General features: G+C 62.1%; 62 protein-coding genes and 1 tRNA gene (2 of these 63 cut by a window edge). 30 read left to right on the forward strand and 33 right to left on the reverse strand.

The window, feature by feature from the left end:
• The 3 genes from JT360_RS12135 to JT360_RS12145 all read left to right on the forward strand — a co-directional run.
• On the forward strand, window positions 1–546 hold the 3' portion of the coding sequence (locus JT360_RS12135) for an undecaprenyl-diphosphate phosphatase (protein WP_214471849.1). It extends 327 nt beyond the left edge of the window; the window shows 546 of its 873 coding nt (coding positions 328–873); the start codon falls outside the window, past its left edge; the stop codon is at window positions 544–546.
• Between the two features lie 148 nt (window positions 547–694).
• Window positions 695–1321 (forward strand): transglutaminase-like cysteine peptidase, encoded by a 627-nt coding sequence (locus JT360_RS12140; protein WP_214471850.1) that lies wholly within the window; start codon window positions 695–697, stop codon window positions 1319–1321.
• Between the two features lie 116 nt (window positions 1322–1437).
• Window positions 1438–2229: a phosphodiester glycosidase family protein gene (locus JT360_RS12145; protein WP_214471851.1), complete on the forward strand. Its 792-nt coding sequence runs from the start codon at window positions 1438–1440 to the stop codon at window positions 2227–2229.
• Window positions 2230–2311: 82 nt separating this feature from the next.
• Here JT360_RS12145 and JT360_RS12150 read toward each other — a convergent pair whose 3' ends face one another.
• Window positions 2312–2956: a DedA family protein gene (locus JT360_RS12150; RefSeq protein ID WP_214471852.1), complete on the reverse strand. Its 645-nt coding sequence runs from the start codon at window positions 2954–2956 to the stop codon at window positions 2312–2314.
• Between the two features lie 270 nt (window positions 2957–3226).
• Here JT360_RS12150 and JT360_RS12155 point away from each other — a divergent pair, with 270 nt between their 5' ends.
• Window positions 3227–4297, forward strand: a complete 1071-nt coding sequence (locus JT360_RS12155) for a glycoside hydrolase family 25 protein (RefSeq protein WP_214471853.1) — start codon at window positions 3227–3229, stop codon at window positions 4295–4297.
• Between the two features lie 43 nt (window positions 4298–4340).
• Here JT360_RS12155 and JT360_RS12160 read toward each other — a convergent pair whose 3' ends face one another.
• Window positions 4341–4529: a hypothetical protein gene (locus tag JT360_RS12160; RefSeq protein WP_214471854.1), complete on the reverse strand. Its 189-nt coding sequence runs from the start codon at window positions 4527–4529 to the stop codon at window positions 4341–4343.
• Window positions 4530–4712: 183 nt separating this feature from the next.
• Here JT360_RS12160 and JT360_RS12165 point away from each other — a divergent pair, with 183 nt between their 5' ends.
• Complete coding sequence (locus tag JT360_RS12165) at window positions 4713–5336, forward strand: class I SAM-dependent DNA methyltransferase (RefSeq protein WP_214471913.1); 624 nt, start codon at window positions 4713–4715, stop codon at window positions 5334–5336.
• 121 nt (window positions 5337–5457) lie between these two features.
• Here the strand turns inward: JT360_RS12165 and JT360_RS12170 are convergent, their stop codons facing one another.
• A complete protein-coding gene (locus tag JT360_RS12170; protein ID WP_214471855.1) occupies window positions 5458–5829 on the reverse strand; it encodes a VOC family protein in 372 nt (123 codons plus the stop codon).
• Window positions 5830–5940: 111 nt separating this feature from the next.
• On the opposite strand from JT360_RS12170, the gene JT360_RS12175 reads away from it, so the two are divergent.
• A complete protein-coding gene (locus JT360_RS12175) occupies window positions 5941–6915 on the forward strand; it encodes a DUF3592 domain-containing protein (protein WP_352127212.1) in 975 nt (324 codons plus the stop codon).
• Between the two features lie 9 nt (window positions 6916–6924).
• Here the strand turns inward: JT360_RS12175 and JT360_RS12180 are convergent, their stop codons facing one another.
• A complete protein-coding gene (locus JT360_RS12180) occupies window positions 6925–7284 on the reverse strand; it encodes a hypothetical protein (RefSeq protein ID WP_214471856.1) in 360 nt (119 codons plus the stop codon).
• 197 nt (window positions 7285–7481) lie between these two features.
• On the opposite strand from JT360_RS12180, the gene JT360_RS12185 reads away from it, so the two are divergent.
• The 3 genes from JT360_RS12185 (at window position 7482) to JT360_RS12195 (ending at window position 9046) form a co-directional block, all read left to right on the forward strand.
• Window positions 7482–7745, forward strand: a complete 264-nt coding sequence (locus JT360_RS12185; protein WP_214471857.1) for a TfoX/Sxy family DNA transformation protein — start codon at window positions 7482–7484, stop codon at window positions 7743–7745.
• Between the two features lie 172 nt (window positions 7746–7917).
• Window positions 7918–8433, forward strand: coding sequence for a hypothetical protein (locus JT360_RS12190; protein ID WP_214471858.1), 516 nt, complete (start codon window positions 7918–7920; stop codon window positions 8431–8433).
• On the forward strand, window positions 8426–9046 hold the full coding sequence (locus JT360_RS12195; protein ID WP_214471859.1) for a hypothetical protein: 621 nt from the start codon (window positions 8426–8428) through the stop codon (window positions 9044–9046). The genes JT360_RS12190 and JT360_RS12195 overlap by 8 nt, the downstream gene beginning before the upstream one ends.
• Before the next feature lie 28 nt (window positions 9047–9074).
• On the opposite strand, the gene JT360_RS12200 is transcribed toward JT360_RS12195, so the two are convergent.
• From JT360_RS12200 to JT360_RS12235, 8 genes are all read right to left on the reverse strand, one after another.
• Window positions 9075–9281 (reverse strand): type II toxin-antitoxin system HicB family antitoxin, encoded by a 207-nt coding sequence (locus JT360_RS12200; protein WP_024504399.1) that lies wholly within the window; start codon window positions 9279–9281, stop codon window positions 9075–9077.
• Window positions 9282–9285: 4 nt separating this feature from the next.
• Window positions 9286–9486 (reverse strand): type II toxin-antitoxin system HicA family toxin, encoded by a 201-nt coding sequence (locus JT360_RS12205; protein ID WP_214471860.1) that lies wholly within the window; start codon window positions 9484–9486, stop codon window positions 9286–9288.
• Window positions 9487–9492: 6 nt separating this feature from the next.
• Window positions 9493–13272 carry a vitamin B12-dependent ribonucleotide reductase gene (locus JT360_RS12210; protein WP_214471861.1) on the reverse strand — a complete coding sequence of 1260 codons (3780 nt, stop codon included), beginning with the start codon at window positions 13270–13272 and terminating at the stop codon, window positions 9493–9495.
• A gap of 666 nt (window positions 13273–13938) precedes the next feature.
• The gene (locus JT360_RS12215; RefSeq protein WP_214471862.1) at window positions 13939–14250 is read right to left on the reverse strand and encodes a PilZ domain-containing protein; all 312 of its coding nucleotides are present in this window, start codon (window positions 14248–14250) and stop codon (window positions 13939–13941) included.
• A gap of 130 nt (window positions 14251–14380) precedes the next feature.
• The gene (locus JT360_RS12220; RefSeq protein WP_214471863.1) at window positions 14381–14869 is read right to left on the reverse strand and encodes an NUDIX hydrolase; all 489 of its coding nucleotides are present in this window, start codon (window positions 14867–14869) and stop codon (window positions 14381–14383) included.
• 210 nt (window positions 14870–15079) lie between these two features.
• A complete protein-coding gene (gene gpt / locus JT360_RS12225; protein ID WP_008875536.1) occupies window positions 15080–15580 on the reverse strand; it encodes a xanthine phosphoribosyltransferase in 501 nt (166 codons plus the stop codon).
• 114 nt (window positions 15581–15694) lie between these two features.
• Window positions 15695–16528, reverse strand: a complete 834-nt coding sequence (locus JT360_RS12230) for a universal stress protein (RefSeq protein WP_214471864.1) — start codon at window positions 16526–16528, stop codon at window positions 15695–15697.
• A 168-nt stretch (window positions 16529–16696) separates the two neighbouring features.
• Complete coding sequence (locus JT360_RS12235) at window positions 16697–17440, reverse strand: competence/damage-inducible protein A (RefSeq protein ID WP_214471865.1); 744 nt, start codon at window positions 17438–17440, stop codon at window positions 16697–16699.
• 163 nt (window positions 17441–17603) lie between these two features.
• Here JT360_RS12235 and JT360_RS12240 point away from each other — a divergent pair, with 163 nt between their 5' ends.
• On the forward strand, window positions 17604–18620 hold the full coding sequence (locus JT360_RS12240; protein ID WP_214471866.1) for an alpha/beta fold hydrolase: 1017 nt from the start codon (window positions 17604–17606) through the stop codon (window positions 18618–18620).
• A 56-nt stretch (window positions 18621–18676) separates the two neighbouring features.
• On the forward strand, window positions 18677–18961 hold the full coding sequence (locus tag JT360_RS12245) for a hypothetical protein (RefSeq protein ID WP_214471867.1): 285 nt from the start codon (window positions 18677–18679) through the stop codon (window positions 18959–18961).
• A gap of 107 nt (window positions 18962–19068) precedes the next feature.
• Here the strand turns inward: JT360_RS12245 and JT360_RS12250 are convergent, their stop codons facing one another.
• The 3 genes from JT360_RS12250 to JT360_RS12260 form a co-directional block, all read right to left on the reverse strand.
• Window positions 19069–19308: a DUF2188 domain-containing protein gene (locus tag JT360_RS12250; protein WP_214471868.1), complete on the reverse strand. Its 240-nt coding sequence runs from the start codon at window positions 19306–19308 to the stop codon at window positions 19069–19071.
• Window positions 19309–19335: 27 nt separating this feature from the next.
• Window positions 19336–19614 (reverse strand): DUF982 domain-containing protein, encoded by a 279-nt coding sequence (locus JT360_RS12255; RefSeq protein WP_149905012.1) that lies wholly within the window; start codon window positions 19612–19614, stop codon window positions 19336–19338.
• Window positions 19615–19853: 239 nt separating this feature from the next.
• Entirely contained in the window at window positions 19854–20957 is a 1104-nt protein-coding gene (locus tag JT360_RS12260) for an NADH:flavin oxidoreductase/NADH oxidase (RefSeq protein ID WP_214471869.1), read from the reverse strand.
• A 152-nt stretch (window positions 20958–21109) separates the two neighbouring features.
• Here JT360_RS12260 and JT360_RS12265 point away from each other — a divergent pair, with 152 nt between their 5' ends.
• Window positions 21110–21688: an NUDIX domain-containing protein gene (locus tag JT360_RS12265; protein ID WP_214471870.1), complete on the forward strand. Its 579-nt coding sequence runs from the start codon at window positions 21110–21112 to the stop codon at window positions 21686–21688.
• A gap of 423 nt (window positions 21689–22111) precedes the next feature.
• Window positions 22112–22861 (forward strand): hypothetical protein, encoded by a 750-nt coding sequence (locus JT360_RS12270; RefSeq protein WP_214471871.1) that lies wholly within the window; start codon window positions 22112–22114, stop codon window positions 22859–22861.
• Window positions 22862–22928: 67 nt separating this feature from the next.
• Here the strand turns inward: JT360_RS12270 and JT360_RS12275 are convergent.
• The 3 genes from JT360_RS12275 to JT360_RS12285 form a co-directional block, all read right to left on the reverse strand.
• A tRNA-Leu gene (locus JT360_RS12275) sits at window positions 22929–23014 on the reverse strand.
• 277 nt (window positions 23015–23291) lie between these two features.
• The gene (locus JT360_RS12280) at window positions 23292–23957 is read right to left on the reverse strand and encodes an outer membrane protein (RefSeq protein WP_214471872.1); all 666 of its coding nucleotides are present in this window, start codon (window positions 23955–23957) and stop codon (window positions 23292–23294) included.
• An 89-nt stretch (window positions 23958–24046) separates the two neighbouring features.
• Complete coding sequence (locus tag JT360_RS12285) at window positions 24047–24259, reverse strand: hypothetical protein (RefSeq protein ID WP_214471873.1); 213 nt, start codon at window positions 24257–24259, stop codon at window positions 24047–24049.
• A gap of 171 nt (window positions 24260–24430) precedes the next feature.
• On the opposite strand from JT360_RS12285, the gene ade reads away from it, so the two are divergent.
• On the forward strand, window positions 24431–26248 hold the full coding sequence (gene ade, locus JT360_RS12290; protein WP_214471874.1) for an adenine deaminase: 1818 nt from the start codon (window positions 24431–24433) through the stop codon (window positions 26246–26248).
• A gap of 155 nt (window positions 26249–26403) precedes the next feature.
• Here the strand turns inward: ade and JT360_RS12295 are convergent, their stop codons facing one another.
• Both JT360_RS12295 and JT360_RS12300 read right to left on the reverse strand, forming a co-directional pair.
• A complete protein-coding gene (locus JT360_RS12295; protein WP_214471875.1) occupies window positions 26404–27567 on the reverse strand; it encodes an alpha/beta hydrolase in 1164 nt (387 codons plus the stop codon).
• Window positions 27568–27708: 141 nt separating this feature from the next.
• Window positions 27709–28782: an alpha/beta hydrolase gene (locus tag JT360_RS12300; protein WP_214471876.1), complete on the reverse strand. Its 1074-nt coding sequence runs from the start codon at window positions 28780–28782 to the stop codon at window positions 27709–27711.
• 384 nt (window positions 28783–29166) lie between these two features.
• Between JT360_RS12300 and ilvA the strand changes: the two genes are divergently transcribed.
• Together ilvA and JT360_RS12310 are read left to right on the forward strand one after the other, a co-directional pair.
• The gene (gene ilvA / locus JT360_RS12305) at window positions 29167–30423 is read left to right on the forward strand and encodes a threonine ammonia-lyase IlvA (RefSeq protein WP_214471877.1); all 1257 of its coding nucleotides are present in this window, start codon (window positions 29167–29169) and stop codon (window positions 30421–30423) included.
• Entirely contained in the window at window positions 30420–30974 is a 555-nt protein-coding gene (locus JT360_RS12310) for a DUF1697 domain-containing protein (RefSeq protein ID WP_214471878.1), read from the forward strand. The genes ilvA and JT360_RS12310 overlap by 4 nt, the downstream gene beginning before the upstream one ends.
• Here the strand turns inward: JT360_RS12310 and JT360_RS12315 are convergent, their stop codons facing one another.
• Window positions 30975–31265 carry a DUF2218 domain-containing protein gene (locus tag JT360_RS12315; protein ID WP_214471879.1) on the reverse strand — a complete coding sequence of 97 codons (291 nt, stop codon included), beginning with the start codon at window positions 31263–31265 and terminating at the stop codon, window positions 30975–30977.
• A 138-nt stretch (window positions 31266–31403) separates the two neighbouring features.
• A complete protein-coding gene (gene gloA, locus JT360_RS12320) occupies window positions 31404–31844 on the reverse strand; it encodes a lactoylglutathione lyase (protein WP_214471880.1) in 441 nt (146 codons plus the stop codon).
• Window positions 31845–32061: 217 nt separating this feature from the next.
• Between gloA and JT360_RS12325 the strand changes: the two genes are divergently transcribed.
• The 3 genes from JT360_RS12325 to JT360_RS12335 all read left to right on the forward strand — a co-directional run bounded on the left by JT360_RS12325 (window position 32062) and on the right by JT360_RS12335 (window position 34156).
• Window positions 32062–32658, forward strand: a complete 597-nt coding sequence (locus JT360_RS12325) for a cold-shock protein (protein WP_214471881.1) — start codon at window positions 32062–32064, stop codon at window positions 32656–32658.
• Window positions 32659–32805: 147 nt separating this feature from the next.
• Window positions 32806–33369, forward strand: a complete 564-nt coding sequence (locus tag JT360_RS12330; protein ID WP_214471882.1) for a DUF192 domain-containing protein — start codon at window positions 32806–32808, stop codon at window positions 33367–33369.
• Window positions 33370–33388: 19 nt separating this feature from the next.
• Window positions 33389–34156, forward strand: a complete 768-nt coding sequence (locus tag JT360_RS12335; RefSeq protein ID WP_214471883.1) for an alpha/beta fold hydrolase — start codon at window positions 33389–33391, stop codon at window positions 34154–34156.
• Window positions 34157–34247: 91 nt separating this feature from the next.
• On the opposite strand, the gene JT360_RS12340 is transcribed toward JT360_RS12335, so the two are convergent.
• Window positions 34248–34853, reverse strand: a complete 606-nt coding sequence (locus tag JT360_RS12340) for an HD domain-containing protein (RefSeq protein ID WP_214471884.1) — start codon at window positions 34851–34853, stop codon at window positions 34248–34250.
• Window positions 34854–34998: 145 nt separating this feature from the next.
• On the opposite strand from JT360_RS12340, the gene cysE reads away from it, so the two are divergent.
• Together cysE and JT360_RS12350 are read left to right on the forward strand one after the other, a co-directional pair.
• Window positions 34999–35847, forward strand: coding sequence for a serine O-acetyltransferase (gene cysE, locus JT360_RS12345; protein WP_214471885.1), 849 nt, complete (start codon window positions 34999–35001; stop codon window positions 35845–35847).
• A gap of 152 nt (window positions 35848–35999) precedes the next feature.
• Window positions 36000–36203: a DUF3126 family protein gene (locus JT360_RS12350; protein ID WP_006200852.1), complete on the forward strand. Its 204-nt coding sequence runs from the start codon at window positions 36000–36002 to the stop codon at window positions 36201–36203.
• A gap of 48 nt (window positions 36204–36251) precedes the next feature.
• On the opposite strand, the gene JT360_RS12355 is transcribed toward JT360_RS12350, so the two are convergent.
• Complete coding sequence (locus JT360_RS12355) at window positions 36252–36983, reverse strand: hypothetical protein (RefSeq protein ID WP_214471886.1); 732 nt, start codon at window positions 36981–36983, stop codon at window positions 36252–36254.
• A 115-nt stretch (window positions 36984–37098) separates the two neighbouring features.
• Between JT360_RS12355 and JT360_RS12360 the strand changes: the two genes are divergently transcribed.
• Window positions 37099–37434 carry a DUF6949 family protein gene (locus JT360_RS12360; protein WP_214471887.1) on the forward strand — a complete coding sequence of 112 codons (336 nt, stop codon included), beginning with the start codon at window positions 37099–37101 and terminating at the stop codon, window positions 37432–37434.
• A 19-nt stretch (window positions 37435–37453) separates the two neighbouring features.
• Window positions 37454–37981, forward strand: coding sequence for a gamma carbonic anhydrase family protein (locus tag JT360_RS12365; RefSeq protein ID WP_214471888.1), 528 nt, complete (start codon window positions 37454–37456; stop codon window positions 37979–37981).
• Between the two features lie 54 nt (window positions 37982–38035).
• Here the strand turns inward: JT360_RS12365 and JT360_RS12370 are convergent, their stop codons facing one another.
• From JT360_RS12370 to JT360_RS12385, 4 genes are all read right to left on the reverse strand, one after another.
• Complete coding sequence (locus JT360_RS12370; RefSeq protein WP_214471889.1) at window positions 38036–38788, reverse strand: NYN domain-containing protein; 753 nt, start codon at window positions 38786–38788, stop codon at window positions 38036–38038.
• A 258-nt stretch (window positions 38789–39046) separates the two neighbouring features.
• Window positions 39047–39655 carry a transglutaminase-like cysteine peptidase gene (locus JT360_RS12375; protein WP_214471890.1) on the reverse strand — a complete coding sequence of 203 codons (609 nt, stop codon included), beginning with the start codon at window positions 39653–39655 and terminating at the stop codon, window positions 39047–39049.
• Window positions 39656–39957: 302 nt separating this feature from the next.
• A complete protein-coding gene (locus JT360_RS12380) occupies window positions 39958–40575 on the reverse strand; it encodes a PilZ domain-containing protein (protein WP_214471891.1) in 618 nt (205 codons plus the stop codon).
• A gap of 118 nt (window positions 40576–40693) precedes the next feature.
• Window positions 40694–41326: a PAS domain-containing protein gene (locus tag JT360_RS12385; protein WP_214471892.1), complete on the reverse strand. Its 633-nt coding sequence runs from the start codon at window positions 41324–41326 to the stop codon at window positions 40694–40696.
• Between the two features lie 576 nt (window positions 41327–41902).
• On the opposite strand from JT360_RS12385, the gene JT360_RS12390 reads away from it, so the two are divergent.
• The gene (locus JT360_RS12390; RefSeq protein ID WP_214471893.1) at window positions 41903–42943 is read left to right on the forward strand and encodes a substrate-binding domain-containing protein; all 1041 of its coding nucleotides are present in this window, start codon (window positions 41903–41905) and stop codon (window positions 42941–42943) included.
• 58 nt (window positions 42944–43001) lie between these two features.
• Here JT360_RS12390 and JT360_RS12395 read toward each other — a convergent pair whose 3' ends face one another.
• From JT360_RS12395 to JT360_RS12410, 4 genes are all read right to left on the reverse strand, one after another.
• Window positions 43002–44018, reverse strand: a complete 1017-nt coding sequence (locus JT360_RS12395; RefSeq protein WP_214471894.1) for an ABC transporter permease — start codon at window positions 44016–44018, stop codon at window positions 43002–43004.
• Window positions 44015–45523, reverse strand: a complete 1509-nt coding sequence (locus JT360_RS12400) for a sugar ABC transporter ATP-binding protein (protein ID WP_214471915.1) — start codon at window positions 45521–45523, stop codon at window positions 44015–44017. The genes JT360_RS12395 and JT360_RS12400 overlap by 4 nt, the downstream gene beginning before the upstream one ends.
• A 77-nt stretch (window positions 45524–45600) precedes the next feature.
• Window positions 45601–46851, reverse strand: a complete 1251-nt coding sequence (locus JT360_RS12405; RefSeq protein ID WP_214471895.1) for an LVIVD repeat-containing protein — start codon at window positions 46849–46851, stop codon at window positions 45601–45603.
• A gap of 133 nt (window positions 46852–46984) precedes the next feature.
• A complete protein-coding gene (locus JT360_RS12410) occupies window positions 46985–48025 on the reverse strand; it encodes a substrate-binding domain-containing protein (RefSeq protein ID WP_214471896.1) in 1041 nt (346 codons plus the stop codon).
• A gap of 229 nt (window positions 48026–48254) precedes the next feature.
• On the opposite strand from JT360_RS12410, the gene JT360_RS12415 reads away from it, so the two are divergent.
• The 6 genes from JT360_RS12415 (at window position 48255) to JT360_RS12440 (ending at window position 53073) form a co-directional block, all read left to right on the forward strand.
• The gene (locus JT360_RS12415; RefSeq protein WP_214471897.1) at window positions 48255–49016 is read left to right on the forward strand and encodes a rhomboid family intramembrane serine protease; all 762 of its coding nucleotides are present in this window, start codon (window positions 48255–48257) and stop codon (window positions 49014–49016) included.
• A gap of 86 nt (window positions 49017–49102) precedes the next feature.
• A complete protein-coding gene (locus JT360_RS12420) occupies window positions 49103–49534 on the forward strand; it encodes a CBS domain-containing protein (protein WP_214471898.1) in 432 nt (143 codons plus the stop codon).
• A gap of 241 nt (window positions 49535–49775) precedes the next feature.
• Window positions 49776–51275: an Asp-tRNA(Asn)/Glu-tRNA(Gln) amidotransferase subunit GatB gene (gatB, locus tag JT360_RS12425; protein WP_214471899.1), complete on the forward strand. Its 1500-nt coding sequence runs from the start codon at window positions 49776–49778 to the stop codon at window positions 51273–51275.
• Window positions 51276–51280: 5 nt separating this feature from the next.
• Window positions 51281–51772 carry a GNAT family N-acetyltransferase gene (locus JT360_RS12430; RefSeq protein ID WP_214471900.1) on the forward strand — a complete coding sequence of 164 codons (492 nt, stop codon included), beginning with the start codon at window positions 51281–51283 and terminating at the stop codon, window positions 51770–51772.
• Between the two features lie 158 nt (window positions 51773–51930).
• Entirely contained in the window at window positions 51931–52629 is a 699-nt protein-coding gene (locus JT360_RS12435; RefSeq protein ID WP_214471901.1) for an AIM24 family protein, read from the forward strand.
• Window positions 52630–52734: 105 nt separating this feature from the next.
• Window positions 52735–53073 (forward strand): VanZ family protein, encoded by a 339-nt coding sequence (locus JT360_RS12440; RefSeq protein ID WP_214471902.1) that lies wholly within the window; start codon window positions 52735–52737, stop codon window positions 53071–53073.
• A 100-nt stretch (window positions 53074–53173) separates the two neighbouring features.
• Here JT360_RS12440 and panC read toward each other — a convergent pair whose 3' ends face one another.
• On the reverse strand, window positions 53174–53623 hold the 3' portion of the coding sequence (gene panC, locus JT360_RS12445) for a pantoate--beta-alanine ligase (protein WP_214471903.1). The gene runs 402 nt beyond the window's last position; only the last 450 of its 852 coding nucleotides appear in the window; its start codon lies off the right edge, out of view — the gene reads right to left on this strand; it ends in the stop codon at window positions 53174–53176.

The raw sequence follows: 53623 nt of genomic DNA on the forward strand, positions 1-53623 counted from the left end.
ATCCCGATCGTCATCGCCGGCGTGGCCCTGTCGCGCGTGCTCAACACCTGCAATTCACCGCTGCGCAGCCTGAGCGTGATCGGTTGGGCCTGCATTGCCATGGCAATCCTGCTGGCTCTGGCCGAGACTTTTGCCCGCCATAAGCGCACCATCGGCGAAGCTTCGCTCGCTGATGCGCTGCTTGTCGGCATCGCTCAGATCGGCGCGCTGATCCCTGGTGTCTCACGCTCGGGCTCGACCTTGACGGCGGCTTTGGGGCTTGGCTTCAAACGGGCCGAGGCGGCGCGCTTCTCATTCCTGCTCGGGCTGCCGGCGATCGCGCTTGCCGGCCTCAAGGAGTTGTGGGAACTGCACAAGGTTCACCTCGACGCCCATGGCTGGTCGGTTCTTGCCACCGGGCTGGTCGTCGCGTCGATATCCGCCTTCTTCGCCATATGGGGGCTGATGCGCGTGCTGGAGCGCTTCTCCGCCTGGCCTTTCGTCATCTATCGCGGCCTGCTCGGTGTGGTCCTGCTGCTGGGTGTGGCGATGGGGTGGCTTGCCTAGCTCGCGATCGGCTCTCTGTGTGTTGCGCGGGAGCAACCCTGGAACCTGCACGCGTCGACCCGCAAAGATGTGATCGGCCGGTTTGATTGACTTCGGTAGGTAACAGCCCTTAACGTTCTGTTAACAAAAAACAGATGGGCGGGGCCGGATGGCATCCTCGAAGGGTTGGCGCCGTAAGGCGAAGGGGCTGGGGCTGGCTGTTGCTCTGACCGCGTTGTGTTCGGCAGCGAATTTCGCCTACGCGGCTCCTGTTTCCATGGTGGTCGGCGGCTCGACCTCCCAGCCGATTGGCCACTATGATTTCTGCAAGATCCATGCCGCCGAATGCTCGATCCGCTCACCCGACAGCGTGCCGGAACAAATGACCGGCAAGCTGCTGCACGAGATCTCGGCCGTAAATCTCTCGATCAACAAGCGCGTCAAGCCGATGAGCGACATGGACAATTACGGCAAGGACGAGTGGTGGGCCTATCCGGACAACGGCTTCGGCGACTGTGAGGATTACGCGCTTGAAAAGCGGCGCGAACTGAACAGCCTGGGTATTGCCATAGCCAATCTGCTGATGACGGTGGTTCGCAAGCCTGATGGCGAAGGTCATGCCGTGCTGACGGTGCGGACGGACAAGGGCGACTTTATCCTCGACAATCTGACCGACAAGGTCCGGCTCTGGAACGAGACCAGCTACCGCTACCTGAAACGGCAGGCGAGCGACGACACCGGACACTGGGTCTCCATTCTTGGTGGCGACGAACAGCTGGTCAGCGCTGTCAAATAGTCGCGTCGGCCAGCCGCGTCCGACGCGAATTCTGATCCGCGCCATTCCAATCCGATCTTCCACAATGCCGGCCGGCGATGCTATCCACGGTGGCTCGTTGAAGCTGCGGTATGTGCATGGATTTTCTGACGCTTTTCAATGCGGCGCCCCTGCTGGCGGCCTTGGTCAAGGCCGCGCTGCCGCAGGCCGTCGCCACCACGATGGCATTCGGCCAATGGTTCGCGTCGGTGCCGCCATGCCGTGACTTTGCCTTCGAGGCGACCGACTATCTGGTCTGCGAGGTCGACCCGAAAGCGTATTCGATCGAGCTGTTCTGGAAGGATCCGGCTGGCAAGCCCTTTCAGTCGCTGCACAATCTCGACGGCGCCCAGCGCGCGGCCGGCCGCACCATGCTGTTTGCCATCAATGCCGGCATGTATCATCCCGACCTCAGGCCGGTCGGCCTCTATGTCGAGCGCGGCCACGAGATGGCTGATGTGAAGACGGGATCGGGCAGCGGCAATTTTTCGCTCCAGCCGAACGGCATCTTCTACATCAGCGGCGGCAAGGTTGCGGTCCAGGCGACCAGGGCCTTCGTCAGGAAACGGCCGCCCACCGACTATGCGACGCAATCCGGACCGATGCTGGTGATCGACGGTGAGCTTCATCCGAAATTCCACTCCGACGGCACCTCGCGCAAGACCCGTGATGGTGTCGGGGTGCGAAAGGACGGTGTCGCGGTCTTTGCCATTTCGAACGGCACGGTGACGTTCCATGCATTCGCCCGCCTGTTCCGCGATGCGCTCGGCTGCGACAATGCGCTGTTTCTCGACGGCTCGATTTCAAGCCTGCTCGCCCCTGCCATCGGCCGCAACGACGACTACTGGAATCTTGGGCCGATGATCGGGGTGTTCAGGAAGGAACGCTAATGCATGTCGCCCAAAAGTGACCTCGGTTTTGGGACAACGACATGCATAGACAAAGAACTAAAAGCGCGTCGCATGGGTCCGATTAGACGCGACGCGCTTTAGGCTCGGCGGTTCGCTTGGCCCGGCGATTGAGGACGATCACCGCTATGACGATCAGGGCGACCGCTGCGATCGCCGCTATCCCGAACAGGCTGGTCACACCGAGCTCGGGGATGCTGCCGGCACCCTTGGCCACCAGCCATCCCGGCGACAGCACGATCGGAGCCCAGATGATCGCCGACAGGATGTTGGCGATCTGGAAGCGGCGCCGGTTCATGCCCATCATGCCCGCGACCAGCGGCACGGTGGCGCGTACCGGACCGAAGAAGCGGCCGACGAAAACCGCCGCGAAGCCATAACGGTAGAAGAACAGCCGCGCCCTGGCGACCTCGCGGCGGTAGCGGTTGAGCGGCCATTTGTGGACGACGCCGCGCCCCAGCCATCTGCCCAGAAAGTAGGAGACGGTATCGCCAAGCGCTGCCCCGATCATCGCGGCCGGAAGGATTGGCAAAGGCTGCACGATGCCGGCTCCCACCAGGCCGCCGACAATGATGAGCACCGTGGTGCCAGGCAGGAGGATGCCGACCAGCACGAGCGACTCGCCGAACGCCAGCAGCCCGACCACGACGCCGGCCCAGTCCTGATGGTTCTCGATGAAACAAACGCTCTGGTCGATGAACGACTGCACGCAAGCTCCTTTTTTAAAAGCGCTTGTCAGCTGCCGCTGGCAATCATCGGGCGCCCTTTAGGAATGTCGGCCGAACGCCGTATGCCGTCTCAACAGCCACATCATGGCGCCGTCAAGGCTGGGCCGGCCGCCGACGGCGAATGTCTGAAACGGGCCACACTCATGGTAAAAAACTTGATTCAAACTTTATTGGTAATTTCTCGTTCATAACTGGGCCTAGTTGTCCGTCGGCCATCGCCTTCGGTCTGTTGTGTTTGAGTACAGGTCCAGATGCGGTTACCAGGCGTCATCAGTTTCATGATCGCATCGCTGTGCCTCGCCAGCTGCTCTTCGACGTCGGGCGTGGACGCGCTCGACATGCAGAAGCCGTCGAACGAGACCACCAGCTCGGTGGTGCGGCCAAGCGCGCCGATCGCATCGGTTCCCATGACCAGGACAAACAATGCGCGCAAATTGGCCGAAGCCGCGCCCATGGACGACACTGCCCAGCCCTTTAGCCTGGCGGAGGAGGAGGAGACCGTCGCGTATTCGGCGCCTGAATTGCCTGACAGCGTCGATCCGCCGGTCGAGCCGGCAGCCCTCGTCTCGCCGCCGAAACTGTTGTCGCGGGCAGCTCCTGCGATGCTTGCCGGGCCGATCACGCGTTACGGCTTTCGCGATGCCAAGCCGATCAATTTCGGCCGCTCTTCGCCACGGCACCTTGCGGTGCACGGGGTCGACGTGTCGCGTTGGCAAGGCAACGTGAACTGGGAGAAGCTGCGCGCCCAGGGCGCCAACTTCGCCTATATCAAGGCGACTGACGGTGGCGACCATCTCGACCCAATGTTCACCAGGAACTGGCGCGCTGCCGACGCCGCCGGACTGAAGCGCGGCGCCTATCACTTCTTCTACTGGTGCCGCACCGCCGGCGAGCAGGCCGACTGGTTCATCCGCAACGTGCCGAAGGTCGACGGCGCCTTGCCGCCAGTTATCGACGTCGAGTGGAACGGCGACTCGAGCTGCCAGCGGCGCCCGTCACGCGAAAAGGTGCTGGAGAAGATGCAGGTGTTCATGGACAGACTGGAGCGCTACTACGGCCAGCGTCCGATCATCTACACCGCGCCGGATTTCTACCGCGACAACCTCCAGGGCGCATTTCTCGACTACCCCTTCTGGCTGCGCGCCGTGGCGAGGCATCCGTCAAAGGTCTATCCCGACCGCAAATGGCTGTTCTGGCAGTATTCCGGCTCCGGCCTGTCGCATGGCGTGACCGGACGCATCGACCTCAACGTCTTCCATGGCGATGAGCGGCAATGGCGCGCCTGGGCCGGCGGCCGGCAGATGGTGGCCGACGCGGACTAAGACTTGATCCCAGCGCATCACCACTCGGTCTGGTCCCGGCCGGTTATTGGAGCTGATTGCTCCGGTCATTTCTCTCCTCGCTCAGCCGCAGCTTCGTCCTCAAGGCCATGATCTCGACAATCGCGGCATCGATCATGGTCAGGAGCGTAAGCGTGTCGTGCTGGGTTGGATCGGCCCTGACATAGGCGAGATGATTCAAGACATCGGTGTCATCGTCGGCTTCGTCGCTCATGCGCATCGTCCCGGCTATTGTCTCCGTGAATTTTTCATCCGATCGCATCGATCGTCAAATGACCCTTTTATCACGTCGTCGTGTCGGTGGGCACATTTCGGATCATTTCCTGCACGACATCGGCATGCTTGACGGACTCGTAGTTTCCGGCACCATTCACTGGAGGGAAGCTCTTTGACCAACATGGATGCAAGGGAGGGAAAGATGTTGTCGAAGGCTCTGGCCAAGAGCCGCCAGACGATCAGTGCCTATGAGGACTATGCGGAACGCTACGATGCCATCGTGCGGCACGGTCCCAACGAGAGAGAGCAGGCATCGCTGAAGCGCCTTGTGGCGATTGCCGGCACATCCGGCCGGATTCTGGAAGTCGGGTCGGGTGCCGGATACGACGCGGATTTTCTGGAGAGTTTGGGCGTCAAAGTTCGCCGCACCGACGCAACAAAGCGGTTTCTCGAACTGCAGGCCGCGCGCGGCAAGCATGGTGAGCTTCTCGATCTCATCACCGATGATCTCGGCGGCCCCTATGACGCCGTCCTGGCTCTGGCCGTCCTGATCCATGTGCCGCGCGACCAAACCGACCAGGTGCTTGCCAAGATAGAAGGGTCATTGCGGCCAGGCGGCGCCTTCCTCGTATCGATGCGCAATGGCGATGGCGAGACGGGCGGCAAATATCATACGGTCTACTGGCGCAGGGACGATTTCGCGGCTCGTCTCGAAAACGCCGGACTGGTTCTCATCAGGGATGATTTCAACTTGGGGCGTAACGACGAGGAGTGGAACACATTCCTGGCTGTGAAGCCGGCATGACACGCGAATTCTGAAACGCTGCAACACCTCAATGTCGCGGCATGGATTCTAGGGTCTGCCCCGCGTCGCTTCGCTCCTTGCTCCGCCCTAGAATGACGAAGCGGAAGGGGTCGTCGCCACACTAGGCCTCGTTGATCATTGCCTCGATGTTGTAGCCGTCGGGATCAAGCACAAAGCAGGCGTAGTAATTCTCGGCATAGTTCGGGCGCCGGCCGGGCGCCCCATTGTCTTTGGCTCCGGCCTCCAGCGCTGCCCTATGGAACGCGTCGACCTCTGCCTTGCTGCCGACGCGGAAAGCGACGTGCAGATGGGTGAGCGGTGGCGCCTCGCCGGTTCGCTGAATCTCGAACAGGCAGCCATTGCCGACATCGAAAGCCCAGAATACGCCCTCCTTGCCGAAGGACAAGCGGTACTTCAGGGGCGCGAAAGCGCGTTCATAGAAGAGCTTGCTCTTCTCCAGATCTCCCACTTCGATGGTTATATGATCGATCATTTGATGCTCCGCCTGGGATGTGATGGGGTTGACTTGCGATTTTGCGAATAAGCAAGACATTGCGGCCGCCATGCTGTCTAGTGCCGATTCCTGTACTCCGGGGGGATCAGGGTGGAACTCAAACTTCTGTTGGTCGGCTTTGCCTGCGCGGTCGCCGGCGGGCTGTCGATCGTCACTTTCCTGAAATGGCGAGAGGTGCGCGCGCTCAGCCGCTGGTTGCCGGCGCCGGGAAAGATCATCTCCTCGCGCGTCGAGGCGCGTGAGGTGAGAGTCTCGGGTACGGGCTCGGACACCAGCGATTCCACCGAGATCCGCAATTTTCCGGCGATCACCTTCGAATACAAAGTGGGCGGCAAGATTTTTCAAAGCTCGCGCTACAGCGTGCAGGAAAATCCAGGGAATTTTGAAGTCACGGAGACGCTTGCGCGGTTTCCGCGCGGCGCAGCCGTGACCGTGTTCTACAACCCGGCCGATCCGGCCAAGGCTGTGATCGAACGCACCATGCCCGAAGGCGCCTTCAAGTTCATGGTCCAGCTTTCGGCGGGACTGGTGATTGGTGCGCTGGTTCTGGTGTTTTCCGTCGGCGGTGTGCTGGAGGCGATCGGCCCGCATCTGCCCAAGCCACAGAATCTTGGCGCGGCGGCACTGCTGCTGTTCATGGGCCTGTTTGTGCTGCGCATGGGTTTCGTCCAGAAGTCGATGGCCGAGCAGGCAGCAAAATGGCCGGTTGCCGCCGGCCGCATCGACGCCTCGGGCCTGCAGGCGATCAAGACCCGCGAGCGGTCTGGATTCTATGGACCCTGGCGCACCGTCTTTAAATCCCGCATCGTCTACAGCTATGGCGTCGCCGGCCAGCGCTACAGCGCCGACCGTGTGGCGTTCGGCGCCACCGTGACGGCTTCGCTGCCTGGCCTCGTCGGCGGCCAGGCCCGGCGCTATGTCGAGGGCAGCAAGGTCGATGTGCATTATGACCCCGCCAACCCCGCCTCGGCGGTGCTCGAATGCCGGGTGCGGGGACTCTGGTTGCTGTGGATGTGTTCGGCAGGCTTTTTCGGTGGCGCGGCTTTGCTGGTCGGGCTGGTCTGAGGCGACGCCTCAGCAGCGCACAAGCGGCCCGCTGTCGAAGCCGGTCCAGGTGAACCGCATCGTCACGCCGTGCCTCTCGATATGGATAACACGAGTGAACGGCTCCTCGAGTGTCGGATCGGAGCCGTAGCACTGGCTCGCATGCGCCACCCAGCCCGTGGCTGTTCTGCGAAAGGTCGCAAGCTCGCAACCAAATTCGGGAAGCGACAAGGCCGCTAGGTCCACCGTGAAGACCGTCTGGCGTTGGACGTCGGCGCTCGCGCTACAGTTCAACCTGTCACGGGACCATGTCCCGACATAAGGCGCTGCCGCCTGTGCGGTGCCGCTCGCCAATGCGGACATTGCCATCGTCATTGCCCAACGCCGCATCGCCTGTCTCCTCGGGCCGCCTGCTCGATCGTACAGGAATGTTGGGATTTGTGCGGGGCAAGCATTCGTCCAGCAAAAAATAAATGCGGCCATTCCGGATTCCGCTTTTGGGCGGATGATGCGACTGTGCGGGTTGGCACGCACCCGTCCGCCAAATTTTAGAGGGACTATCTTATGTGTCTTGAACGCTCCGAGCGATGAGCACTCGCATTGAAGACATGAGAAACCTCGGACCGGCCATGGCGCGGATGCTGGCGGAAATTGGTATCCTCTGTGAGGCGGATCTGCGCGGTTTCGGCGTGGTTGAAGCTTACCACCGGCTGAAGTTCCGGTTCGGACGGCATGTGACGATCCTCGCACTCTATGCGATGGAGGCGGCCGTTCGCGGTTGCGACTGGCGAGCGCTTGATACCGAAACCAAGGAGCATCTGCGTGAGCAGGCGGGTCAGAACAGGCGCTAAGCACGCCGCATCACCACGCTTTCTCCTTCGACCCTTGCGCTCGACCATGCGGGCTGTTGGCTCTGTGCAGGATAGCTTTTCGTCGAGGAGCATGGCCGTTCGGAATTTCGCTTATTGTTTTGCGCGGATAGTGCGACTGTGCGGACCGGCAACGCGTTCCCAGAGACGTCCGATGATCAAACTGGCCTTCGTTTTTCTGGCCCTGCTCGGTCCTGTGCAGGCGGCCAACGCCAAGGAATGTCCGTTGAGCCACGCCACCTATCGGGAGCTGCGTTCGGGCGCGATCATGCAATTCCGGCCGATCGACCATGAACCGGCGGCGCTGACGGCCGAGGTGTTTTCGCTGACCGTGCCGCATACCGAAATCCGTCTGCCGGCGGACATCACCTGGACCAACGGCAAGAATTCGTTTCCGCTCGGCACCATCCGCCACCCCTGCACCGACGATGACCGCGAAGCGGGCCTCGAGGATGGCAGCGGGCTGTGCAGGATATGGGATGGGCAGGTCTATGCCTTGACAGGCGGCGGCGCCGAGCAGCTGAATTCGCGTGAAGCCATACCGGCACCGAAAGGGCTGCTGCTGCCCGATTTCGGCGCGGCTTTCACCGAATGGGCGGATTTCGCCAACGCCAATCCGGATGGCTCTGCCTGGGATGCCTTCACTTTGACAGGATGCAGCGATGAATAGCGCTGTGAGATCGATCGTCTGCGCCTGCGCCTTGCTTGTATCCGCGACGCTATCCGCCGTGGCGGACGAGCCGGCGCCGTTACGGCCGCCCATCGACAAATGCGTCTGGGAAAGGCTGGCCGACAAGACGATCGGCCTTGCCGCCTGGGTGCAGCGCTGCGATTTCGGCTTCCGCCAGATCCATTTCGAATTCGCCGGCAACGCGCTCGCCATCAAATACAGCGATGGCGGCCGGGCCGATCCTCTTGTCGAGGTGTTCGACATCAAAACAGGCGAAACCGCCGAGGCTGCGTTGCAGCGGCTGTATTTGGAGAAGACCGACAAGGCCGTCAGCGCCCGCTGTGGGGTGGCGCCCTACACCGAGGGCACCGTACCCGCCGGCGTCAAGCGCTACACATTCAGCCCCGACACCGCCTACGCGAAAGAGCTGAAAGCGCTTGCCAATTCCGACGAGGTTCCCGAACCGCCTTGCGGTGACTGGGGCGAAGGACCCGATGGCATCCAGTATTTCGAGGTGCCGGCGGGCGAGGGGCGCAAGCTGCTGTTCGTCCGCATCGGCCAGGATGAGCCGCTGTTTGATGAGCAGACGCTGCGGGTGTTGCCAGCGGGGTAGGCTGAGATCTGATCGTAGCGTTTTACCTTTATGCCTCCACGTACTCCGCGAGGCTGACACCTTTGGGCACATCCAGCCCATCGGCGCGCAAGCCTTCAATGTGGAAGCGTATTGCATCGCGAATTTCGGTTTCCACCTCAGGCACAGTCGCTCCGGTCGCGATGCAGCCGGGCAGGTCCGGCACATAAGCAGAGAAATTATTTCCTGCTTTTTCAATCACTACCGCATAACGCATGCCATCACTCCTTCAAACCGGACTGCTTGAGGATGCTGTTCAGTGTTCCTGGCGCAACCTCTTCAGACGGCTTGCCGGCCACGGTGACACGGCCGGCTTTGATCTTGTGCTTATATTGGCGATGACTGCCCTTGGTTGCAACCAGATACCAGCCGTCGACCTCCAGCAGGCGAATGACTTCGCGGACTGTAAGCCGAGGTGGCATCAGACCTCAGCTGCACCCGCTCGTAGCCCCACACGTATCGCACTTCTCGCACGTCCCATTCCGCACCATCGTAAAGTTCTGGCACTCGGAGCAGGAATTGCCGGTGTAGCCCTGGAGCAGTGACTTGGCGCGGCGGTCGGCGGCGAGTTTTTTCGCCTCGGCGGCCTCAACGGCGGCCGCGTCGGTGAACAGGGCCGCGGCGCCAGAGCTCTCGGAGGCCACGTCGGCCGCCTCCTCGAAGGCCATGTCTTCGGCCAATTCCTTGGCCCGCTCCTCATAGTCGCGCTTGTAGGCGATCGCCTCGTCGCTGGCCGGCTTCAGTGCCAGCACGTTGGAGCCGGAGAAGGCCGTCGGCGCCGAGCGGGCAGGGGTTCCGGCGCCGGCAAAGCCCTTCGGATCGTTGCCGCTTGCCCTGGAAACGAGCTTCACCGGCGAACCCCGGGTCAAGCCCTTGGAGACGGCGTCGGTCTTGCCTTCGCTGATGCCGCGGCCAAGCGCGGTGTTGGAGAAGTCCGACTGGTCGACATGGGCAAGATCGTTGCGGCCGAGATAGGAGATCGCCAATTCCCGGAACACGTAGTCGAGGATCGACGTCGCGCTCTTGATGGCATCGTTGCCGATGACCATGCCGGCCGGCTCGAACTTGGTGAAGGTGAAGGCATGCACATATTCGTCGAGCGGCACGCCATATTGCAGGCCGAGCGAAATCGCGATGGCGAAGTTGTTGAGAAGGCCGCGCAGCGTCGCGCCTTCCTTGTTCATGTCGATGAAGATCTCGCCGAGGCGGCCATCGTCATATTCGCCGGTGCGCAGGAAGATGGTGTTGCCACCGATCTTGGCCTTCTGCGTATAGCCCTTGCGGCGGCCGGGGAGCTTTTCCTGCTCGCGCGACACGCGCTCGATGATGCGCTCGACGATGCGCTCGGTGATCTGGGCGGCGCGGGCGGCGGCAGGTGCCTGGATCAGCTGCTCGACGGCTTCGTCCTCGTCCTCCTCGCCATCGGCGAGCAGCGAGGCGTTCAGCGGCTGCGACAGCTTGGACCCGTCGCGGTAGAGTGCGTTGGCCTTCAGCGCCAGCTTCCACGACAGCATGTAGGCGCCCTTGGCGTCCTCCACCGTCGCATCGTTCGGCATGTTGATGGTCTTGGAGATGGCGCCCGAGATGAAGGGCTGCGCCGCTGCCATCATCTGGATGTGGCTGTTGATCGAAAGCGAGCGCTTGCCGATCTTGCCGCAGGGGCTCGCGCAGTCGAACACCGCCAGGTGTTCGGCCTTGAGGAAGGGCGCCCCTTCCAGCGTCATGGCGCCGCAGACATGGATGTTGGCGGCCTCGATGTCCTTCCTGGAGAAGCCCAGCGCCGGCAGCATCTCGAACGAGAAGTCGTTGAGCTGCTCGTCGGTGAAGCCAAACGTCTCCTTCACCCAGTCGGCGCCGAGCGTCCACTGGTTGAAGACGAACTTGATGTCGAAGGCCGACTTCAGGGCGGCATTCAGCGCGGCAATCTTCTCGTCGCTAAAACCCTTTGCCTTGAGCGAACCGGGATTGACGCCGGGCGCCTGGTTGAGGTTGCCATGGCCGACCGCATAAGCCTCGATCTCGGCGATCTGGCTCTCGGAATAGCCGAGCGTCCTGAGCGCTTCCGGAACGGCGCGGTTGATGATCTTGAAGTAGCCGCCGCCGGCGAGCTTCTTGAACTTTACCAGCGCGAAGTCGGGCTCGATGCCGGTGGTGTCGCAATCCATGACCAGTCCGATCGTGCCGGTCGGCGCGATCACGGTTGCCTGCGCGTTGCGGTAGCCATGCTCCTCGCCAAGCTCTATGGCGCGGTCCCAGGCCGCTTTCGCATGCTCGGCCAGTGCCTGCTGCTTCAAGTCGGAGGCGACCAGCGGCACCGGATTGACGGCCAGCTTCTCATAGCCGTCCTTGTCGCCATAGGCGGCGCGGCGATGGTTGCGCATGACGCGCAGCATGTTTTGCGCGTTGCGGTCATAGTCGGCGAAGGCGCCAAGTTCGGAAGCCATCTCGGCCGAAGTCGAATAAGCCACACCGGTCATGATCGCGGTCAGCGCGGCGCAGATGGCGCGGCCCTCGTCGGAATCATAGGGAATGCCCGAGGTCATCAAGAGGCCGCCAATATTGGCGTAGCCGAGGCCGAGCGTGCGGTATTCGTAGGAGAGCTTGGCGATCTCCTTCGACGGGAACTGCGCCATCATGACGGAGATTTCGAGGACGACGGTCCACAGCCGCACCGTATGCTCGTAGGCAGCGATGTCGATCGTGCCGTCGGCATTGCGGTAGGGGAGCAAATTGATCGAGGCGAGGTTGCAGGCCGTGTCGTCGAGGAACATGTATTCCGAGCACGGGTTGGAGGCCCGGATCGCACCAGCGGACGCGCAGGTGTGCCAGTCGTTCATCGTCGTGTTGAAATGCAGGCCCGGATCGGCCGACGCCCAGGCGGCGTAGCCGATCTTTTCCCAGAGATCCCTGGCCTTCAGCGTCTTCAGGACCTTGCCGTCCTTGCGGGCGGTCAGGTGCCAGTCGGCGTCCTGCTCGACGGCGCGCAGGAAATCGTCCTTCAGCGACACCGAATTGTTGGAGTTCTGGCCCGAAACGGTCAGGTAGGCGTCCGAATCCCAGTCGGTGTCGTAGGTCTTGAACGACATCGAAGTGTAGCCCTGCTTGGCGAACTGGATGACGCGGTAGATGTAGTTCTCCGGCACGGCCGATTTCTTGGCCGCCTTGATCTCGCGCTTCAGCGCCGTGTTGATGGCCGGATCGAAGCAGTCGTCGTCATGGCCTTCGCAATTGACGCAGGCCTTCATGATGGCTTCGAGATGCTTCTTGACGATCTTGGAGCCGGTCACCAGCGAGGCGACCTTCTGCTCTTCATTGACCTTCCAGTCGATGAATTCCTCGACGTCGGGGTGGTCGGCATCGACGATCACCATTTTCGCCGCACGGCGCGTCGTGCCGCCCGACTTGATGGCGCCCGCCGCGCGGTCGCCGATCTTGAGGAAGCTCATCAGGCCGGACGAACGGCCGCCGCCGGACAGCTTTTCGCCCTCGCCGCGCAGCAGCGAGAAGTTGGAGCCGGTGCCGGAGCCGTATTTGAACAGGCGCGCTTCGCGCACCCACAGGTCCATGATGCCGCCCTCGTTGACGAGATCGTCCTGCACGCCCTGGATGAAACAGGCATGCGGCTGCGGGTGCTCGTAGGAGGATTTCGACTTGGTCAGCTTGCCGGTGAAGGGGTCGACGTAGAAGTGGCCCTGGCTCGGACCGTCGATGCCGTATGCCCAGTGCAGGCCGGTGTTGAACCATTGCGGCGAATTCGGCGCCACGCGCTGAGTGGCCAGCATATAGGCAAGCTCGTCGCGGAAGGCGCGCGCGTCGTCTTCAGACTTGAAGTAGCCGCCCTTCCAGCCCCAATAGGTCCAGGTGCCGGCCAGCCGGTCGAAGACCTGGCGGGCGTCGATCTCGGAACCATAGCGCTCGGCTTCCGGCAGCTTGGCAAGTTCGGCCTCGTCGGCGACGGAGCGCCACAGGAAGGAGGGGACGTCGTTCTCTTCGACCTTCTTCAGGCGTGCGGGCACGCCGGCCTTGCGGAAATATTTCTGCGCCAGGATGTCGGCGGCGACCTGGGAGAACTGCGCGGGCACATCTATGTTGTCGAGACGGAACACCACCGAGCCGTCCGGATTCCTGATCTCGGAAAGCGCCTTGCGGAATTCGATCTCCGCATAAGCCGATTGCCCTTGCTTGGTGAAGCGACGCTCGATGCGCATTGGTCCGGTCCCTTTTGTCTATATATAGCGCTTTCGTCAGGGGATTTCTGCCCCCAAATGCGAAACGCGCATGTCCGCCGTCTGCCGGCGTTCGCAAACGGCCGGCTCTCCATATCGCGGCCTCCCTCGGCCCATGCAGCCAAAGCTCCTTGCGAAGCTTCCGCTCGACGCGCCGAGGAACCCGCGGGTCCCTCAAATCTGATTTTTTCGATTCCCTCACTCGAGGGAAGTTCACACTATCTAGCGTCGAACCTAGCTGCAAACACTAAATATAGTATTAACAGACAATTTATTCCAGTCCGACAATTCTCCCTTTCGTCGCCCCACCACCCCACGACCCCAACGCTTCCGCCGGCCTCGTAGACAGGCGGAAATGCGGGCAAAACGCACATAATCCGGGAAAAAGACCGGGCTCAGAACTTTCCGGTCGCACTCTCAACAGGAGCGCATGGCCTATAAAAGGCGACTCGTTTTGCGCCGTCAAGGATTCGTTTGCGTAGCTTTTGTGACCCCAACATCTTGTGTGTCACACATGTGGATAACGGGGATAGAATGCGCCGCTGCGATTGCCGTTTCCGGCGGCGGGTTTGCGGGCCGATGACGGTCTGAGGCGCTCGTTTGGAGCAATCCGGGCCGCAGCGGCTCGTCGGGCTGAAAAGTCGTGGTTCAGCCGTAATGCAGCTTGGGTTTCGCCTCGGTGCCGGCGAACTGCACGCCGATCCGTTCGTTGCGGCGCCAGCGAACCTCGCAGCGATAGGCGACGCCGTCCAGCGGCACATAGAGAAGGAAACGATCCGGAACCCGGGACTCCAGTGGGATCTTCAACTCGGCGCCGCCCGCATGCTGGTTGCGCACCGTACAGCCGACCTCGGAGTTCTGAATTCCGGCAATGATCGATCCGCCCTTGAGCACGCGAGGGCGATGCTCGCGCTGCGGCTCGCCGGGATCTTGCTGAAGTGGATCTACAGGATTCGCCATCGATCAAATGCCAGATTGACCGCTTTGTAGCGAAGAAAAATTAGCAAACCATTCATGCTGCACATGACGAGGTTGTGAATCGGTCGCGATGCCGCGCAAGAGGCCGGCTGCATTGCGCAAAACAAGGAGCTTAGGGAAACCTGTGCGGATCGGCGCAGAAATAGGCGATGATCTGGCAAAGGTCGGGTTCATTGACCATGCGCACTGCTTCGCTGGAACTGACCCATTTGCGGGTGCGGGAGTGCTTTTCCTTCCAGCGGTCGGCGACCTTGTCGACGTGCAGCGGAAACACCAGCACCTCGCAAGGCACTTCCTCACCGGATGCCAGCACCTTGGCATAGAAGTAGCGGCCGGCTTCGAGATGGGAGATGGTTCCGCGCAATCCGGCTTCCTCGCCGGCCTCGCGCGCCGCCGCTTCGCAGAGCGGCTCCCTGGCCTCGGGCCAACCCTTAGGCAGAACCCAGCGGCCGGTATCGCGGCTGGTGATCAGCATGATCTCGACACCGTTCCCTGTATCGCGCCAGGGCAGCGCGGCAACCTGCAGACGGCACGGCGCGGTGCCGAAGAGTCGCCGGACCCTTTCGGCCAGATGGTTGTGCGTCGTTGGCCTCGTCAACATCGGAGAAGCTAGCCCCAGCCTCCAGAATCGTTTGCCGTCTCACGAATCTTACGACTAATTGTGACCAATAAAAGTAAAAACTTTGGTCGGGCCGGCTGACTTCGCCAACAAGGGTCGGTTTCACAGGATGCCCGGCCGCGCGGATCCATCCGCGCAAGCAAACAGCATCGTCGGCGGCGGCTTAGCTGGAGAAAGCGGCTCGTTCTCGAGTCAGCCGGCGTGATCGTCGGCGATCGGCTTCTGATAGGTGAAGCCCATGTCCCAGGGGAAATAGATCCAGGTGTCCTGGCTGACCTCGGTGACGAAAGTATCGACCAGCGGTCTGCCCTTGGGCTTGGCATAGACGGTGGCGAAGTGGGCCTTCGGCATCATCGCCCGCACGATGCCGGCGGTCTTGCCCGTATCGGTGAGGTCGTCGATGATCAGCACGCCGGCGCCGTCATCGGCCAGCAGCGCGGGTGTGACCTCCTTCAGCACCTGCAACTGCCCCTGGCTGGTGTAGTCGTGATAGGAGGCGACACAGACCGTCTCGATGACGCGGATGCCGAGTTCGCGCGAGATGATTGCTGCGGGCACCAGCCCGCCGCGCGTGATGCAGACGATCGCTTTCCATTGACCCTTGTTGGCGCCGGCAAGCCGCCAGGCGAGCGCGCGGGCATCACGATGGAACTGGTCCCAGGAGACCGGGAAGGCTTTTTCGGGCAGGGACATTTCGCGCACTCCGCAGCACGCGAGGGCCGCGTGCGAGAAAACAGGGGAATGCGCGCGGAATTAACTGGAAAACCTTGGGCTTGGCAAGGGCGGCCGGCAGCGATGGCTGTGGACTTATCGCGAGAGGAAGGCCGCGACCTGTGCCGTGCGCAGCACCGTGCGCGTCACCCCGCCGAACAGCAGCTGGCGCAGCCAGGAATGGCTGTAGGCGCCAAGAACCAGGAGATCGGCGCCGGTCTCGGCGACCCTGTTCTGGATCATGTCATCGACCGAGGTGCCGCCCGATTTCTGCACCGACACGCTGACCGTGGCGCCGTGGCGCGACAGGGCCGCCGCGATTTCGGCGCCGGCGGCCTCCGGACTTTCGTCGAGCGTATCGGGTGGATCGATGACCAGTATGTCGGTTTTCTCGGCCTCGATGATGAAGGGGAGGGCGTCGAAGGCGGCGCGCGCGGCCTCCTTGCTGCCGTTCCAGGCGAGCAGCACGTGTTTGAACGTGGTGACCAGCGGACCCGCACTCGGCACCACCAGCACCGGCCGGCCGGCATCATAGACTAGCGTGTCGACATCAGCGCTCGGATCGCCGCCGGTGTCGCGCTGGGCGGCGATGATGAGATCGGCGGCGCGCACGCTCGAAATGCCGGTCAGCGCGCTGTCGCCGGAGAAACTCTCCAGGCTGCGCCACTCGAAGGAGAGACCGGAATCCTCGATGCGCCTGAGAAAGACGGCCTGCAGCTTCTCGGCCCGCTCCCGGTTCATGTCGGCCGACACCTGCAGGAACTCGGTATCGGGAAAGCCGGTCGCCGATGTGTAGGGCACAGGAAGCGCTTCGGCATGGATGCCGATCAGATGGCTCTGGAAGCGGTTGGCGAGCGGAATGGCGCAGTCGAGTACGCGCTCGGCATCCTGCTCGTTCTGCAGAATCGCGACGATGGTCTTGAAACGCATGATGATCCCTCAATCTGGCGAGCGTTCGATCTCGCGTGCAAGGAAACGCCCCGGCGCAGTGCTTGGTTCCGGCTATAGCAATTCCAGGAAAAGTGTGAACGGTTTTCCCGGGAAAGCGCTACGCGCTTTCCCTAGGGAATTGCGCCAAAACAAAGGGCTAGAAGCTGATCAGCGTGCCTTGGCCACGAAACCCGCCACCATCGCTTCGACATCGGCGCGCGCCGCGTCGAGCGCCTCCTGGCTGCGGGCACGAACAACCAGTTCGGTCGAGAATTTGCCATCGCCGTATTTCGGATAGGAGCCGATGATCGTGTCCGGATGCGCCTTCTGGATCTCACCCAACGGCCCGCCGACAAGGCCTTCGCCGAACGGACAGTGCACCGTCGCCGAGAGCATCTTCGCGCCGGTCTTCAGCGTCGGCACGACATTGTCGAGCATGGCCTGGAAGATCGAGGGCACGCCAGCCATGACGTGGACGTTGCCGATCCGAAAGCCCGGCGCCACGGACACCGGGTTGTCGATATGGTCGGCGCCGCGCGGCATCCGCGCCATGCGCTTGCGCGCCTCGGTGTATTCGATGCCGCGCGCCGCATAGCTCGCCCCCAGCATCGCATAGGCCTTGGCATCGTATTCGCAAGGAACGCCGAACGCTTTGGCAATCGAATCGGCTGTGATGTCGTCATGGGTCGGGCCGATGCCGCCCGTCGTGAACACATAGGTGTAGCGCGCGCGCACGGCATTCACCGCCGCGACGATCTCGTCTTCCTCGTCGGGAACGATGCGCACTTCCTTCAGATCGATGCCAACCGCCGTCATGATGTCGGCGAGGTGACCGATATTCTTGTCCTTGGTGCGGCCGGACAGAATTTCATCGCCGATGACAAGCATGGCGGCAGTGACGATTTCAGTCATGGAGGGCTCCGGCAGGACGGTCGCCTGAGATAGCGCGGCGCGTGCCTGTCGGCAATGCCAACCGAGCGGTGAACAAACTGTGCCTTGATGCGCCCGTTTCGATGCGCGGTTGCGGCGCGAGCGGATGCGGTTAAGCTCAAGCCGGTTCTGGTCCGGGTGAACAATGCTGTTATCGATCCTGTCGTGGCTGCTGGCCCTGTTGTTCCTGCTGGCGGTCCTGGGGATCGCCTATCTGCTGCTGGCGACGCTGCGGATCGCGGCGAAGGCGGAAAGACTGGTGCCGCCGGTCGGAAAATTCGTCGAGGTCGACGGTCACCGCATCCACTATGTCGATGTGGGCGAGGGCAGGCCGATCGTCTTTCTGCACGGGCTTGGCGCCCAACTTCATCACTTCCGGCACACGCTGTTCGCACATTTCGGTCCGGGCTACCGGCTGATCGCGCTCGATCGACCGGGATCGGGCTATTCGAGGCGTGCGAACGGCGCCACGGGCCGGTTGCCTGAACAGGCAGCTTTGGTGCAGCGCTTCATAGCGATTTTGGGCCTGGAAAGGCCGCTGGTGGTGGGCCACTCGCTGGGCGGCGCCATCGCGCTGACCCTGGCCGTGGAACACCCCGGGGCGATTTCGGGCATCGCCTTGCTGGCGCCATTGACGCATCTTGAACCCAGGGCACGCCAGCGATTTGACCTGCTCTACATTCCCTCACGCCTGTTGCGCTGGATCATGGCTTATACCGTGGGGATACCGATGAGCCTGCGATATTCGCGGCCGACCATGGAATTCATTTTCGCGCCGCAGGCTGTTCCGGCGGATTACATGATCGGCGGTGGTGGGTGGCTCGGGCTGCGGCCAGTCCATTTCCAGGCAACGTCCGCCGATATCGTGGCCATCGAACAGGATCTCCGCCGCATCGAGCAACGCTATGGCGAGATCGCCATGCCCGCCGGCATGCTTTTCGGAACCGCCGACCGCGTCATCGACGTCCGCATTCATGGCGAGCCGATGCAGGGCAAGATCGAAGGGCTCGATTTCGAACCGGTCGAGGGCGTTGGCCATATGCCGCAATTCGTCCAGCCGGAACGGGTCGCGGCCTTCATTCAACGCGTAGCGGCTCACGCATTTTGTGATCCGGCTTCACCGCCGCTTCACGAGGAATTCAAGGAACCATTCGGCCGATGACTGGTTTGCCCCGTGTCGCACCCAAGGCGACGACGAAGACAAAACGGAGTTATCCAATGTACAAGAAAGTTCTCGCAGCATCCGTTCTGACCGTTGGTCTCGCGACATCGGCGATGGCGCAGTCGTCGGACGGCACCTATTCCAACCGTCACCATTGGTGGCTGTTTGGTAATAACGAGGAAACAACCGTTGATCCCAACACCACCGGGAGCATCAATGCCGACCGGTCGGGATTGAACACCTCGGTCAATACCGGCGGGATCGGGCCATGTGCCCACAACACACCCGGTCCAGATGCCAATGCCGGACTGAACGTCAACGATAAATACTGCGGCAAGTAGTTCAGTTCACGGGTATTTCGGCCAAGGGCAGCCAAAGGGCAATTGCCGGCCGCGGAGCGGTGTCTTCTCCAGACATCCGCGGTCGGCGCCCGGCCTTATGCCACCAATCAGTCGGAAACCTCGGTCTGAGGCCGGTCACGGCCGTCGGCCAGTTCCTCGTGCCATTTGCCCTCGGAATCCTCATACTGGATGCCGTCGGTGGAGCCTGCCACCTGCTGCTCGGCCGAAGCGATTTCGGCGGCACGCAGCGCGTCCTGGTGGGTTGGGAATGTCTCCGAGAAGGTCGAGCCGACCTTGTAGGCCCAGCCGCCGTCATGCTCGACGATCTTATAAGTCAGCTTCGCCATAAAAACCTCCGGTTGAAATCCGTCCGCTCAATGCAGCCGGTCGTCGGGCAGTTTGTCGTCGGGCACCAGCACTTCCGATTCCCTGGCGGCTTCGATAAGTGCCCGGCGCGCATCCGCCGTCGAACGATAACCCTCCAGCACTTTTAGGCAAGTGTCGAGGGCATCACGATGGCGCGGACCGCGATTGAGCGGCCACACCGTCATCAGGCACTCCGCCGCTTCCTGGGTGCTGCGGATATGGCGATACTTGCCGACATGGCCGAGTTCGACCACGACCGGCGTTTCAAAGGGTTTGTTGTCCATCATGGCCGCAACGCAAAACAGCCAATTTGGTTGCGAAAATGGCCGTCGGCCTGCGCCCAAAAGTCGCGTCGCGTTTGCGACGCGCTTTAGGTCTTTGTTTGATGCATGTCATTGTCCCAAAACCGGATCCACTTTTGGGTGACATGCACGGACGTCTCAGTAACCGCAATCGTTGCGCAGCCGGCGCGCGTTTGCCCAGCCGGTCGCACCGCCGAAAGCGCCGGCAGCGGCAGGCCGATGGGTCAGCTTGCCGCCTTCATCCAGTGCTCCATCGTCGTCACCGAGCGGGCGAGCTGTGGCGCCGGATAAATCTTTTCGCTGAATGTTGCGGCGGCACGCCAGCCCCAGCGCGGATCGGCGAGGAAGGCGCGCGCCAGCGCCACCATGTCGGCGCGGCCCTCGGCGATAACAGCCTCGGCCTGCTTCGGATCGTCGATCAGGCCGACCGCGCGGGTCGGAATGCCGGCGCCCTTGCGCACGGCTTCCGCCAGATGCACCTGATAACCGGGGCCGGTCGGCAATTTCTGCAACGGCGAATTGCCGCCGCTGGAGCAGCAGAGATAGGCGACGCCCTCGGCCTTCAGCGCTTTTGCCACCTCGATTGCGTCCTCGACATCGAAGCCGCCATCGACCCAGTCCTTCACCGAAAGCCGCGTGCCAAGCATCAGCTTTGGCACCGCTTTCTTCACCGCCCTGGCAATCTCAACGACAAGACGCATCCGGTTTTCCAGCGAGCCGCCCCAGCGGTCGGTACGCTGGTTGGACAGCGGCGACAGGAACTGGAAGATCAGGTAGCCATGCGCCGCGTGCAATTCGATGAAGTCGAAGCCGGCGCGTTCGGCTCGCCTTGCGGCTTCCACGAACCGCTCTATGAGCTGCAGGATCTCCTCCTCTTCCAGCGCCCGCGGCACGTTCCACCCGGTGTCGTAGGCGATGGCAGAGGCCGAAACGGTCTGCCAGGGATCCTCGTCCGGCTGCAGCGGCCCGCCGCCTTCCCAAGGCTTGCGGTTCGAGGCCTTGCGGCCGGCATGGGCAAGCTGCGTGCCGAACTTGGTGCCGGGGGCGGCCACCCGCCGGGCAGCGTCGAGCGCGCGCCGCGCGGCGGCTTCATTGTCTTCGGAATAGAGGCCGAGGCAGCCATGGGTGATACGCCCGCGCCGCTCGACATCGGTCATCTCCACGGTGACCATGCCGGCGCCGGACATGGCCAGGTTCATCCAGTGGTAGAGATGCCAGTCGCTGGCCGAGCCGTCCTCTGCAGAATACTGGCACATCGGCGCGACGGCGATGCGGTTGGGGAAGGTGAGGCCGTCGAGCGTGATCGGCTGGAAAAGCGATGTCGTCATGAAAGCGAGCTCCAGGAGGGGTAGCCGCTATCTAGGCAGTGGATCGCCGGAGCGCCAGACACGAGACGGTGAAACCTGTTTTTGAACCATTCGCCTGCATTGCGCAAATGCCGGTTGGCGGCTACGCCTCGACCAACAGCATGGAGACCATGATGGAAGATCGCATTCGCATCCGCTCGGAGGAAATCCTCTCCGACGACTGGGCTGTCCTGAAGAAGACAGTGCTCGACTATCGCCGCCGCGACGGGCAGTGGGAGACGCAGATCCGCCAGACCTATGATCGCGGCGACGGCGCGGTGATCCTGCCCTATGATCCCCAGCGCTCGACGGTGCTTCTGGTGCGCCAGTTCCGCTATCCCGCCTACGTCACAGGCCACCGCGAACCTTTGATCGAGGCCTGTGCCGGGCTGCTGGACGAAAACGATCCGGAGACCGCCATTCGCAAGGAGGCCGAGGAGGAGCTCGGTTACCGGCTGAAGGACGTGGAGCGGCTGTTTTCGCCTTACATGAGCCCGGGCAGCGTCACCGAGCGGCTCTGGTTCTTCGTCGCCCGCTATTCGCCCGCCGACCGCATCTCGGCCGGCGGCGGCGCGGCTGAAGAAGGCGAGGACATCGAAGTGCTGGAAATGCCGCTCGACGAAGCCCTGGCCGGCATCGCCGATGGCCGCATCATCGACGCCAAGACGATTATTTTGATCCAGCATCTGAAGCTGAACCCGATGAAGGGTTGACCAGCGCCGGCTATCTCCGGCGCTCTATCTGCGTCGGGGCGGGATAGAATGGGCGTCATCATAGCGGACCGGCTCAAACCGATGGGCGCGGGAGCGCTGCTTCGGCTGCTGAATTTGGCGCTGCTTTGCCGCCACCCCAGCCACCGCGCGTCGGTTCTTCAGGAGAATGGGTATGTACCCAATTTCGCGATCCCGGTGAGCTACACGAGAAGATCCACTGACGCAGGATTTCGGGAACGATCCGCTTGGCTGCCTAGTCGATCTGATATCAGAGGAAGGCCTTGTAACCCTCCCGACTATTCGCGGCCATCCTTCCAACCGAATCCGATTTCTAAAAGATAAAAATTTGCCCTTTGCAATTAAGAAAACCGCAACGCGGTAACGATACTGGTTGACTGTCCAAGATGAGGATAGGGGCGGTTGATGGTCGAAGACAATATATGGGCGGCTTCGCTCGAAGTTTACATCCGCAACTGGAAATGGGTTCTCGGATACATCGGTATGACTGGTGGGTTGGCGGTGCTCGAAAGATTCGTAAACGTCAATGCCGGAACTTCAATCGTCATCGGCGTAATGATGTCGACCTTCCTGGCTATTCCTGCACACATCGCCGTTTTGACACAGCTCGATGCCGACCAGGTCTCCAACTGGCTGAGGGAAAGGCCTAAGGCGTTCTTCAGTTTCGTAAAACGTTGCCTGTTGCTCGGTTTCCTCGGCGTCGTAGCTCCCCTTGTGGTTGCGATTGCCATGGTCGTCGGCGGCGTCCATTCATCAGTCGCCATGCTGGCAGGGCTTCTTGTCTGGATCTTTTCCGGCATCGCTGCGTTCGCAAAATGGGGCACTATGTTGCCTGCGGTCATTGCCGACGATGATCAAACGCTTGCAGTTGCCGGCAAGCGCGGCTCCAAAGTGTTCGGCTACGCGTTTCCGCGTCTGCTCATATCGTTTGGTTTGGTCACTGTCTTATTCATAGCGGCAGTGATGCTGCTGTTCTTTCTGCTGGGTGCAGATCCAAAGAATCCAAGTACCGTCTCTCTGATATTGCCTGTCGTAGGTGCCATGATTGGCGCGTATCAAATCGTCATGACATCCGTCGTGTTGTCACGCTCCTATCTCAGAGCGCGACCGCCTGTACCACCTGCACGCCGGACGGCATTTGCATTCGGCAGATAAGTCCATTTGCGTGCGTGAGCCATGGCCGGGCACGTCCGGCATATATGAAAAGGAGCATTCTTCAGAATGGTGCGGACGACGGGAATCGAACCCGTACGATCAGAGATCGAGGGATTTTAAGTCCCTTGCGTCTACCAATTCCGCCACGTCCGCAGGCCCGCCCTTGTCAGACGTCAGACATAAGTCGTCAAGTCGTGTTCTTGGTCATGCCTGAACGGCACCCCAGAGGAGGGGCCATGGCGATACTGGCGCGATCGCGGAATTATCCACACGGCAGGCATCGGCAAACATCTGCGCGGTGGATTTGATCCGCCAGGCCGGCGCCATCAGGCCCAACCCATCCCCCCGCCCCCTGCCGGCGTCGGCCGCTCCCACACCGCCAAGTTTGAGCCACGTGCTGCCCGTTCAGCCGTGTGACGCAGTTGGCCGCTCAGAACTTGTAGCTCAGATTGACGCCGACGGTGTTCAGCTTCACGTCCTGGTCGCGGTCGACGAAACCGCTGGACCCGTCATAGTGCTCGGAGCCGAAATCATAATAGCGATACTGCGCGCCGACGACGAACTTGTCGGTCAGCGCATAGTCGACGCCGGCACCGAGGGTCCAGCCGACATTCGTGCGTGTCTCGGAGAACGCGGGACCCGCGGCTTGCGACGTCTCGATGCCGGCAAAGGCGACGCCGCCTATGCCGTAGACCAGAACGCGATCGATGGCGTATCCAGCCTTGGCATTGACCGACCCGAACCATTTGATGTCGGTGCCGAACGTGTTCCCCGGGCCTATGTCGGCCGTGCCCTTGACCGAGGAATAGTTGAGGTCGGCTTCGGCGCCGATCACCGCCTGGTCGAACTGCCACAGCCCGGCGACGTGCCCGCCGACGAAGCCGCCGTCGACGTCAGGCGAGACGGAAAACGGTCCGCCGTCATTTCCTGAGATATCGGACTGGCCCCAGCCATATCCCCCCTGCAGGCCAGCATAGTAGCCGGTCCAGTCGAAGCCGGGCGCGGTCATCGGCACGTCCACTGTCGCGTCGGCTGCGAAAGCCGGCACGGCCAAGGCGGTCAGGAAACCAGCACTTGCGAGCGTCAGGCGGTGCATCAAAGCTCCCGGAACGTCGATCCAGAAACGATACCTCTGGTTGAACCTAACCTGTTTTGCCGCAAAACGGAAATCAGTTTCGGTGGCAGTCACGCCGGCGGGTTGCGCGTCCGGTCTTCAAGATCGCGCTGCTTTGTCGAGGTCGAAGCCAGCCGGTTGAAGGCATATTCGGCCAGCACCGAGCCGATGATGAGAATGGCAAGGGGTGCCACCCGGGCCCAGAGCGATCGCAGGGTGAAGAATGTCAGCCCGGCCAGACAGGCGGACAGGACGGAAATTGCGAACCGGATCGTCTGCGCCATTTTTCCCAGTCCAACCGAGCCTCGATATTCCGGTACACCGTGAAGTCTAGCGTATTTGGCCGTAGCAGAGGAGAGACCCGCTCCGGCCGAACTGCATTCGGCACAATTCGACATTGCCAACTGGTCAAAACCCTGCCGGCTTGGCACAGTCGCGCAAACAGGAGTCACTTCATGGCAAAGAAGCCGGCGGCGCATGCGACGAAACCCAGGCCCTGGACCGAGATGGCGACGCATCTGGTCGACGTCGCCATGGGTCGCAAGCCCGCCGATCTCGTCATCCGCAACGGCCGCTGGGTGAACGTTCACTCCGGCGAGATCATCGCCGGCACCGACATCGCCATCGCCGGCGGCCGCTTTGCTTATTGTGGACCGAATGCCAGCCACGCGATCGGCAAGGGCACCAAGGTCGTCGATGCCGGCGGGCGCTATCTGGTGCCCGGCCTCTGTGACGCGCACATGCATGTCGAGAGCGGCATGGTGACGGTGACCGAGTTCTGCCGCGCCGTCATCCCGCACGGCACCACGTCGATGTTCATCGACCCGCACGAGATCGCCAATGTGCTCGGCTTGCCTGGCGTGCGGCTGATGCATGACGAGGCGGTGGCGATGCCGATCAACGTGCATGTCCAGATGCCGTCCTGCGTGCCTTCGGCACCGGGGCTGGAACATGCCGGCGCCGAGTTGACGGTCGCCGATGTTGCGGAAGCGATGAGCTGGGAAAACATCATCGGGCTCGGCGAAGTGATGAATTTCCCCGGTGTCGCCGCCAATGATCCTGTCATGTCGGGCGAAATCGCCGCGACGGTCAAAGCGGGCAAGACGGTGGGCGGGCATTATGCCTCGCGCGATCTCGGCCTGCCGTTCCACGGCTATGTCGCCGGGGGACCCGAGGACGATCACGAAGGCACGCGCGCCGAGGATGCCATTGCTCGCGTGCGCCAGGGCATGAAGGCGATGCTGCGGCTGGGCTCGGCCTGGTACGACGTCGCCTCCCAGATCAAGGCGGTGACCGAAGGCGGCATCGACCCGCGCAATTTCATCCTGTGCACGGACGACAGCCATTCCGGCACGCTGGTCCATGAAGGCCATATGGACCGGGTGGTGCGCCACGCCATCCAACAGGGCTTGAAGCCGGTGACGGCGATCCAGATGGCGACGGTCAACACGGCCCAGCATTTCAGGCTGGAACGCGAGATCGGTTCGATCGCGCCGGGGCGGTTGGCCGACCTGCTGATTGTCTCCGATCTCGCTGGAATGACCATCGATGAGGTCTATGCGCGCGGCGTCAGGCTGGCCAAGGGCGGCAAGCTCGACATCGACATTCCGGCCTATGATTACCCGAAGACGGCGAAGAACACCGTCAAGCTCGGCAAGAGGCTCAGGGCTGGCGATTTCGATATCGTGGCCCCCAAGGGCGCCAACGAGGTGCGGGTGCGGGTGATCGGCGTCATCGAAAACCAGGCGCCGACGCGTGCGCTGGAAGCGGACCTTGCCGTCGAGGACGGACTGGTCGCCATGGATCGCCGCAACGATGTCTGCCAGATCGCGCTGGTCGAGCGTCACCGGGGCACGGGCGGCATCACCAATGCCTTCGTCTCCGGCTTCGGCTACATGAGCGATTGCGCCATGGCTTCCAGCGTGGCGCATGACGCCCACCACATCATCTGCGTCGGCACCAACAAGCAGGACATGGCTCTGGCGGTCAATCGGTTGGGGGAAATCGGCGGCGGCGTCGTGCTGTTCTCCAAGGGCCGGGAATTGGCTCTTGTCGAAATGCCGATCGCCGGCCTGATGTCGGACCAGCGGGCAGAGATCGTCGCCGCCAAGGCGGACAAACTGTCCGAGGCGATGCGCAAGATGGGCTGTTCCCTGAACAACGCCTATATGCAGCACTCGCTGCTGGCGCTGGTGGTTATTCCGGAACTCAGGATCTCCGACGTCGGCCTGATCGATGTCACGACGTTCCAGAAGGTCGACCTCTTCGTCTGAGTTTGTCGATATTCACGCCATGCTGGCCTGCAAGTGGCGATTTTCTGCGCTTCCGGTGCTCACGTACATTAAGTACGCTCCGCTCCGGTTCTCGAAAACCACCGCTTTCGGCTCAGCCTGACCTGATTCTCAACAAACTCAGGCTAATGTTCTTCTCACCCACCGGTGGCGATGGTCAGCACCTTGAACGGCGTGGTGATGACGATCTCGGCGACCGAGCCGACGGCCTTGCCGAGGCCCTGGCCGAGATTGTTGAGCTGCGTCGGGTCGGGTTCGTCCGACGCCAGACCGGCCGGCGCCCGCAGGCGGTCGCCGAGCAACTGCACCAGGATCGGATTGTCGGCGAATTTCGCGTGGTTGAGGCCACCGTCGCCGCCCTTGGTCTTGGTCAGGTCGACCACGGACACGCCATAGCTGGCGAGATCGGCCGCGTTACCATAGTCGCCGACACGCGGTTTGTCGCCGGAGATAAATGAAGACAATTTGAGCGCCCGGTCATCACCTGAGAGCAGCACGGCAAACGGCTTGTCCGGTTTGCCGTAACGGATCATCTGCTTCTTGAACACGTCCACGTCGATGTCGGGCGAAGCCAGAATGACATAGCCGAGCTTACCGCCGAGATCGCGGTCGCCGGTGATGGCGAGCTGGCGCAGCGCCTCCATCGTCAACCAGGTTCCCATCGAATGCGCGATGATGTCGATGCTCTTGACCTTGGTCTTGGCGAGCATTCTGAGCGTCGCCTCGAGATCGTCACGGGCGGCGGTAGAGCTGTCCTTGTCGTAGATATAGCCTGTCGTCTTGGCGCTCGACGCCCAGGAAAACAGCACTGGCGTGCCGGGGTACTTGGTGTCGTGGGCGATCTGCGTCAGCCGGTAGATGCCATCGTCGAAGCCGTTGTTGAAGCCGTGCACGAAAACCAGAGCGCGATCGCCGCGCATGGCGATGTCGGCGCCGACCGCCTTGGCGAATTGCGGCGCATCCGCGTAGAAGGCGACGTCCTTGGCGGTGAAATCCTTGGCCGGATTGCTGTTGGCCGATCCCCTGGCGCGCTCGATGGCGCCGACCTGGTGGATTTTGGGAACGGTGACATCGACCCGGGCGAAGCTGGTGGTCAGCGAGCGATCGCCGTCGAACACCTGTCGCGGGTCCTTTGTCGCCTTCTGCCGCGTCGTGGCGACGAAGATCTCATGCGTGGCCGCGATGTCGGCTGCGGGCACCGTGACCGTCGTCTTGTTGAGCAGGTCATGCGTGTTCTGGCCGGCGCAGCCAGAAACGGCGAGCGCCAACGCGACGACGAAACTCTTCAAGCACAAGGTCACGCGCCGGCTCCCTTAACGGGGGACGTCAAACGCATGACGCCGCTTGGTATGCGATAGAGCCAGAGAGCGGCGCGGTCCAGTTCAAAGTGGAACGATACCTCAGCAATGGTGAACAGGCACGGCGAAACCCGTGACGCCGCTCTACTGTCCAAGCAGACTGATGCGGTCGGTCACGTCACGGTCGCTGGCAAAGCCATCATCCTCGCGCAGCCGCTGGCCGATCATCTTCACCAGGGCCGGATTGTCGGCGAACTTCGTGTGGTTGAAGCTGTCGCTGCCTTTGATCTTGGAGAGATCGACCACCGTCACGCCATAGGAGGCAAGATCGGCGGCGTCCTTGTAATCGCCGACCCGTGGCCGCGCGCCGACGATCAGGCCGGAGAGCCTGAGAGCCCGATCGTCGTCCGACAGCAGCAGGATGAAAGGCTTGTCCGGCTTGCCATAGCGGCGCATCTGGCTCTTGAACACGTCGACATCGATGTCGGGAGAGGCGAGCACCACGTCGCCAAGCTTGCCGCCGAGATCGCGGTCGCCGCTGATGGCCATCTGGCGCAGCGTTTCCATGGTCACCCAGGTTCCCATCGAGTGGGCGACGATGTCGATGCGCCGTGCGCCGGACTGCTGCAGCATTCGCAAGGTTACTTCGAGCTGGTCGCGCGCGGCACTGGCACTTTCCTTGTCATAGACATAGTCCGTCGTCTTGGCGCCCGACGCCCAGGAGAAGAGCACCGGCGTGCCGGGATAGCCGGAATCATGGACGAGCTGGGTCAAACGGTAGACGGCGTCGTCGAAGCCGGTGTTGTAGCCGTGCACGAAGACCATGACGCGATCGCCGCGCGCCGCGATGTCGGCGCCGAGCGCGCTGGAGAATTTCGGTTGCGTGTCGTAGCCGACGACTTCGGAAGCCATGAAGTATTTCGCCGGATCGTTCGATTTGCCGCGCGAGCGCCGCTCGATCTGGCCGGTCTGGTGGACGCCCGGCACTGTGATGTTGACGCGGGCGTAATTCAGCGTCGCCGAGCGTTCGCCGTCGAAAACCTTGTTCGGATCGTCGGAGGGCTTGCGCGTCGTCGCAATGAAAATCGAGTGGTTGCCGGCGATTTCCGTCACCGGCGCGGACATGACCGCGCTGCCGAGCAGTTCCTCGGTTTTGTGGCCGCCACAGCCGGCCACCAGCAAGGCCAATGCAAGAATGCAAATCGTCTTCAAATGCACTTCAAAATTCCACTCAAGCCCAGAAAAGGGCCATCCACCCTCCGCGACATCTCCCCAGCAGGCGAAGTGCGGCGGAAGTAAGTCGTGTCCAGCCGAAATGTGGTTGGCGGCCGGCGACGGTCGTCCCACTGTTGCGCGAAAGCCAAAACGGCGACACGTTGAAGAAAGCAAGTGCCGTAGGCTTCAGCCGGATGCAGCGCACGGCGTCCATTAGGGACGACATTCCTCAACATGAAAACATGAACAAACACCTATAAACGGTTGGAAACATGCCTGGATTGCGTCGTGGTGGGTGCAAGCCCAACTGGGCAATGGTCTTGCGGAGCCGGATGTGCGATAGGCTTGTGGTTTCCTCGCCTGCGGGCGGTCCGGGATGATCTTGCCATGACCAGTTTTGCCGCGCGCGTCGCCACAGCTGCCTCCGCGATCCGCCAGATCTTCCCGGAAACGCCGCTGCAGGAAAACGATTATCTGTCGAAAAAGACCGGCGCGCGGGTGTTGCTGAAGCGCGAAGACCTGAGCCCGGTGCGCTCCTACAAGATCCGGGGCGCTTTCAACTTCTTCCGCAAGGCGCTTGCCGCCGGCAACCAGGCCGAACTGTTCGTCTGCGCGTCGGCCGGCAACCACGCTCAGGGCTTCGCGTTTGTCTGCCGCCATTTCGGCAAAAAGGGCGTGGTGTTCATGCCGGTGACGACGCCGCAGCAGAAGATCGACAAGACCCGGCTGTTCGGCGGCGATTTCGTCGAGATCAGGCTGGTCGGCGACTTCTTCGACGATTGCTATCGGGCCGCCTTTGAATTCACCGAAACCACCGGCGCCCACATGGTGCCGCCCTTTGATCACAAGGACATTATCGAGGGGCAGGCGACGGTCGCCCATGAGATTGCGGACCAGATGCCTGGCGCACGCATGCCCGACATCGTCATGCTGCCGGTCGGCGGCGGCGGGCTCGCGGCAGGCGTGACACACTACTTCGCCGATCAGGGCCGGGAGGCGCGTTTCGTCTTCTGCGAACCGGCCGGGGCTCCGAGCCTGCGCGAAAGCCTTGCGGCGGGAAAACGGCTGAAGCTCGCCAAGGTCGATAATTTCGTCGACGGCGCCGCGGTGGCCGAGATCGGGCGCGAACCCTTGCGGTACCTCAAGGAGTTCGCCGCCGACACGGTGCGGCTCATCCCGGAAAACCGGCTCTGCGCGACCATGATCGAAATGCTCAACGTCGAAGGCGTCGTGCTCGAGCCGGCCGGCGCGTTGGCCATTGACGCGCTGAAGGATTTTTCCAGGAAGGAAATCCGCGGCAAGACCATTGTCGCGGTGGTTTCAGGTGGCAATTTCGATTTCGAGCGGCTGCCCGATGTCAAGGAACGGGCGCTGCGCTTCGAGGGCCTGAAGAAGTACTTCATCATTCGCTTTCCGCAGCGGCCGGGCGCGTTGCGCGACTTCCTCGAAATGCTGGGGCCCGACGACGATATTGCGCGCTTCGAGTATCTGAAGAAGTCGGCGCGCAATTTCGGCTCGGTGCTGATCGGTATCGAAACCAAGGACCGCCGCAACTTCGACCTGTTGAAGGCAAACTTCGAGGCTGAGGGTGTGCAGTATCAGGACATCACCGACAACGAGACGTTGGCCGGGTTCATCATATGAGCGGAAAAGTCTTCATCGCCCTGTTTTCGGGCATCAATGTCGGCGGCAACCGCATCGTCAAGATGGCGGAACTTCGGTCGTTCTTCGAGGAGCTCGGCTTTTCCGATGTCGCCACCTATGTGCAGAGCGGCAATGCGGTGTTCCGGACTGACAAGGGCGATGCGGCCACGCTGACCAAACAGATCGAGGCAGCTTTCGAGAAGAAATGGGGTTTTCACTCGCGCATCATGGTGCGTGATCTCTCATGGTTCGAGCGGCTGGTGCGCGAAAATCCCTATCCGGAAGCGGCCGCTGACCACACGAAGCTCCACGCCTATGCGCTTGTGCGCGAACCAACTGCCGACGAGGTGGCACGGCTGGCCGAAAAATGCACCGGCCCCGAGCGCTTCGAGATCAAGGGCGATGTGCTCTACCTCAGCGCGCCGGACGGGCTCGGCAAATCGGTGTTCGCCAACCTTATTCCGCGCGTTCTAAAGGTGCCGGGCACCGCGCGCAACTGGCGCTCGGTGCTGGCGCTGCTGGAAATGGCCGGTCAGGCCGGCAGGAATTAGTTACGCCGCCGCCGGCTTCCAGTCGAAGGTCAGTTCCTCGCGGAAGGCAAAGCGCTTGATGTGATCGGCGACGACACCTTCCAGGCGCTCGATCGACCCGGCTTCATCAGTCGACACCGTGATATGCAGCGCGCTCGCATCGGCATCCATGACGGTGCGGCCAAGCGAGAGATCGATGGTGCCATGGGTGGGATCGAACTCGACGGGGAATTTGTGCGCCCAGTGCTTGCACAATTGCTGCAGGTAGCGGCTGGCATGTTCGGTGGCGACGTCGGCATGGCTGGACGGCATGATGGGATTCTCCGTGGGCGCGGCGCCCATTGCATGACAGTGCGCCGGCATTGACGCCGGCGCGATTTCAGACAGATAGGCGTTGTCTTGCCGACTGCCAAAGGCGGCCGCGCAATATCCGCCCCGTCAGGTCAACGCCTACCAGCTTCCGGTGTTCGCCATCGAAGCCCAGGGTTCGGCCTTGGCTTTCGCCGGGCCCTTCTGCAGAAGCTCGATGGAGATGCCGTCCGGCGACCTGACAAAAGCCATGTTGCCGTCGCGCGGCGGCCGGTTGATGGTGACACCGTTGTCCATCAGCCTTTGGCAGGTGGCATAGATATCGTCGACCTCGTAGGCGAGGTGGCCGAAATTGCGCCCGCCCTTGTAGTCTTCCGGATCCCAATTGTAGGTGAGTTCGACCAGCGGCGCCTTCTCGTTGATGCCGCTTTGCTCGTCTTCAGGCGCGGCCAGGAAGATCAGCGTGTAGCGGCCTTGCTCGTTTTCATAGCGGCGAACTTCCTTCAGCCCGAGCTTGTTGCAGTAGAAATCGAGCGAGGCATCGATATCGGCGACGCGGACCATGGTGTGCAGATAACGCATGTGTTTTCCTCGATTTGTTGGGTTGCGGCGCAACATAGGGTCGGCCCGGTCAAAGGGCAATCGTCCGGCGGCAGGTGGTGCCGGCAAAGAACAAATCCGGTATTGCCGCAACGAACCGTGAAAAAAGGCACGTCAGGTCTTGCACTCACCGGAAGCCGCGGTGTTAATCTGGTATCAAGAATCAGTTGCGGTGTTCTTGAAAAAAGGGGGCATTCTTATGGGGGAAAAGGCCTCTTTGACGGGGCGGGCCGGCACCCTTGGCGACGCCTTGACGCGCGAGGAAGGCGGCGACGCCGCCGACCTGACCGAAATTGCCGGCGCCATCAAGTGGTTCGATGTGGCCAAGGGCTACGGATTCATCCTTCCTGATGACGGTGTTTCGGGCGACATCCTCCTCCATGTGACATGTCTTCGGCGCGACGGCTTCCAGACAGCCCTGGAGGGCGCGCGCGTGGTCTGTCTTGTCAAGCAGGGCGAGCGCGGACTGCAGGCCTTCCGTGTGCTGTCCATGGATCTCAGCACCGCCGTCCATCCTGCGGAAATGCAGGAACAGCGCACCCATGTCGCGGTGACGCCGGAGAGCGGCCTCGAACGCGCTTTGGTCAAGTGGTTCAACCGCACCAAGGGCTTCGGCTTCCTGACGCGTGGCGAGGGCACCGAGGACATCTTCGTCCATATGGAGACCTTGCGCCGCTACGGCATCACCGAGCTTCGGCCGGGGCAGGTTGTGCTTGTGCGTTTCGGGCGCGGTGACAAAGGCCTTATGGCTGCCGAAATTCACCCCGATATGGGCACCTTGCCGGTCTCGCATTAGGGCCTGATCCATCCCCGATAGAACCGGATGGGGCTTGGTCTCCTCTTGTTTGACCATGATCTCGGACGAACCATTTCCGTTTGTCCGAGAAAACGGTTCCGCTTTGCGGGATCATCGTCTAGGACGATTCCGGTCGAGGATTTTCATATGGCTCACAGGAACTGGCTGACGGCGGGCGTGATGGGCGTTGTTGCCGCCGTCATGATAGCCGCAGGCGCCCTCTTCTATTTCCAGCTACCCAGCGCGGCCGATGGCCAGGCGATGATCCTGCCCATCGACCCCGCGCCATTGGTCGCGGTGACGAAAACCGGCGAACGCTCCTTCTCGATCGAAGTCGCCGACACCGACCCCGAGCGAGAGGCCGGCCTGATGTTTCGCGAGGACATGGCTGACGATCATGGCATGCTGTTCGTCTTCGACGAGACACGCGACGTCAATTTCTGGATGAAGAACACGCCGATGCCGCTCGACCTGATCTTCGTCGGCCAAGACGGCAGGATCCGCGCGATCAAAGAAGGCGAGCCGCAATCCGAAGCGGTCGTCTCGGCTGGCGAGCCGGTCCGCTTCGTGCTTGAGCTCAAGGCCGGCACCGCCGCCAGGGACGACATTGCGGATGGCGACCTGTTGCGCCATCCGGCGATCGGCACCGCATCGGTGCCTGGCATGCCGCCGGCGGACAAGGGCTCTTCTCCCAACGTCGATTCCGACTGAGCGGCGGGATTGCCTTCCCATGCAGTTCTTTTCCCATGACGGGTTTGATCTTGCCTTCCTCGATCGCCAGCCGGCATCGGGCGAGGGCGATCCTGTGCTCATGATCCACGGCTTTGCCTCCAGCCACTATGTCAACTGGGTGTCGCCAGGCTGGTTCAAGACGCTCAACGATGCCGGCTATCGCGCCATCGCCTTCGACAATCGCGGCCATGGCTCTTCGTCGAAGAGCTATGAAGAGGCTGATTATACGCCCGCGAAAATGGCGTCGGACGTCGCCGTCCTGCTCGACCATCTCGGCATCGAACGCGCCCATGTCATGGGCTATTCGATGGGCGCGCGCATCGCGGCGTTCCTCGCTTTGTCCGATCCGGACAAGGTGGCGACGCTGGTCTTTGGCGGCCTCGGCATCGGCATGATCGACGGCGTCGGCGATTGGGATCCGATAGCCGCGGCCCTTCTTGCCGACGATCCGGCCGCGACCACCCATCCACGCGGCCGCTCTTTTCGCGCCTTCGCCGACCAGACCCGCAGCGATCGCCGCGCGCTCGCCGCCTGCATCGCCACTTCACGCGAATTGCTTGGTGAGCAGGATGTTGCCCGTATTGCGCAGCCGACGCTGATCGCTGTCGGCACCACCGATGACATTGGCGGCTCGCCCGACGAGCTTGCGGCCCTGATGCCGAACGCCAGGGCCTTTCATATCGAAGGTCGCGACCACATGCTGGCGGTCGGCGACAAGACCTTCAAGCAGCGCGTGCTGAAGTTCTACGCCGAATATCCGCTTTGAAGCTGCGCACAGTGCCGGGCTCAGCCCCGTGCCCTTGCGCCTTGAACCGACTTTGCGAGCATGCACGCGCCGGGTGATCTCAAGCGAAAAATCACGAGGACTTTTGCAGGGTCTCCAGCGACCGCGCTATGTTCAGCCTGGCCTGCGGCTCGAAACGCTGCCGGAATTCCTCGGTGTGGAAGATGTGCGGGCGGGCAAGGAAATTCTTCAGCACCGCGCCGCGTCCGGAACGCCACATCGCTTCCTCCACCCAGTCGTATTCGCGACGGACACTGCGTTCATAGGCGTCGAACGCATCCGGCGCGGCGCCCAGGATCGACAGGTCCATGTCTAGGAACAGGCTGGCGTCGCGTGTGGCCGCGGCGTCGTCGAACTGGGGCAGCTGGTGCGTGGCGGTGGCGAGGATCATCGCGCTGATGCGGCAGAGGCGCCCGGCATCGATGCGATCCGCAAGCCTTTTCTCGGCAAGCGCGGCACTTTGCGCCTCATTGTCCTTGGCCCTGCTGTCGTAGATGGCGTCGTGGAACCAGATCGCCGCCTCGACCGCTTCGGGGTCACCGAGCAGCGCCCGGTAGTCGCCAGCCAGCGCCAGCATCGCCTCGATATGGGCTAGGTTGTGGTAGTGGCGGTCCTCTGCCCTGTAGAGCGCCGAAAGCTCGGTTTTCAGGGCATTGTCGATCAAGGGTTCGTTTTCCATGGCTGCTTGAATTCCCGCGAACCAAATCCATTTGACACAGTGCTAAGGAAAATTGAGTTCAATCGTGCTATGATCTGGCTTATATGTGCGGCCCGATGACAGGAAGCACAACAGGCAAGCCGGCAGGACGCAGGACAAGACGTCAATGAACAGCATCAGCATTTCCCGCCACAGCACGTTGCAGCCGGTCGATCCGATCTGGCGTTCGATCCGTGACGAGGCGATGGAAGCGGTCAACCGCGACCCGTTGCTCGCCGCCTTCCTCTATTCGACGATCTTGAACCAGGAGAGCCTGGAGGAAGCTGTCATCCACAGGATCGCGGAGCGGCTTGCCCATCAGGATATCGGCTCCGATCTCATCCGCCAGACCTTCAAGTCGATGCTGGCCGACGACAAGGATTGGCCAACCACGGTACGCGTCGACATCCAGGCCTATTACGACCGCGATCCTGCCTGCGACCGGTTCATCATGCCGGTGCTCTATTTCAAGGGCTTTCATGCCATCCAGACCCATCGGCTGGCGCATTGGCTGTGGAACCAGGGCCGCAAGGACTTCGCGCTCTACCTGCAGAGCCGCTCGTCCTCGGTCTTTCAGACCGACATCAACCCGGCCGCGCGTATCGGCAAGGGCATCTTCATCGATCACGCCACCGGCCTGGTGGTCGGCGAGACCGCGGTCATCGAGGACGACGTATCGATCCTGCACGGCGTAACGCTGGGCGGCACCGGCAAGGCCGGCGGCGACCGCCACCCCAAGATCCGGCGTGGCGTGCTGATCGGCGCCGGGGCCAAGATCCTCGGCAACATCGAAATCGGCCATTGCTCCAAGATCGCCGCCGGCTCGGTGGTGCTGTCGCCGGTGCCGCACAACAAGACGGTTGCCGGTGTGCCGGCCCGCGTCGTCGGCGAGACCGGCTGCGACCAGCCTTCGCGCCAGATGGACCAGCTGCTGCCGTCGCAGTCGATGGACCAGGTGGTCAGCTTCGATATCTGATTTCCCGCGCCGGCGCGCTGCCTGGCGTGATCGTGATTGCCCGGCGGTGCTGACGCTTCCGGTGCAATACGGCGGGCTTGCCTTTACATCGCCATTGTCGACGTGCCAGAAGCGCCGTTCAAACCAGCAAGCCCGATGATCGGAGAAGACTGTTGAAGCCGGACGAAATCAGAAAGCTGGACGCGTATTTCAAGCGCGTCTTCCAGAATCCCAAGCTTGAGGTCAAGGCGCGGCCACGCAAGGAAGATTCGGCCGAAGTCTATGTCGGCGACGAGTTCCTCGGCATCGTCTTCAAGGACGAGGACGACGGCGACTACAATTTCTCGATGGCGATCCTCGACATCGATCTGGCCTGAGCCAGCAATCCATGGCAGGCCGCGTCGAGCGCGGCCGGCCTCTGTCTGTCAATGTCCGGTCTTCAGGATCCGCCCGGCCTCGGCAGTGATCGCCGCGTCGAGGGTCTGCCAGTCGCCAAGGAATTCCTTGGGAAAACGGTAGGTGAGGCTGAGATCGTCGCCGACATGGATGTCCCGCTCGCAGGGCGCCAGCGATTCACCGGCACTCGGCCCGCTCAGGCAGCGGGCCACGAAGGGGTCCTTGCCCCTGCGCTTGGCGACCACCAGCACCTCGTTCAGATAGCCTGATTTCTCATTGAAACCGTAGACCGTCGTGCCGCCAGGCCCCGGAATGCCGGGCTGGACGATCAATGCGCTGTAGATCGGCGCGAACCGGCCGCTCATGTCACGCGACATCATCTGCTGTTCGAAGGACAGGAAGACGATGTTCTTGCTTACTCCGGTATGATTGAAATCGTCCCGAGCCGCTTCGCTGTAACCGTCCATCTGGGGATAGCGCAGATAAAGGTCGAGACGCTGGGCGATCCCGTCGCGCCTCGCCTGGGCGAAACGGATGGTGTTGGCCGGCACGGCGATGACATTGTTGCCGATCACCACCTGGCGCACAGTCGTGTCATCAGTATATCCGGCCATGGCGATCGAGTGCCCGAACCATTTGCCGCCGAGGCTGATCGCTACTGACAGCAGGGCCAGCGCCGCGAACGCATAGAACACCCGCTTCATCAGCATGGAATCGGCCACGGTGAGTTCAGGGCCGTCGGCGATTGCTGCCTGCTTCATCTCGGTCCTCATCCAAGCAGCCTTCTTGTGTCCCTCGACGGCACAGATCGGGCGGCACGGCTCTTGCAGCCTTCCTGAAACGACTGTGCGATTTCATGGTAAATGGAAGGTTAAGATGGCCCAGATGGAATTCTTGCTGTTCGCTTTTGTCGTCGGGCTGACGGTTTGCGGGCTGACGGGCTCGACGATGGAGCTGGTGTCGGGCCGCAAGATCGCCTTCACCGAGCCCTATGTCTCGCCCTCGCATGTGCTGCGCTCGCTGGCGGCCACCGCTGGCGCCGGACCGCTCATGCTGGTCAACGATGCGCTCGATGCCCGGCGCGAAGGCCGCATTTCGACAATGGCGCTCTTGTCATGCGGCTGCACCGCGATTGCCTGGTCCTTGGCGCTGGGCATCGTCGTGCTTGCCATTGCTTCATGGGCTCTCCTAGGGTCCGGCATTCCAGTCTGAGACGATTCGGAGACCAGCAATGCCGCTTTATGCGATCGATGGAACGGAGCCCAGCTTTGCTGACGCCGAGTCGAACTGGATCGCGCCCGATGCGACGCTGATCGGCGACATCAGGGTCGGCCGCAATGCCGGCTTCTGGTTCGGCGTCGTCATTCGCGGCGACAACGAGCCAATTGTCATCGGCGCCGACACCAACGTGCAGGAACATACGGTCATGCACACCGATCCCGGCTTTCCGCTGACCATTGGTGAAGGCTGCACGATCGGCCACCGGGCCATGCTGCATGGCTGCACGATCGGCGACAACAGCCTGATCGGCATGGGCGCCATCGTGCTGAACGGCGCCAGGATCGGCAAGAATTCGCTGGTCGGCGCCGGCGCGCTGGTCACCGAGGGCAAGGAATTTCCGGACAATTCGCTGATCGTCGGCTCGCCGGCCAAGGCAATCCGGGTGCTGGATGACGCGGCCATCGCCAGACTACGCGGCTCGGCCGCGCATTACGTCGCCAATGGAAAACGCTTCAAGGCAGGGCTGACGAAGGCCTAAGCCGCGATCCATCCGGCAAGTTACGGGACGGGACTCCCGCGTCGGATCAGGGGCTTAGGCGGATTTGTTTTTTCCCCTTCTGCCTGCCGGTGGCTTGATTCGTATCCGCATGGCTCCCCCTTTGGGAGCTTCGATTTCGAATTCGGCTGTACTCCTCACCAGGTCACTCAGTTTGCCGAAACCGTAGGTGCGTGGATCGAAATCTGAGAAGAGGTTCGAGAGCTGCTTTCCGAATGTGCCGAGCAGCACCCAACCATCCTCACTGTCCATCTGGCCAATGACTTTCTTGAGTATGGGCGTCGCAGCACTGGACGATTGAAGCGGCTTCGATGCGGGCGCGGTGTCCGGGATGTTCGCCACGTCACGGAGAAGATTTTCGGTGTAGATGAAACGGCGGCACGCCTGCCGAAAGCTCTCGGGGGTCTTCTGCTCACCGAACCCGAACACATCGACGCCCTGTTCACGAATACGGGCAGCGAGCCTGGTGAAGTCGCTGTCGGAAGAAACCAGACAAAAACCGTCGAATCGACCGCTATGGAGCAGATCCATCGCGTCTATCACCAGGGTGATATCGGAAGCATTCTTCCCAGTCGTATAAGCGAACTGCTGTTGCGGAATGACTGCGTGCTTCGCCAGGATGTCTGCCCAGCTCTTGGATCGCGTGCTGGAGAAGTCACCATATATGCGGCGCACGCTGGCCTCGCCGATCTTTGCGATCTCCTCGAACAAGCCGTCGGCAATCTTGGCTGAGGTATTGTCGGCGTCGATAAGAACTGCAAGACGCGGGGATCGAGCTTCGGTCGGCATAAGACCTCCTGCGGCTGAAATCTTCCGGGGATATGGCGGCGCGAATGCACACCATGCCATCGAAATTGGATCAATTTTAGCAGCTTCCGCCAGAAATGGCGGAGCCGCCCCCCAGAAATGGCGGAGCCGGCCCGGGGACGGGGCCGGCTCCTTTGACCCGGTCGTTGGGGACGGGGAGGGTGGGGACTCGACCGGGTTTCTCCTTAAGCGTGTCTCATTCGTGCGACGCGCTTGATCTCTGTTTTATGCATCTACGCCCTAGCGGACGCTGGCGACCGCGTCGGAGCGGCCGTCGTTGATCGTCACCCAAACGCCGGAATTCTCCGCCGATTGACGCTTGAGATAGGTGTAGTCGGTGTCTGTCCAGGACAGTACCTTGGTTTCCAGATTGTCGAGAACGAACTCGCCCAGGCTGGTGCGCACGGTCAGCACGGCGTGGCCGTCGCCATTCGGCTGACGCGCGACCGTCATCAGGAGATCGCCGGCGGGCACGCCTGCGTCCATCAGTTCGCGGCGCTTTTCAAGCGCGTAGTCCTCGCAATCGCCATAGCCATTGTCTGGGTAGGCCCAGTACTCCTCGACACCGTAATTTTCCATGTCGGTGCGCGGCTTGACGCGGGTGTTGACCGAATTGTTGATGCTGACGATCGTCGCCCAGAGCTTGCGCGTCAGGTCGACCGGCGCGCCCTTGGGCGTCTTCTCGTTGCATTCTCCAGGAATGCGCTGGCAGAATTCATAATGGCCAACTGGCTGCGTGGTCCGCCCGCCAGTGTGCATATAGGCCGGTCCCGCGGCATATGCTGATCCCCAAGCGGAAAGCTGCATCGCCATTGCCAGCAGCAACAGCTTGCCCCTCGTTTTTTTCATTTTCTAGTCTCCCCGTTCGAAGGAGACATTGCCACAGGTGGATTTATTTGACGCAAAGCTGCGAAGTAGATATTAAGTAAAACGCCCATAGAATAAACATAAAATTTGAATCATTTGAGTATTGAATTGTTTGGATTGCCGGCGCTGGCCTGCCGGCGCGCACGGCCTTGTGGGCGGCGCTACAGATGGCAGCCTCGGTCTGTCCGAACCGATATCGATAGCTTGTGAAGGGATATCAACCGCTGTTGCCCAGAACAAAAAACCGGCCGCGAAGGGCCGGTTCGATTGGGCGTCCGACCAGGTCAGGCGCGCGGCGTGTTGAATTCGGAATCGAGCGTCTCGGGGCGCTGGATGACGGCGAATTCGATGGCGACGCCGTCCTCGAAATGGCGAACGATCTGGCCGCGCATGGTGCCAAGCATGACCTGGACGCCGATCGCCGGCTTGACGTCGATCTCGACCGCGGCACCCGACAGCGACAGGTCGATGATCCGGCACTGGTACTGGCGGCCGTCGGTGAGCTGCAGCACGCTTGTGGGATTGCGCGGCGCGACGCGCTCGTGGCGGCGGTCTTCCGGCAGGTCGAGCTCGTGCTTGTTGGCAAGCCAGGTCAGCTGCGCCGCCAGCTTGTCCTTCTTGCGGTCGGACGCAATCACCGTCATGGCGAAGCCGTCCTGCAAGGTGCGCGTGACGACGCCTTCGATGCGGCCGATATGGTCGATATAGGCGATGACCTTTTCGCCGGGCATGCCGATGCGGTCGGTGCGAAGTGCGACGTTGCCGGGCGACATGTCGACAACCTGGCAAGGATGCTCGGTGCGGTCTTCCAGCATGAACCGTCCGTATATCTTGACCCGGACGCGCTGAAAGTTACGCCTTTCAGCTTGGGACGGCGCGTAGTCGACCGCCGCTGACCTCATGACTGCCTTCACCCCGTTTGGCATCCCGCGCGTCGATGCGAGGGACTTCATCAGAGAAGTACAACAAAGCGGGTTAACAAAGGGGAAAAGCGGGCCTGCGAGACCGTGGGATCATCAACTATTCCTCACGCCCGCCGTCGAAGACGACGAGATGGCGGATGCGGCGCGCTCGGCCGAGTGCGGAGATGGTGTCGGGTGCCTCGAGTTCGGCTGGAACAAGCGAGGGGACGTCGATCGCCGGGCGGTTGTTGAGCAACTCTTTCTCCGGATCGATGACACGGATCGAATCGATCAGTGCGTCCGTGATCGGGTCGGCGCCCAGCCAGAACGGCTTCTCCACGGCACTGATCACGCCGAGGCAGCGCGGGTTTTCGACGCCGCCGTCAAGCGGCAAGGCAAGCAATTCGAACTTGTTGGAGCGGCCATTGCGGCTAAAGCCCTCGAACATGATCAGCAACACGGATTTCTGGTCGAAAACCCCATGGATCAGCCGCGAAACCAGGCGCTGATCCTTCTCACGCCACAGCGACGGGAACGAGAACCCTTTGAGTTCGCGGCCATAGCAGGCGCAGAGCCTGGTGCCGGCCAGGCGAAACACGGGTTGTCCGCGGGTGTCCTTTTCCAGGATGAACGTATCGGCCAGCAGCGACTTGATATCGGCCGGTTCGACTTCCGATCGCTTCGGAGCAGGGCGTCCGTCACGCAGGCGGTTCCAATAATGGAACAGCGTGATCGATCCGTTTTGGTTCATGGTATGCTGCTCCGCGCATTCTGTCGTCTGATGTCCCATCGGTGAACAGAAGGGCGCCCTCCGATGACCTACATGCGTTGCGGAGCAGGAAGCGTGCCAGCGTCGTTAACACTTGTTCACGGGTCGGGGCCGTTAAGGTTAACAATTGGTTTATGTTGCGCCTCGCCAGGCCCTGTGGCACACCAAAACCACTCCAAAAGCGGTCGTTTCGCGACGATCGGCAGCACTTCAGTCAGAGTTTTAGGGGAGCAGGGGGCTCGACCGGCCGTTCAAGGGAAACCTTGGACGGCTTCTTTTTTGATTCGCGCCCCGTGATTCGCGGTTAACAGCGAGCATGATTTTTCGCCCGTCGCGTATCTGCGGCGATCCGGTGATCAATGGCGCGGGATAGCCCGATCCCGAGGCCTGCGACAGGCACAGCAACATTTGCCAATCACGCGCCGCGAAAGAGAAAAATCTGCGTTCCGAGCGGTTCTGTTGCCGCTGTACCCTTGCGAATTCGCTCCTTGAGGCGCGACGGCGGCGATCCCGCGGTCCGGAGACGTGCCTTACTAGCGTATTTCCTGGGGAAACCTTATGAAGACTTCTGTTCTTGGACTGATCACCGCCAGCCTGCTCGCCTGCGCCCCAATCGCGGCGGGTCACGCCGCCGGGCTCGCCGGGGCTCCGGCACCCTTCGACAAGGGCGGTGTGAAGGTGGCGCTCGTTACCTTCATCTCGGCCGGCGATTTCTTTCAGGCCTATCAGGCCGGCGCGACGAAGCAGGCGAAGGCACTGGACATCGACCTGCAGATATTTTCCGGCCGGCAGGATGCGGCCGCGCAGCGCGACCAGATCGAGCAGGCAATCAATCTCGGTGTCCAGGCCATCATCATCGACCATGGCCAGCCTGAAGCGCTGAAGGACGTCGCACAGAAGGCGCTCGATGCCGGCATCAAGGTCGTCGCCTTCGACGTCAATCTCGACAATCCGAGGATTCCGCAGGTCGAACAGTCCGATCACGAGCTTGCCAAGGAGTCGCTCGGCCAGGCGCTCAAGGACAACGGCACCTCGTTCCAGGCCGGTTATGTTTATGTCGCCGGCTTTGCGCCGCTCGACCGCCGCAACGAAATCTGGGACGAGACCAAGAAGGCCAATCCCGGTATCGCCGAGAAAGCGCGTTGGGGGACGGTCAACGACACGACCGCGGTATCGACAGCCGACCAGACCAAGGCGGCATTCCAGGCCAACCCCGACATTACAGTCGTCTTTGCTCCCTATGACGAGTTCGCGCGCGGCGTGAAACTCGCCACCGACGAACTCGGCATCTCAAGCAAGGTGAAGATCTATTCGGCCGACGTGTCTACCGCGGATATTACCGAAATCACCGCGGAAGGAAGCCCGTGGGTCGCCACCGCGGCCACCAATCCGGCCGTCGTCGGCGCGGTTTCGGTGCGGGCGGCCGCCAGGCTGATCGCTGGCGAGGATCCCGGTCACAACATCGTCGTCAAGCCGGTGCTGCTGACACAGGAAGAGCTGCGCAAGAAGGGCATCAAGACAGTCGAGGATCTCGACGCCAAGCTTCCAGCCTTCGGCCAGAGCGACGCGGCCGCCGCCGGCTGGATACCGTCCAACTGATCCTTTTTCTCCCTCCCTCGCGGGCAGCGAGGGAGGGAGATATCGATTGGAGGTCCGGTTAGCGCTTCTTTCCCAGGCCGAAGGTCAGTGCCAGCGCACCAACCAGCACGACGCCCTTGACGAAATCCTGCGTGTAATAGGGCGCGTTCAGCATGGTAAGGCCGTTGAGGAGCACGCCGACGAAGATCGCGCCGACCACGGTGCCGATCACATGCGGGCGACGCTTGTCGAGCACGGCATAGCCGATCAGCGAGGCCGCCACGGCATCGAGCAGCAGCGAATTGCCCGCCGAAACGTCGCCACGGCCGACACGTGAGGCCACGATCAGCCCTCCCAGCGAAGCAAGCGTGCCTGACAGGATATAGGCCCAGAGCCGGTATCTCTTAGTCGGCGCGCCGGCAAGATGCGCGGCCGTTTCATTGCCGCCGATCGCGTAGAAGACGCGGCCCCAGCGCGTGCGTTCCATCAGGAACCAGGCCAGCACGGCGACGATAGCCATGACCACGACAGACAGCGGAATCGTATCGAAGAGCCGTGACCGGCCGAGGATCAGGAAAGCTGGATCGTAGGCACCGGGAACCGACGAGCCGTCGGGAAGCACCATGCCAGCCGTGATCGAGCGGCCACCGGTCGGGATCAGCTGCAGGCCGGCGAGCAGGAACATGGTCGCCAGCGTGGCGAGAAGATCGGGCACGCCGACACGGACAATCAGCAGCCCGTTGACGAGGCCGATGAAGGCACCCATCAGCAAGACCAGCACCATGGTCTGAGCCGCGTCCAGCTGCCACACGACCATGGCATAGCTTGCCGCCATCACCGACGAAGCGGCGATGCTGCCGACCGAGAGATCGAAACCGTCCGCGGCCATGGTGATAGATACCCCGACGCCGAGGATCGCCACCACCGAAACCGCCTGCAGGATCGAGAACAGATTGGCCGAGCGGATGAAGGCAGGTTGCGCGTACCAGAATCCGACCACCATCAGCGCCAGCAGTACGAAGAGGGCGTAGCGGCGCGTTTCGCGGAAAAGCGATGTGCTCGAGGCGGACGGCTGTGTCGTCGTCGGATAGGTCATCGGGGGTCTCCGGCCTTGTCGCTCTCGACCTTGCCGATCTGGTCGGTCAGCGAGCCATGGCCGTCTCCGGCCTCATGAAGCGAATGGTTGCGCATGACGAGGATGCGGTCGGCAACCTCCAGCGCCTCTTCGGTGTCGCTGGTCGCGATCAGCGTGGCGGAACCGCTTTGGCTGTTACGGATAGCGGTGATCAGATCGGCGCGCGCGCCGACGTCGACGCCCTGGAACGGCTCGTCGAGCAGCAGCAGCCGGCAAGGTGCGGCCTGCCATCGGGCCAGCACGACCTTTTGTTGGTTGCCGCCGGACAGCTCGTCGAGCGTGTCGTCGGGTCCGCGCGCCTTGATGCCGAGCCGCGAGATCGCATCGGACGCAGTCCGGCGCTCGCGTGCGGCCCGCAGCAGGCCACTTGGAAACCAGCGCCTCAGATGCGGCAGGGCAATCGTGCCGGCGATCGAGGCGCCGGGAACTTCAGGCGGCAGCAATGAGGATTGCCAGCGGTCCTCGGCGACCATGAAGACACCGCTTTCGATCGACTGTGCCGGCCCGCTCGAGAGCCACGGCTTTCCATCGAGCACGAAGCCGCCTTGCGCCAGCGTTTCGAGCCCGAAAAGCGCGCGCAGCAGCCGGCTCTTGCCCGATCCGAGCGTGCCGGTGATGGCGACGACCTCGCCGGATCGGAGGTCGAGATCGAAAGGCTCCGCTCCGGGAACCAGCCGCGCGCCCTTGATTGAGGCGATGACCGGCGTGGTTGATGTCTTGCCGTCATGTGTGGCGGCTTCCAGTGTCCGGCCGATCATGGCGGCGACGGCGGCTGGGAAATCAATCGGCCTGGCAAAGGCACCGACGATGCGGCCGCCGCGCATGACGACGGCACTGTCGGCGATTGCGGCAAGGTCGCCAAGCCGGTGCGAGATATAGAGGATTGCCATGCCGCTGGCGCGCAGCCGGCGGATGATGGCGAACAGCCGGTCGGCTTCCGTGGTCGACAGGCTCGACGTCGGTTCGTCGAGGATGAGCACGGAGGCCTTGGCCGCGACGGCGCGTGCGATGGCGATCAACTGGCGTTCCGCCGGGCGCAGATCGACGAAGTCGCGATCGAGCGGCAGATCGAGGTCGATCAGCGCCGCGACGGCACGCGCCCGCCGGCGGATCGATGCCGCTGAGACGAGAAAGCGTCCGCTCCGGCCGCAAAGCTCGTCAAGCAGGAGGTTTTCGGCAACGGTCAATCCGGCAGCGCCGGCCTGGTCGGTCGCCTGATGCACCGTTGCGATGCCGGCGGCCTTGGCGGCGCTGGGCGAAGCGAAGGTCACCGTGTTGCCGCCCAGCGTGATCGTGCCTGCGTCGGGTGTGTACGAGCCTGAAAGGATCTTCACCAGTGTCGATTTGCCGGCGCCGTTGGCGCCCATCAGCGCCACGACCTCACCGGGCGCGACGGCAAGATCGGCGCCGGCGAGCGCGCGTGTCGGCCCGAAGGATTTCTCGATCCCGTTAACTGAGACGGCGATGGCTGGGGTTGCTGGGGGCAATGTGATCGGGCTTTGGCTGCTGATGATGATGTGCGGGGGACGGTATGCCGCTTCTGTCACCCGTTATATTCCATGATCGCCAGTCCGGCATTGTAGTCCGGCGAATAGACGATGCCATTGGCATCGACGAACACATCGGTCGACTGGATCACTTGCGGACGGTTCGGGCGCTTGTCGACCATGCGCCTTGGTGCTGGCGGCACCAGCGCCCCGGTCTCCTTCGGCTGGTAGGGATCGGAAATGTCGAACACGCGCACGCCGGCATTCTGGTAGGTGGCGAAGATCAGCGTGTCGGAAACGAAGCTGCCCGGCCGGTTCTCATGCAGATTATGCGGGCCGAAATGCCCACCCTTGGCAGTGTAGTCCGCCTCGTCTGGCGTCGGCAGCGTCGAGATCGAAATGGGGTTCGTCGGATCGCGGACATCGAAGATCCAGGTGCGTTTGCGCCCGTCTTCCTCATGATCGAGCACGGCCTCGTCGGCGACGATCAGCAGATCGCGTTTCGGCAGCGGCAGCGGCGAATGCGTCCCGCCGCCATGAGGCGGAGACCAGTTCCGGTGCGTGATCAGCTTCGGCTGGCTGCGGTCGGCGATATCAAGGATGGTCAGGCCGCCATCGCGCCAGCAGGCATAGGCTGTGTCTGCCTCGACCAGCGCGTGATGCAGCGCATAGCGGCGGCCGTCGGGCCAGTCCGGCGTCTCGCCGCCGGCGAGATGCATGCCCGGTATCCACCAGCGTCCCGCTTCGACGGGCCGTGCCGGATCCTGGAGATCGACGGTCAGGAAGATGTAGTCGCTGTAGCCGTCGAGCAACGCCGAAACATAGGCATAGCGTCCGCCGACGTACCAGATGCGATGGATACCGACGCCGTCGACCGGGAAAAAGCCGATCTGGCGCGGCTGCGTGGGCTTCGAGATGTCGTAGATGGCCATGCCGGCCGACCAGTTTCTCCCGCCGCCCGAGGCGGTGCCGATCGTCTCGCCGATCGACCGGGTGTAGTAGACCTTCTCGTCGAACGCGAAGGCGGCTTCGGCGAAGAGATCGCGCGCATGAACGACCAGCAGCAAATCCTCATGCGTTTGCAGATGGATCGTCCAGGTGTTTGCCGGCGCAGGCACGAATATCGTCGCGCCGGGGTTTCTGGGATCGCGTATATCGATGATGGAAAACCCCTGTGACCAGGGATGCGCGACATAGGCGAATCCTCGGTGCACCATGACCTGCAGCCCGTCCGGCCGTCCGCCCTGGTCTGAATGGCCGATGAGTCGCATGTTGCGGGCGTAGTCTGGAGCGGGAAGAGAACTCATCACTGTCTTTCGAAAGCTTTTTGTCCCGTCGTCCGGGGCGACCGGGCGACGGGATTTTGAGAGGCTGGTCGCATTTTTCAATGCAAGGCGTTGGCTGGCCGGCTTGTTGCAATTGCAATGAGTGGTCGGCGGTTCAGTTCGTCGCGGGAATCCAGGGCGCCTTGGCCGCGTCGCTGTCCTTGAAGGCGGGGAACTTCGCCTGCAGATCCTCGATCGTCTTGATGTTGTTGTCGACGAGGTCCTTCCTGGTGACCAGTGTCGGCTTGATCAGCACCGAGTGGCCTGGATCCTGGCCGGCGATCAGCTGGGCGAGCGCACGCACCGAAGCCTCGCCGACCACGGCCGGGTTGGTCGCCGCGGTCGCCACCCACGGGCTGTTAGGCTCGAGGATGGCCTGGATGTCCGAGGTCGAGATGTCGACTCCGTAGATCTTGACCTTGTCGGCGACACCAAGCTCGTCGATTGCGAGCTTCACGCCACGGGCGAATTCATCCCACGGGGCGAAGACAACCGAAAGTGTTGGGTTGGCGGTGAGGACGGCCTTGGTCTGGTCGGCGACCGAAGCGGCGACGGTGTCGTTGACCACCCCCCAGGTGGCGACTTCCTTGATGCCGGGATACCTCTTGGCGAAATCCTTCCAGACCGCATAGCGGCGGTCGAGCGGCGCGAAGCCGGCGACATAGACGACGCCACCGTCGAATTTCTCGCCCTGCTCCTTAACAGCCTGGCCGATCACCAGGCGCGCCATGTCGGCGTCGGACTGCTCGACCTGCGGGATCTTGGGGTTGTCGAGATTGGTGTCGTAGGCGACCACGGGGATACCGGCGTCAAGCGCCGCCTGCGCGACGTCCTTGATGGCTTCCGGCTGGCCGTTGTTGATGATGATGCCTTGCACGCCCAGATTGATCGCCTGCTGGATCAGCTGGCGCTCGGTGTTGATGTCGTTGCGCGCCTGCGAAATGTTGGCCTCGATGCCGAGCGCGTCGGCCTGGCGCTTCACGCCGGCTTCGAAAGCCTGGAGCCAGTCACCGGAGCCGAGGAAGCTGACGACGGCGATCTTGACGCCGCCTTTGTCGAAGGGAGCTGGCGCTCCGGCAAGACCTTGCGCTGAAGCCGCGGTGGCGAGAGCCGTGATGCCGGCCGCGGCGGCCAGCGAAAGAAGATGCTTGATCATGTGTTGTCCCCGTTGAAATCGGCCGCATTCTAGGGAGGGGATCCGCAGCTTCCGAGAACTCTCGTTGCGAGTTTTTCAGGTCCCGGAGCATTTCCGGTTCGTTTCCTTTCGGGTCGTAGCAAATCAAGGCGACGCTGCGCAGGCGTCGGCTATTTCGAGAAACAGAATTGTTCCAAGTCGAGCATCCTTGCTCTAAAGCTCGCGCATCGAAGCCTTGGACGAGATGCGTATGAGTGAACCGGTAAGCCCTTCGGAAGCCGAACACACCGAACCGACGCCGGAGCCGCCGACGCGAGAGCCGGTGTTCAATCTGCCGCCGATCGTCCTGGGAGTGATCGGCATTTGCGGGGTCGTCTTCCTGCTGCAGCAATATGTGCTGAACGACGCGCAGCAAATGACGCTGCTCTACGACGGGGCCTTCATCCCCGTCCTCTACACCGGGCAATACGGCTTCGACTGGTTCCTGTTCACGAGACCATTCACCTATGCGTTCATGCATGGCGGTTTTGCCCATATTGCCATCAATATGGTGTGGCTCGCCGCCTTTGGCTCGCCACTGGCCAATCGCCTTGGCGGGCTCTGGTTCGCATTGTTCTTCGCCATCACCGGACTGGCTTCCGTAGCGCTGTTCTGGGCCATGCACCCCTACGGCGAGGCGCCGCTGGTAGGCGCCTCCGGCGCCATATCAGGCATGATGGGTGCCGCGGCGCGTTTCGGCTTTCACACCGACCGCTCGGCCGGCAAGGCGGCCTTTGCCGGCCCGGTGCTGCCGATCTCAATCGTGTTGCGCTCGCGCGGTGTCGTGATCTTCCTCGCCATGTGGATGATCATCAACCTCGCCACCGGCCTGCTCGGCTTTGCGCCGGGAATAGATGGCCAGATTGCCTGGGAGGCCCATATTGGCGGCTTCATCGCCGGCTTTTTTGGCCTGCGCTGGTTCGATCGGCGATGGCAGCCGCTCGAATGGGAGGCCACCGACCGTCGCACTTGAAATGCAACCGATCACGGCGCACGATGTTCACTCTTATGTGAAAGCCGGTCAGGGCAGAACCGGTTGGCAAAGTAGAGGAGGACGCCATGACGGTTAAGGCCATTCTCGAGCAAAAAGGCCATGACGTGCTGACGCTCGGGCCGAACGAAAAGCTCAGCGAAGCCATTCGTATCCTTACAGAACACAAGATCGGCGCACTGGTCATCACCAATGGTGATCGCAAGATCGTCGGCATCCTGTCGGAGCGCGACATCGTGCGAGTGATCGCCAGGGAAGGTGCCGCCGCGCTCGACATCGCGGTGCGTTCGGCGATGACGCCGAAGGTGAAGATCTGCAATGAGAACCACACCGTCAACGAGGTGATGGAGATCATGACCAAGGGCCGCTTCCGCCACCTGCCGGTGGAAAAGGACGGCCTGCTCGATGGCATCGTGTCCATCGGCGACGTGGTCAAGCGCCGCATCGAGGATGTCGAGCGCGAAGCCGAGGAGATCCGCGCCTATATCGCCACAGCCTGAGTGGTGAAGTGAACCGCCGGCCGAAATATCGGCCGGCAGCACTACCTGTTGGCCGGTTCAAAGCGGACGAGTTCGAGCCTGTGCCTTGTGATGCGGAAGGGACCGCTGCCCGACGCTCGAGCGGCTGAAAACGCCGGTCCGCGGCTTTACGCTTGTCTCTTCTGGCGGTTTGCACTAGCGAAGGCCAACACCCAAATTCGCGAAAATCGCAATCTTCGCGAACCAGAAGCGCAGGCTAACAATGAGCATCATCGACACCCGCACGCCCGACGCAAAACGCCTGATCCCGGGCGCCACCGGCGATTGGGAAGTCATCATAGGCCTTGAGGTTCACGCGCAGGTCACTTCGGAAGCAAAACTGTTTTCCGGCGCCTCGACCGCTTTCGGCGCGGCCCCCAACAACAATGTCAGCCTGGTCGACGCGGCAATGCCCGGCATGCTGCCGGTCATCAACGAGGAATGCGTCAAGCAGGCGATCCGCACCGGCCTTGGCCTGAAGGCGCAGATCAACCACAAATCCGTCTTTGACCGGAAGAACTATTTCTATCCCGACCTGCCGCAGGGCTACCAGATCTCGCAGTTCAAGCAGCCGATCGTCGGCGAGGGCACGGTGATCGTCTCGGTCGGCCCCGACCGCCAGGGCGAGTTCGAGGACATCGAGGTCGGCATCGAGCGCCTGCATCTGGAACAGGACGCCGGCAAGTCGATGCACGACCAGCACGCGACAATGTCCTATGTCGATCTCAACCGCTCCGGCGTTGCGTTGATGGAAATCGTCTCCAAGCCCGACATGCGTTCCGCCGACGAAGCCAAGGCCTATGTCACCAAGCTGCGCACCATCGTGCGCTATCTCGGCACGTGCGACGGCAATATGGACGAGGGCTCGATGCGCGCCGACGTCAACGTCTCCGTGCGCAAGCCCGGTGGGGAATTCGGCACGCGCTGCGAGATCAAGAACGTCAACTCGATCCGCTTCATCGGCCAGGCCATCGACTACGAGGCGCGCCGGCAGATCGCCATTATCGAGGATGGTGGCAAGATCGACCAGGAAACGCGGCTGTTCGACGCCGTCAAGGGCGAGACGCGCTCGATGCGTACCAAGGAAGAGGCGCACGACTACCGCTATTTCCCCGATCCCGACCTCTTGCCGCTGGAATTCGACCAGGCCTATGTCGATGCACTGGCGAAGGAATTGACGGAACTGCCCGATGACAAGAAGGCGCGACTGATCGCATCGCTTGGCCTGTCGACCTACGATGCCTCGATCCTGGTCTCGGAAAAGCCCATCGCCGACTATTTCGAGAAGGTGGCTGCCGGCCGCGACGGCAAGCTCGCCGCCAACTGGGTCATCAACGATCTGCTCGGACAATTGAACAAGGCCGGCAAGGACATTGAAAGCGCTCCGGTTTCTCCTGACCAGCTCGGCGCGATCATCGACCTGATCAAGGACGGCACCATCTCCGGCAAGATCGCCAAGGACCTGTTCGAGATCGTCTGGAACGAAGGCGGCGATCCGCGGCAGCTGGTCGAAAGCCGCGGCATGAAACAGGTCACCGATACCGGCGCCATCGAGAAGGCCGTCGACGAGGTGATCGCGGCCAATCCGGACAAGGTCGAACAGGCGCGTGCCAAGCCGACCATGGCCGGCTGGTTCGTCGGCCAGGTGATGAAGGCGACAGGCGGCAAGGCCAATCCGCAGGCGGTCAACGACCTAGTCAAGGCCAAGCTGGGTATCGAGTAGGGAGCATGTTCGTTCGCACTGCCGGGGATCGCGACCTCGCCGCTATACGGGCTTTGCTGGTCGAGACTTGGCACGCGACCTACGACGCCATCTATGGTGCCGAGCGGGTCACCAAGATCACCGATGAATGGCACTCGACTGCTTCACTGAAAACGAAAATGACGCGACCGAACAGTGAGTTTCTCGTCGCCGATGACGGCAAGCGCATTAGCGGCGTGGCTTTCGCCGAAGGCATCGACGGCGGCGAACTGGTTGTCCTGAAACAGCTCTACGTGCTTCCAGGCCTGCAGGGCAGGGGCATCGGCGGCATGCTGCTCGATGAGATCATCGAGAGTTTCCCCGAAGCCCGCGCCATCCGTCTGGAGGTCGAAGGGCGGAACACGCACGCCATCGCCTTTTTCGAGGCAAACGGCTTCGTTCGCTCCGGCGATGCCGGCGAGCACACAGGTGCCGCTGGAGAGACGACGCTCGTCTATCATCGGCCGCTCGCCGGCTGATCCCCCTCGCGCATCTGACTGGATCACCTTCGCGCGAGCCGCGTCGTGGAGCGGCTGTTTTCGTTTGACGCCCTTCGGGTCTGGCACCAAAGCTGCCGCAGCTGACCACGCGGAAGCCGGAATGAACCGGCACGCAAAGGCTCGCGCTGGGGGGATCAATGCCAAGCTTGCCGGAACTGATGCCGACACAGGTGTCGGACGAAACTTTCGGTGGCGTCACCTATCACATAGCGGGCGAACTTGTGCCTGTGCTTTCCGTCGATGTGACGCGGATGCCTGTCTATTTCGAACACCACATCCTTTTGTGGAAGAACTCCACCATAACCATCGGCCTGAAATCGCTGAAGGGCGCGCTGAAGCGCATGATGGCCGGCATGCAGATCTTCGTCACCGAAGCGTCGGGAGCGGGCATCATCGCCTTCAGCCGCGACGGGCCTGGCCATATCGTGCCGATCCACCTGCGGCGCGGCGAGGAGATCCAGGTGCGCGAACACCAGTTTCTCGCCGCCACCGGCAATGTCGACTACACATTCGAGCGGGTACGGGGCCTGGCGACGATGCTGTTTGGCCAGAGTGGCTTCTTCATCGACCGTTTTCGCGGCGATGCCGGTGACGGCATCGTCTGGCTGCATGGCTACGGCAACGTCTTCGAAAAGACGCTTGCATCAGGCGAGACCATCGACATCGAGCCGGGCGGCTGGTTGTTCAAGGACGCCTCGGTCAGGATGGAAACGAAGATCGACCGCCTGTCGAGCGGCTTTTTCGGCGCCAACGTGAATTTCATCGTCAACCGCTTCACCGGCCCGGGCCGGGTCGGCATCCAGTCGATGTATCTGCATATGCCGACGGAGGAGTAGGTCCAGCAGGGCACGAAGGAAGAGGAGCGTGGCCGATCGGTCCATTTTCCGCCACGCGTCATTCTTCGCGTTTGCTGCGCCGGCTCACGACAGATATGCAAAGGCATGACCAAACTGTCCCGCATCACAGCGCTGGCGCTTCTCGCCATCATCATCTTCGCAACTTTGTCGCCGATCCAAATGCGGCCACACATAGCCGAGGCGAATATCGAACGCGCCTTGGCTTATGTGATGTTAGGCCTCGCCCTCGCACTCGGTTTTCCCAACCGTCTCTATCAAGCAGTGATCTTTGTGGTTGTGACCGCCGGCATGCTGGAACTGCTCCAGATCATTGATCCGGGCCGTCACGCGCACCTTGCCGATGCGCTTGTGAAGGCAGCAGCCGGGATCCTCGGCATCGCCGTGGGGCAACTGTTCGTCGGCGTGCGGAAAGGACAGGGCTAGCGCGGCACCCTAATGCATGTCGCCCAAAAGTGAACTCGGTTTTGGGACAACGACATGCATAAACAAAGAACTAAAGCTCGTCGCATGGGCGCGACGCGCTTTAGGCAGTGGGAACGTCCACATTGTCGATCAGTCGCGTCTTGCCAAGCCAGGCCGCCGCGAGAACGCGGCCGGCGCGGTCATGGCGCCACGGCGCCAGCGTCAGGCTTTCGCGGGCCTCGACATAGTCGACCTTCTGGAACCCGGCGGCGATCAGGGTGCGGCTGGCTTCGGTGATCGCGTCTTCCTGGCTGGCGCCTGCCGCCAGCGCCGCTGCTGCCTTGCGCAGAATCACGTTGAGCTGGCGAGCGACAGCGAGTTCGGCCTCGTCGAGATAGGCGTTGCGTGACGACATGGCGAGGCCATGCGCGTCGCGTATGGTCGGGGCGCCGATGATCTCGACGGGCAGGTCGAGGTCGCGGCAGAGCTGCCTGACTACGCAAAGCTGCTGGTAATCCTTCTCGCCAAAGACCGCATGGTCAGGCGTTGCCTGAAGAAAAAGCTTGGCTAC

This window comes from Mesorhizobium sp. dw_380 (assembly GCF_018588885.1).
In the GTDB taxonomy this organism is placed as follows: domain Bacteria; phylum Pseudomonadota; class Alphaproteobacteria; order Rhizobiales; family Rhizobiaceae; genus Mesorhizobium.

What these genes read in the sequence shown, in the direction of transcription:
- JT360_RS12140 (WP_214471850.1), top strand. Translation starts at nt 695, where the DNA reads ATGGCATCCTCGAAGGGTTGGCGCCGTAAGGCGAAGGGGCTGGGGCTG.
- JT360_RS12145 (WP_214471851.1), top strand. Translation starts at nt 1,438, where the DNA reads ATGGATTTTCTGACGCTTTTCAATGCGGCGCCCCTGCTGGCGGCCTTG.
- JT360_RS12155 (WP_214471853.1), top strand. Translation starts at nt 3,227, where the DNA reads ATGCGGTTACCAGGCGTCATCAGTTTCATGATCGCATCGCTGTGCCTC.
- JT360_RS12160 (WP_214471854.1), bottom strand. Translation starts at nt 4,529, where the DNA reads ATGAGCGACGAAGCCGACGATGACACCGATGTCTTGAATCATCTCGCC.
- JT360_RS12165 (WP_214471913.1), top strand. Translation starts at nt 4,713, where the DNA reads ATGGATGCAAGGGAGGGAAAGATGTTGTCGAAGGCTCTGGCCAAGAGC.
- JT360_RS12170 (WP_214471855.1), bottom strand. Translation starts at nt 5,829, where the DNA reads ATGATCGATCATATAACCATCGAAGTGGGAGATCTGGAGAAGAGCAAG.
- JT360_RS12180 (WP_214471856.1), bottom strand. Translation starts at nt 7,284, where the DNA reads ATGCGGCGTTGGGCAATGACGATGGCAATGTCCGCATTGGCGAGCGGC.
- JT360_RS12185 (WP_214471857.1), top strand. Translation starts at nt 7,482, where the DNA reads ATGAGCACTCGCATTGAAGACATGAGAAACCTCGGACCGGCCATGGCG.
- JT360_RS12190 (WP_214471858.1), top strand. Translation starts at nt 7,918, where the DNA reads ATGATCAAACTGGCCTTCGTTTTTCTGGCCCTGCTCGGTCCTGTGCAG.
- JT360_RS12195 (WP_214471859.1), top strand. Translation starts at nt 8,426, where the DNA reads ATGAATAGCGCTGTGAGATCGATCGTCTGCGCCTGCGCCTTGCTTGTA.
- JT360_RS12200 (WP_024504399.1), bottom strand. Translation starts at nt 9,281, where the DNA reads ATGCGTTATGCGGTAGTGATTGAAAAAGCAGGAAATAATTTCTCTGCT.
- JT360_RS12205 (WP_214471860.1), bottom strand. Translation starts at nt 9,486, where the DNA reads ATGCCACCTCGGCTTACAGTCCGCGAAGTCATTCGCCTGCTGGAGGTC.
- JT360_RS12210 (WP_214471861.1), bottom strand. Translation starts at nt 13,272, where the DNA reads ATGCGCATCGAGCGTCGCTTCACCAAGCAAGGGCAATCGGCTTATGCG.
- JT360_RS12215 (WP_214471862.1), bottom strand. Translation starts at nt 14,250, where the DNA reads ATGGCGAATCCTGTAGATCCACTTCAGCAAGATCCCGGCGAGCCGCAG.
- JT360_RS12220 (WP_214471863.1), bottom strand. Translation starts at nt 14,869, where the DNA reads ATGTTGACGAGGCCAACGACGCACAACCATCTGGCCGAAAGGGTCCGG.
- gpt (WP_008875536.1), bottom strand. Translation starts at nt 15,580, where the DNA reads ATGTCCCTGCCCGAAAAAGCCTTCCCGGTCTCCTGGGACCAGTTCCAT.
- JT360_RS12230 (WP_214471864.1), bottom strand. Translation starts at nt 16,528, where the DNA reads ATGCGTTTCAAGACCATCGTCGCGATTCTGCAGAACGAGCAGGATGCC.
- JT360_RS12235 (WP_214471865.1), bottom strand. Translation starts at nt 17,440, where the DNA reads ATGACTGAAATCGTCACTGCCGCCATGCTTGTCATCGGCGATGAAATT.
- JT360_RS12240 (WP_214471866.1), top strand. Translation starts at nt 17,604, where the DNA reads ATGCTGTTATCGATCCTGTCGTGGCTGCTGGCCCTGTTGTTCCTGCTG.
- JT360_RS12245 (WP_214471867.1), top strand. Translation starts at nt 18,677, where the DNA reads ATGTACAAGAAAGTTCTCGCAGCATCCGTTCTGACCGTTGGTCTCGCG.
- JT360_RS12250 (WP_214471868.1), bottom strand. Translation starts at nt 19,308, where the DNA reads ATGGCGAAGCTGACTTATAAGATCGTCGAGCATGACGGCGGCTGGGCC.
- JT360_RS12255 (WP_149905012.1), bottom strand. Translation starts at nt 19,614, where the DNA reads ATGATGGACAACAAACCCTTTGAAACGCCGGTCGTGGTCGAACTCGGC.
- JT360_RS12260 (WP_214471869.1), bottom strand. Translation starts at nt 20,957, where the DNA reads ATGACGACATCGCTTTTCCAGCCGATCACGCTCGACGGCCTCACCTTC.
- JT360_RS12265 (WP_214471870.1), top strand. Translation starts at nt 21,110, where the DNA reads ATGGAAGATCGCATTCGCATCCGCTCGGAGGAAATCCTCTCCGACGAC.
- JT360_RS12270 (WP_214471871.1), top strand. Translation starts at nt 22,112, where the DNA reads ATGGTCGAAGACAATATATGGGCGGCTTCGCTCGAAGTTTACATCCGC.
- JT360_RS12280 (WP_214471872.1), bottom strand. Translation starts at nt 23,957, where the DNA reads ATGCACCGCCTGACGCTCGCAAGTGCTGGTTTCCTGACCGCCTTGGCC.
- JT360_RS12285 (WP_214471873.1), bottom strand. Translation starts at nt 24,259, where the DNA reads ATGGCGCAGACGATCCGGTTCGCAATTTCCGTCCTGTCCGCCTGTCTG.
- ade (WP_214471874.1), top strand. Translation starts at nt 24,431, where the DNA reads ATGGCAAAGAAGCCGGCGGCGCATGCGACGAAACCCAGGCCCTGGACC.
- ilvA (WP_214471877.1), top strand. Translation starts at nt 29,167, where the DNA reads ATGACCAGTTTTGCCGCGCGCGTCGCCACAGCTGCCTCCGCGATCCGC.
- JT360_RS12310 (WP_214471878.1), top strand. Translation starts at nt 30,420, where the DNA reads ATGAGCGGAAAAGTCTTCATCGCCCTGTTTTCGGGCATCAATGTCGGC.
- JT360_RS12315 (WP_214471879.1), bottom strand. Translation starts at nt 31,265, where the DNA reads ATGCCGTCCAGCCATGCCGACGTCGCCACCGAACATGCCAGCCGCTAC.
- gloA (WP_214471880.1), bottom strand. Translation starts at nt 31,844, where the DNA reads ATGCGTTATCTGCACACCATGGTCCGCGTCGCCGATATCGATGCCTCG.
- JT360_RS12325 (WP_214471881.1), top strand. Translation starts at nt 32,062, where the DNA reads ATGGGGGAAAAGGCCTCTTTGACGGGGCGGGCCGGCACCCTTGGCGAC.
- JT360_RS12330 (WP_214471882.1), top strand. Translation starts at nt 32,806, where the DNA reads ATGGCTCACAGGAACTGGCTGACGGCGGGCGTGATGGGCGTTGTTGCC.
- JT360_RS12335 (WP_214471883.1), top strand. Translation starts at nt 33,389, where the DNA reads ATGCAGTTCTTTTCCCATGACGGGTTTGATCTTGCCTTCCTCGATCGC.
- JT360_RS12340 (WP_214471884.1), bottom strand. Translation starts at nt 34,853, where the DNA reads ATGGAAAACGAACCCTTGATCGACAATGCCCTGAAAACCGAGCTTTCG.
- cysE (WP_214471885.1), top strand. Translation starts at nt 34,999, where the DNA reads ATGAACAGCATCAGCATTTCCCGCCACAGCACGTTGCAGCCGGTCGAT.
- JT360_RS12355 (WP_214471886.1), bottom strand. Translation starts at nt 36,983, where the DNA reads ATGAAGCAGGCAGCAATCGCCGACGGCCCTGAACTCACCGTGGCCGAT.
- JT360_RS12360 (WP_214471887.1), top strand. Translation starts at nt 37,099, where the DNA reads ATGGCCCAGATGGAATTCTTGCTGTTCGCTTTTGTCGTCGGGCTGACG.
- JT360_RS12365 (WP_214471888.1), top strand. Translation starts at nt 37,454, where the DNA reads ATGCCGCTTTATGCGATCGATGGAACGGAGCCCAGCTTTGCTGACGCC.
- JT360_RS12370 (WP_214471889.1), bottom strand. Translation starts at nt 38,788, where the DNA reads ATGCCGACCGAAGCTCGATCCCCGCGTCTTGCAGTTCTTATCGACGCC.
- JT360_RS12375 (WP_214471890.1), bottom strand. Translation starts at nt 39,655, where the DNA reads ATGAAAAAAACGAGGGGCAAGCTGTTGCTGCTGGCAATGGCGATGCAG.
- JT360_RS12380 (WP_214471891.1), bottom strand. Translation starts at nt 40,575, where the DNA reads ATGAGGTCAGCGGCGGTCGACTACGCGCCGTCCCAAGCTGAAAGGCGT.
- JT360_RS12385 (WP_214471892.1), bottom strand. Translation starts at nt 41,326, where the DNA reads ATGAACCAAAACGGATCGATCACGCTGTTCCATTATTGGAACCGCCTG.
- JT360_RS12390 (WP_214471893.1), top strand. Translation starts at nt 41,903, where the DNA reads ATGAAGACTTCTGTTCTTGGACTGATCACCGCCAGCCTGCTCGCCTGC.
- JT360_RS12395 (WP_214471894.1), bottom strand. Translation starts at nt 44,018, where the DNA reads ATGACCTATCCGACGACGACACAGCCGTCCGCCTCGAGCACATCGCTT.
- JT360_RS12405 (WP_214471895.1), bottom strand. Translation starts at nt 46,851, where the DNA reads ATGAGTTCTCTTCCCGCTCCAGACTACGCCCGCAACATGCGACTCATC.
- JT360_RS12410 (WP_214471896.1), bottom strand. Translation starts at nt 48,025, where the DNA reads ATGATCAAGCATCTTCTTTCGCTGGCCGCCGCGGCCGGCATCACGGCT.
- JT360_RS12415 (WP_214471897.1), top strand. Translation starts at nt 48,255, where the DNA reads ATGAGTGAACCGGTAAGCCCTTCGGAAGCCGAACACACCGAACCGACG.
- JT360_RS12420 (WP_214471898.1), top strand. Translation starts at nt 49,103, where the DNA reads ATGACGGTTAAGGCCATTCTCGAGCAAAAAGGCCATGACGTGCTGACG.
- gatB (WP_214471899.1), top strand. Translation starts at nt 49,776, where the DNA reads ATGAGCATCATCGACACCCGCACGCCCGACGCAAAACGCCTGATCCCG.
- JT360_RS12430 (WP_214471900.1), top strand. Translation starts at nt 51,281, where the DNA reads ATGTTCGTTCGCACTGCCGGGGATCGCGACCTCGCCGCTATACGGGCT.
- JT360_RS12435 (WP_214471901.1), top strand. Translation starts at nt 51,931, where the DNA reads ATGCCAAGCTTGCCGGAACTGATGCCGACACAGGTGTCGGACGAAACT.
- JT360_RS12440 (WP_214471902.1), top strand. Translation starts at nt 52,735, where the DNA reads ATGACCAAACTGTCCCGCATCACAGCGCTGGCGCTTCTCGCCATCATC.